51 protein-coding genes (2 of these 51 cut by a window edge) are annotated in these 57671 nt (G+C 61.8%); 13 read left to right on the forward strand and 38 right to left on the reverse strand.

The features are described from left to right. Nucleotides 1–157 carry the 5' end (the start) of a hypothetical protein gene (locus tag G8O24_RS08995; RefSeq protein ID WP_188098576.1) on the reverse strand. Its footprint begins 1199 nt before the window's first position, so 157 of the gene's 1356 nt are visible here — the first part of the coding sequence; its start codon is at nt 155–157; the stop codon falls past the left edge of the window. A gap of 159 nt (nt 158–316) precedes the next feature. Here G8O24_RS08995 and G8O24_RS09000 point away from each other — a divergent pair, with 159 nt between their 5' ends. After that, nucleotides 317–2038: a caspase family protein gene (locus tag G8O24_RS09000; RefSeq protein ID WP_188098466.1), complete on the forward strand. Its 1722-nt coding sequence runs from the start codon at nt 317–319 to the stop codon at nt 2036–2038. A 107-nt stretch (nt 2039–2145) separates the two neighbouring features. Here G8O24_RS09000 and G8O24_RS09005 read toward each other — a convergent pair whose 3' ends face one another. From G8O24_RS09005 to G8O24_RS09030, 6 genes are all read right to left on the reverse strand, one after another. Then, entirely contained in the window at nt 2146–3264 is a 1119-nt protein-coding gene (locus G8O24_RS09005; protein WP_188098468.1) for a cobalamin-independent methionine synthase II family protein, read from the reverse strand. A gap of 73 nt (nt 3265–3337) precedes the next feature. Then, entirely contained in the window at nt 3338–4054 is a 717-nt protein-coding gene (locus G8O24_RS09010; RefSeq protein WP_188098470.1) for an ABC transporter ATP-binding protein, read from the reverse strand. Then, nucleotides 4047–4802, reverse strand: a complete 756-nt coding sequence (locus G8O24_RS09015; protein ID WP_188098472.1) for an ABC transporter ATP-binding protein — start codon at nt 4800–4802, stop codon at nt 4047–4049. The genes G8O24_RS09010 and G8O24_RS09015 overlap by 8 nt, the downstream gene beginning before the upstream one ends. Further along, a complete protein-coding gene (locus G8O24_RS09020) occupies nt 4799–5827 on the reverse strand; it encodes a branched-chain amino acid ABC transporter permease (protein WP_188098473.1) in 1029 nt (342 codons plus the stop codon). The genes G8O24_RS09015 and G8O24_RS09020 overlap by 4 nt, the downstream gene beginning before the upstream one ends. Before the next feature lie 8 nt (nt 5828–5835). Beyond that, the gene (locus tag G8O24_RS09025) at nt 5836–6705 is read right to left on the reverse strand and encodes a branched-chain amino acid ABC transporter permease (RefSeq protein ID WP_014493879.1); all 870 of its coding nucleotides are present in this window, start codon (nt 6703–6705) and stop codon (nt 5836–5838) included. 245 nt (nt 6706–6950) lie between these two features. Continuing rightward, nucleotides 6951–8129 carry an ABC transporter substrate-binding protein gene (locus G8O24_RS09030; RefSeq protein WP_188098475.1) on the reverse strand — a complete coding sequence of 393 codons (1179 nt, stop codon included), beginning with the start codon at nt 8127–8129 and terminating at the stop codon, nt 6951–6953. A 524-nt stretch (nt 8130–8653) separates the two neighbouring features. Here G8O24_RS09030 and G8O24_RS09035 point away from each other — a divergent pair. After that, nucleotides 8654–8938, forward strand: coding sequence for a hypothetical protein (locus G8O24_RS09035; protein WP_188098477.1), 285 nt, complete (start codon nt 8654–8656; stop codon nt 8936–8938). On the opposite strand, the gene purU is transcribed toward G8O24_RS09035, so the two are convergent. After that, nucleotides 8935–9798: a formyltetrahydrofolate deformylase gene (gene purU / locus G8O24_RS09040; protein ID WP_188098479.1), complete on the reverse strand. Its 864-nt coding sequence runs from the start codon at nt 9796–9798 to the stop codon at nt 8935–8937. The two genes, G8O24_RS09035 and purU, sit on opposite strands and share 4 nt — an antisense overlap. Nucleotides 9799–9960: 162 nt before the next feature. Between purU and G8O24_RS09045 the strand changes: the two genes are divergently transcribed. Together G8O24_RS09045 and G8O24_RS09050 are read left to right on the forward strand one after the other, a co-directional pair. Next, entirely contained in the window at nt 9961–10803 is an 843-nt protein-coding gene (locus G8O24_RS09045) for a uroporphyrinogen-III synthase (RefSeq protein ID WP_188098481.1), read from the forward strand. Between the two features lie 123 nt (nt 10804–10926). Continuing rightward, nucleotides 10927–12183 (forward strand): MFS transporter, encoded by a 1257-nt coding sequence (locus G8O24_RS09050; RefSeq protein ID WP_188098483.1) that lies wholly within the window; start codon nt 10927–10929, stop codon nt 12181–12183. On the opposite strand, the gene G8O24_RS09055 is transcribed toward G8O24_RS09050, so the two are convergent. Next, complete coding sequence (locus G8O24_RS09055; RefSeq protein ID WP_188098485.1) at nt 12180–12854, reverse strand: Crp/Fnr family transcriptional regulator; 675 nt, start codon at nt 12852–12854, stop codon at nt 12180–12182. The genes G8O24_RS09050 and G8O24_RS09055 overlap by 4 nt on opposite strands. Nucleotides 12855–13190: 336 nt before the next feature. Between G8O24_RS09055 and G8O24_RS09060 the strand changes: the two genes are divergently transcribed. The 6 genes from G8O24_RS09060 (at nt 13191) to G8O24_RS09085 (ending at nt 20398) form a co-directional block, all read left to right on the forward strand. Beyond that, entirely contained in the window at nt 13191–14012 is an 822-nt protein-coding gene (locus G8O24_RS09060) for an ABC transporter ATP-binding protein (RefSeq protein WP_188098487.1), read from the forward strand. After that, nucleotides 14009–15940, forward strand: a complete 1932-nt coding sequence (locus tag G8O24_RS09065) for a long-chain fatty acid--CoA ligase (RefSeq protein WP_188098489.1) — start codon at nt 14009–14011, stop codon at nt 15938–15940. The genes G8O24_RS09060 and G8O24_RS09065 overlap by 4 nt, the downstream gene beginning before the upstream one ends. Nucleotides 15941–16118: 178 nt before the next feature. Next, nucleotides 16119–17012, forward strand: a complete 894-nt coding sequence (locus G8O24_RS09070; RefSeq protein ID WP_188098491.1) for a branched-chain amino acid ABC transporter permease — start codon at nt 16119–16121, stop codon at nt 17010–17012. Between the two features lie 3 nt (nt 17013–17015). Then, the gene (locus G8O24_RS09075) at nt 17016–18089 is read left to right on the forward strand and encodes a branched-chain amino acid ABC transporter permease (RefSeq protein ID WP_188098493.1); all 1074 of its coding nucleotides are present in this window, start codon (nt 17016–17018) and stop codon (nt 18087–18089) included. A gap of 43 nt (nt 18090–18132) precedes the next feature. Continuing rightward, entirely contained in the window at nt 18133–19416 is a 1284-nt protein-coding gene (locus G8O24_RS09080) for an ABC transporter substrate-binding protein (protein ID WP_188098494.1), read from the forward strand. A gap of 142 nt (nt 19417–19558) precedes the next feature. Then, nucleotides 19559–20398: an ABC transporter ATP-binding protein gene (locus tag G8O24_RS09085; RefSeq protein WP_188098496.1), complete on the forward strand. Its 840-nt coding sequence runs from the start codon at nt 19559–19561 to the stop codon at nt 20396–20398. 3 nt (nt 20399–20401) lie between these two features. Here the strand turns inward: G8O24_RS09085 and G8O24_RS09090 are convergent, their stop codons facing one another. Further along, entirely contained in the window at nt 20402–21553 is a 1152-nt protein-coding gene (locus tag G8O24_RS09090) for an AGE family epimerase/isomerase (protein WP_188098498.1), read from the reverse strand. Nucleotides 21554–21653: 100 nt separating this feature from the next. Here G8O24_RS09090 and G8O24_RS09095 point away from each other — a divergent pair, with 100 nt between their 5' ends. Continuing rightward, nucleotides 21654–22877, forward strand: coding sequence for a phenylacetate--CoA ligase family protein (locus tag G8O24_RS09095; protein ID WP_188098501.1), 1224 nt, complete (start codon nt 21654–21656; stop codon nt 22875–22877). A 90-nt stretch (nt 22878–22967) separates the two neighbouring features. Beyond that, on the forward strand, nt 22968–23489 hold the full coding sequence (locus G8O24_RS09100) for a D-glycero-alpha-D-manno-heptose-1,7-bisphosphate 7-phosphatase (RefSeq protein ID WP_188098503.1): 522 nt from the start codon (nt 22968–22970) through the stop codon (nt 23487–23489). Here G8O24_RS09100 and G8O24_RS09105 read toward each other — a convergent pair. Further along, nucleotides 23486–25123 carry a carbamoyltransferase family protein gene (locus tag G8O24_RS09105; protein ID WP_188098505.1) on the reverse strand — a complete coding sequence of 546 codons (1638 nt, stop codon included), beginning with the start codon at nt 25121–25123 and terminating at the stop codon, nt 23486–23488. The genes G8O24_RS09100 and G8O24_RS09105 overlap by 4 nt on opposite strands. Before the next feature lie 288 nt (nt 25124–25411). On the opposite strand from G8O24_RS09105, the gene G8O24_RS09110 reads away from it, so the two are divergent. Then, nucleotides 25412–26671 carry a hypothetical protein gene (locus G8O24_RS09110; RefSeq protein ID WP_188098506.1) on the forward strand — a complete coding sequence of 420 codons (1260 nt, stop codon included), beginning with the start codon at nt 25412–25414 and terminating at the stop codon, nt 26669–26671. On the opposite strand, the gene G8O24_RS09115 is transcribed toward G8O24_RS09110, so the two are convergent. The 27 genes from G8O24_RS09115 to G8O24_RS09245 form a co-directional block, all read right to left on the reverse strand. Next, a complete protein-coding gene (locus G8O24_RS09115; RefSeq protein WP_188098508.1) occupies nt 26641–27945 on the reverse strand; it encodes a nucleotide sugar dehydrogenase in 1305 nt (434 codons plus the stop codon). The two genes, G8O24_RS09110 and G8O24_RS09115, sit on opposite strands and share 31 nt — an antisense overlap. Before the next feature lie 234 nt (nt 27946–28179). Next, nucleotides 28180–29010: a class I SAM-dependent methyltransferase gene (locus G8O24_RS09120; protein ID WP_188098510.1), complete on the reverse strand. Its 831-nt coding sequence runs from the start codon at nt 29008–29010 to the stop codon at nt 28180–28182. A 54-nt stretch (nt 29011–29064) separates the two neighbouring features. Then, nucleotides 29065–30690, reverse strand: a complete 1626-nt coding sequence (locus G8O24_RS09125) for a glycosyltransferase (RefSeq protein WP_188098512.1) — start codon at nt 30688–30690, stop codon at nt 29065–29067. Between the two features lie 9 nt (nt 30691–30699). Then, nucleotides 30700–32109: a formyltransferase family protein gene (locus tag G8O24_RS09130; protein WP_210324902.1), complete on the reverse strand. Its 1410-nt coding sequence runs from the start codon at nt 32107–32109 to the stop codon at nt 30700–30702. Continuing rightward, nucleotides 32109–32810, reverse strand: coding sequence for a WbqC family protein (locus G8O24_RS09135; RefSeq protein ID WP_188098516.1), 702 nt, complete (start codon nt 32808–32810; stop codon nt 32109–32111). Before G8O24_RS09135 ends, G8O24_RS09130 begins: the two co-directional genes overlap by 1 nt. A gap of 6 nt (nt 32811–32816) precedes the next feature. Beyond that, nucleotides 32817–33608, reverse strand: a complete 792-nt coding sequence (locus G8O24_RS09140) for an ABC transporter permease (protein ID WP_188098518.1) — start codon at nt 33606–33608, stop codon at nt 32817–32819. Next, on the reverse strand, nt 33605–34834 hold the full coding sequence (locus tag G8O24_RS09145) for an ABC transporter ATP-binding protein (protein WP_188098520.1): 1230 nt from the start codon (nt 34832–34834) through the stop codon (nt 33605–33607). Before G8O24_RS09145 ends, G8O24_RS09140 begins: the two co-directional genes overlap by 4 nt. Continuing rightward, nucleotides 34831–35982, reverse strand: coding sequence for an ABC transporter ATP-binding protein (locus tag G8O24_RS09150; RefSeq protein WP_188098522.1), 1152 nt, complete (start codon nt 35980–35982; stop codon nt 34831–34833). The genes G8O24_RS09145 and G8O24_RS09150 overlap by 4 nt, the downstream gene beginning before the upstream one ends. A 39-nt stretch (nt 35983–36021) precedes the next feature. Then, on the reverse strand, nt 36022–37224 hold the full coding sequence (locus tag G8O24_RS09155; protein ID WP_202988749.1) for a DegT/DnrJ/EryC1/StrS family aminotransferase: 1203 nt from the start codon (nt 37222–37224) through the stop codon (nt 36022–36024). Continuing rightward, entirely contained in the window at nt 37190–38206 is a 1017-nt protein-coding gene (locus G8O24_RS09160; protein ID WP_188098523.1) for a pyridoxal-phosphate dependent enzyme, read from the reverse strand. The genes G8O24_RS09155 and G8O24_RS09160 overlap by 35 nt, the downstream gene beginning before the upstream one ends. Continuing rightward, nucleotides 38203–39408 carry an ATP-grasp domain-containing protein gene (locus G8O24_RS09165; RefSeq protein ID WP_188098525.1) on the reverse strand — a complete coding sequence of 402 codons (1206 nt, stop codon included), beginning with the start codon at nt 39406–39408 and terminating at the stop codon, nt 38203–38205. Before G8O24_RS09165 ends, G8O24_RS09160 begins: the two co-directional genes overlap by 4 nt. 49 nt (nt 39409–39457) lie before the next feature. Then, on the reverse strand, nt 39458–40153 hold the full coding sequence (locus G8O24_RS09170; protein ID WP_188098527.1) for a class I SAM-dependent methyltransferase: 696 nt from the start codon (nt 40151–40153) through the stop codon (nt 39458–39460). Nucleotides 40154–40230: 77 nt separating this feature from the next. Continuing rightward, nucleotides 40231–42138, reverse strand: coding sequence for an asparagine synthase (glutamine-hydrolyzing) (gene asnB, locus G8O24_RS09175; RefSeq protein ID WP_188098529.1), 1908 nt, complete (start codon nt 42136–42138; stop codon nt 40231–40233). A gap of 34 nt (nt 42139–42172) precedes the next feature. Next, complete coding sequence (locus tag G8O24_RS09180; protein WP_188098530.1) at nt 42173–43171, reverse strand: NAD-dependent epimerase/dehydratase family protein; 999 nt, start codon at nt 43169–43171, stop codon at nt 42173–42175. Between the two features lie 84 nt (nt 43172–43255). Continuing rightward, the gene (gene wecB, locus G8O24_RS09185; RefSeq protein WP_188098532.1) at nt 43256–44293 is read right to left on the reverse strand and encodes a non-hydrolyzing UDP-N-acetylglucosamine 2-epimerase; all 1038 of its coding nucleotides are present in this window, start codon (nt 44291–44293) and stop codon (nt 43256–43258) included. Then, a complete protein-coding gene (locus tag G8O24_RS09190) occupies nt 44293–45351 on the reverse strand; it encodes an NAD-dependent epimerase/dehydratase family protein (protein ID WP_188098534.1) in 1059 nt (352 codons plus the stop codon). The genes wecB and G8O24_RS09190 overlap by 1 nt, the downstream gene beginning before the upstream one ends. Before the next feature lie 2 nt (nt 45352–45353). Next, nucleotides 45354–46286 carry an NAD-dependent epimerase/dehydratase family protein gene (locus G8O24_RS09195; RefSeq protein ID WP_188098536.1) on the reverse strand — a complete coding sequence of 311 codons (933 nt, stop codon included), beginning with the start codon at nt 46284–46286 and terminating at the stop codon, nt 45354–45356. A 13-nt stretch (nt 46287–46299) separates the two neighbouring features. Continuing rightward, nucleotides 46300–47247, reverse strand: coding sequence for an NAD-dependent epimerase/dehydratase family protein (locus tag G8O24_RS09200; RefSeq protein WP_188098537.1), 948 nt, complete (start codon nt 47245–47247; stop codon nt 46300–46302). A gap of 35 nt (nt 47248–47282) precedes the next feature. Continuing rightward, on the reverse strand, nt 47283–49199 hold the full coding sequence (gene asnB / locus G8O24_RS09205) for an asparagine synthase (glutamine-hydrolyzing) (protein ID WP_188098539.1): 1917 nt from the start codon (nt 49197–49199) through the stop codon (nt 47283–47285). 191 nt (nt 49200–49390) lie between these two features. Beyond that, nucleotides 49391–50779 (reverse strand): hypothetical protein, encoded by a 1389-nt coding sequence (locus tag G8O24_RS09210; RefSeq protein ID WP_188098541.1) that lies wholly within the window; start codon nt 50777–50779, stop codon nt 49391–49393. A gap of 43 nt (nt 50780–50822) precedes the next feature. Then, on the reverse strand, nt 50823–51419 hold the full coding sequence (locus tag G8O24_RS09215; protein WP_188098543.1) for an acyltransferase: 597 nt from the start codon (nt 51417–51419) through the stop codon (nt 50823–50825). Beyond that, nucleotides 51416–52354 carry a Gfo/Idh/MocA family oxidoreductase gene (locus G8O24_RS09220; RefSeq protein ID WP_188098545.1) on the reverse strand — a complete coding sequence of 313 codons (939 nt, stop codon included), beginning with the start codon at nt 52352–52354 and terminating at the stop codon, nt 51416–51418. Before G8O24_RS09220 ends, G8O24_RS09215 begins: the two co-directional genes overlap by 4 nt. Before the next feature lie 115 nt (nt 52355–52469). Continuing rightward, complete coding sequence (gene nusG / locus G8O24_RS09225) at nt 52470–52985, reverse strand: transcription termination/antitermination protein NusG (protein WP_188098547.1); 516 nt, start codon at nt 52983–52985, stop codon at nt 52470–52472. Continuing rightward, nucleotides 52985–53626 (reverse strand): winged helix-turn-helix transcriptional regulator, encoded by a 642-nt coding sequence (locus G8O24_RS09230; RefSeq protein WP_188098549.1) that lies wholly within the window; start codon nt 53624–53626, stop codon nt 52985–52987. Before G8O24_RS09230 ends, nusG begins: the two co-directional genes overlap by 1 nt. 253 nt (nt 53627–53879) lie before the next feature. Next, complete coding sequence (locus G8O24_RS09235; protein ID WP_188098551.1) at nt 53880–55286, reverse strand: hypothetical protein; 1407 nt, start codon at nt 55284–55286, stop codon at nt 53880–53882. A 222-nt stretch (nt 55287–55508) separates the two neighbouring features. After that, nucleotides 55509–56798, reverse strand: coding sequence for a glycosyltransferase family 4 protein (locus tag G8O24_RS09240; protein WP_188098553.1), 1290 nt, complete (start codon nt 56796–56798; stop codon nt 55509–55511). Next, nucleotides 56795–57671: the 3' portion of a glycosyltransferase family 4 protein gene (locus G8O24_RS09245; protein ID WP_188098554.1), read on the reverse strand. 227 nt of this gene lie beyond the right edge of the window; 877 of the gene's 1104 nt are visible here — the last part of the coding sequence; the start codon falls outside the window, past its right edge; the stop codon is at nt 56795–56797. The genes G8O24_RS09240 and G8O24_RS09245 overlap by 4 nt, the downstream gene beginning before the upstream one ends.

A 57671-nucleotide genomic window follows, 5' to 3' on the forward strand; every position in this document is an offset into this window, starting at 1 on the left:
GGATCCGCTCGAGCGTGTCGATGGTGATGCGCTTGCCCTCGCGCAGGCGGTGCACGAGCTTCCCATCGTTCACCGCGCGCCGGCCGAACGTCGATTCCGCCATGTCCGCCGTGCGGCAGAACTCGGTGATTTGGCTCAGGATTTCGTCGTTCTTCATCGATGGGATAATGGTGGGCAGAAAGGTTGGGACTGATCTCCTAGCAAATTCTGCCCACTCGGGGAATACCCCTTGAAGCCGCTCGACCGTTCGCACCGGAATGAACCCCGACCAGTCACCGGGAAACAAACAGGCGGCTCTCTCCTTGGGGATCTCGTCATGCGCCGTCTGCTCGTCGCGCTCTGCCTGCTCGTTCCAATCCTCTGGTTTGCCCCCTCCTTCGCGCAGAGCCGTGCGCAACTTGGACCGCTTTGCACCAGCGAGGGCACGCCGGCGGATCAGCAGATCGACGCCTGCAACAAGATCATCGCTTTGAAAGTCTTCAAGGGCGGGCAGCTGGCCACGGTCTATTTCTGGCGCGCGGTCGGCTGGAACAAGAAGGGCGACTACGACAAGGTGATCGCCGATACCACCGAGGCCATCCGCCTCGCGCCCGACCAGGCCCTCTACAATCTCAGGGGATCGGCCTATTTCGACAAGGGCGAGAACGATATCGCGATTGCCGATTTCAACGACGCGCTGAAGCTCGGACCGCCGAGCGGGCTGATCCTTCACAACCGTGCCAACGCCTACAATGCCAAGCACGACTACAGCAAGGCGCTCGCCGACTACAACGAGGCGATCCGGCTCTATCCCGGCGAGGCCTACATCTACGACAACAGAGGCTCCACCAAACTGAAACTCGGCGATCTCGACGGCGCGCTCGCCGACGTCAACGAGGCCATCCGGCTCAATCCCAAACTTCCGGCACCGCTGATCACCCGCACCGTGATTTGGCGCGCCAAGGGCAACTTCGATCGCGCGATCGCCGATGGCAGCGAGGCGATCCGTCTCGCCAAGTCGAATGTGCCGCTCGCAGTGCTGACGGCGCCGGGCAGCGTGCTGATCGCCGGCTATATCCACCGCGGGCTCGCCTACGAGGCCAAGGGTGACGTCGAGCACGCCAAGGACGATTACCGCGCGACCCTCCAGGGCACCGCTGCCGATGCTGGCAGCAGGGCCAATCAAGCGACCGCCAAGGTGCGGCTGTCGCTGCTGTCCGACGTTCCACCGACACCGCGCGATCCACCGTCCGACCCGGCACACCAGCAACAGAAAACCGATAGTTCGTCCCAGGGACAGCCAGCCTCTCCGCCCGCAGCACCGGCCGGCGACAACCGCGGCAAGCGCATGGCGCTGGTGATCGGCAACGGCGCTTACAGCCACGTCAAGGCGCTGCCCAACCCCGCCAATGACGCGCGCGCGGTGGCAAAAAGCCTGCGCGACATCGGCTTTGCGGTGACGGAGGGCCTCGACCTCGACCGCGCCGGGATGCAGAAGATGACGCGCGACTTCTTGCGCGAGGCGGCGCGGGCGCAGGTCGCACTCGTCTATTATGCCGGCCACGGTGTGCAGGTCGACGGCCGCAACTACCTCATTCCCGTCGACGTCGAGCTCAAGGCTGGCAGCAGCATGACGGACACGATGATCGACATGGACACGATCACGGCCGGCCTCGACGACCATGTCCGCACCAACATCCTGATCTTCGATGCGTGTCGCAATAATCCGATGGCGCAGCAGGTCGCAAGCGCCGGCAGCAATCGCGGCATCGAGGGCGCATCAGGCCTCGCAGCTCCGACCAGCCTGGGTGCCGGTGCAACGCTGGGCGCCGGCACCCTGATCGCCTTCGCGACAGCCCCGGGCCAGGTCGCCCTCGATGGCGAAGGCGCCAACTCCCCGTTCTCCGCGGCGCTGTCCCGGCACATCGGCACGCCGGGACTGGAAGTCCAGCAGATGCTGACGCGGGTGCGGGCGGAGGTGGTGTCGAGCACCAAGAACAAGCAGGTGCCGTGGTCGAACTCCTCGCTGCTGGGTGAGGTCTATCTGGCGGAGAAGTGAGGGCGGACGCGCTTGCGCGTCGTCATCCCGGGAGGCGCGCAAGCACCAGACCCGGGATCTCGAGATTCCGGGTTCGCGCTAAGCGCGCCCCGGAATGACGCCCTATCTCAGTTGCCCCACACTTCCTTCGCGATCTCGACCGCAAGGCTCAGCTTGGCCCATTGCTCTTCCTCGGAGAGGATGTTGCCCTCTTCGGTCGAGGCAAAGCCGCACTGGGGCGACAGCGCGAGCTGCTCCAGCGGGGCGAACTTGGAGGCTTCTTCCAGGCGACGCTTGATGTCGTCCTTCTTCTCGAGCTCGCCGAACTTCGAGGTAATGACGCCGACCACGACGACCTTGTTGCCCTTGGGCAGGAAGCGCAGCGGTTCGAAGCCGCCGGCGCGGTCAGAGTCGTATTCGAGGAAATAGCCGTCGTAATTGGTGCCGGCGAGCATGGTCTCAGCGACCGGTTCGTAGCCGCCCGAGGAAATCCAGGTCGAGCGGAAATTGCCGCGGCAGACATGCGTGGTCACCACCATGTCGGCAGGCTTCTCGGCCAGCGCGTAATTGATGATGCGCGCGTAGATCTGCTGCAGACCATCCGGATTGTCGCCGCGCTCGCGTGCCTTCTGCAATTCGTCGGGCGAGCAGAGATAGGCCCAGACCGTGTCGTCGAACTGCAGATAGCGGCAGCCGGCGTCGTAGAACGCCTTCACGGCCTTGCGGTAGGTCTTGCCGAGGTCCTCATAGAAGGCGTCGAGATCGGGATAGACGTCCTTGGAGATGGACTTGCGGCCGCCGCGGAAATGCAGCACCGCTGGCGAGGGGATCGTCATCTTGGCCGTGACGTGGGCCTGGTCGGCGACCTTCTTCAGGAAGCGGAAGTGCTCGAGCATCGGGTGATTGTCGGGGAAGTCGAGCTTATCGATCACCCGCACCGCGTCGTGACGGGTCTGCACGCCCGTAAACTGGATGCCGGCGTCGGGATGAAACAGCTCGCAGCCGGTGAGCTTGGCCAGGAAGTCGAAATGCCACCAGGAGCGGCGGAATTCGCCGTCGGTCGCCAGCTTCAGGCCGACCGAGGCCTGCTTGTGCACGACCTTCTCGATTTCCATGTCCTCGATCTTGCGCAGATCGTCAGCCGAGATCTCGCCCGCCTCGAGCTTGGCGCGGGCTTCCTTGATCTTGGCGGGGCGCAGGAGGCTGCCAACCTCGTCGGCGCGGAAAGGGGCTTTGGTTCGCTGCATCTCTTTGTTTCTCCCGAAATTTCAGTCGACGCTCGTAGTACCCCCTCTCCCCGCAAGCGGGGAGAGGCGAAGATCAGTGGGCCGCCGCCCCTGCAACGCCGAGGTGGCGCTCCAGGACCGACGGGTCGGCTTTCAACGCGGCGCTCGGGGCGTCATGGACGATCGTTCCGCGCTCCAATATCACAACGCGGTCGGCAAGCCCGAGAATCTTTTGGGCATTCTGTTCGACGATGATCGAGCAGATGCCGCCGGCCCGGGTGATGGTCCCGATCGCCTTGAGAAGCTCCTCGACGATGATGGGGGCCAGCCCCTCGGTCGGCTCGTCCAGCAGCAGGACCTTCGGGTTGAGGGTCAGCGCACGGCCGATCGCCAGCATCTGCTGCTCGCCGCCGGAGAGCTGGTTGCCGAAGTTACTCCGCCGCTCCTTCAGCCGCGGGAACATCTGGTAAACCTTCTCGACGGTCCAGGGACCGGGCTGCGCCACCGCGGTCATGTTCTCTTCCACCGTCAGCGAGCGGAAGATGTTGCGCTCCTGCGGTACCCAGCCGATGCCGGCCCGCGCCCGCTGGTCGGGCCGCAAGCTCGTGACATCGGTGCCGGCGAGCGTGACAGAGCCTGAGAAACGACGGGTGACGCCAACGATGGAGTTGATCAGCGTGGTCTTGCCGGTGCCGTTACGTCCCAGCAGCGCCAGCACCTGCCCCTCGGCGAGGTTCAGCGACATGTTCGGCAGCACCACCGCCTCGCCATAGCCGGCGCGAAGCTGGTCGATTGCGAGCAGGTCAGACATTGACCGCCTCCTCGCCGAGATAGACCGCCTTCACCTGCGGATCGCGCGCGACTTGCTCGGGCGCGCCTTCCGTGAGCAGCGCGCCGGAGACCAGCACCGAGATGCGGTCGGCGAATGAGAAGACGAGGTCCATGTCGTGCTCGATCAGCAGCACGGTGACGTCGCGCGGCAAGCTGCCGACAACCGCGAGAATGTCGTGGCGCTCGCTCTCCGGCACGCCGGCGGCGGGCTCGTCGAGCAGCAGCACGCGCGGTTTGGCGGCGATCGCGACCGCGATCTCGAGCAGTCGCTGCTTGCCATAAGGCAGTGTGACCGTCTGCTCGTTCATGGCGTCGAGCAGATGGAAGCGCGACAAGAGATCGGCGATTTCGCCGTTGACGTCGCTCCGCGTTCCCATCCGCCGCCACCAGTCGCCGCCATGGCCGAGACGCTCGGAGACGGCAAGACCGATGGTCTCGAGCGGGGTGAGATCCGGATAGAGCTGGTTGATCTGGAAGGTGCGCGACAGGCCGCGCAGTACGCGCTTGTGCACGGGCAGATCGGTGATGTCATGGCCTTCGAGCAGGATGCGGCCCGAGTTGGGCTTCAGCACGCCGGTGAGCTGGTTGATCACAGTGGTCTTGCCGGCGCCATTCGGACCGATCAACGCATGACGGGCGCCCTGCTCGATCTTCAGCGACAGATCGCGGGTCACGCGCAGTCCGCCAAACGTCTTTTCGAGGTTCTGGGTTTCGAGCGCAATGGTCATGTGTCGCTCTCCGGCACTGATACAACCGCCTTGCGTCCCGCAATCTGCTTGATCAGCAGATTGGGCAGGAACAGCACGCCATAGTGCAGGCGCTGGCGGCCAACCAACACGATCACGACCAACACGAGGCCAATCCAGAACTGCCAATATTGCGGGGTGATGGTGGAGAACACCTCCTGGAGCATGCGGAAGATCACCGCGCCGATCAGCCCGCCATAGAGATAGCCTGTGCCGCCGATGACGAGCACCAGCATGAGGTCGGCCGAGCGATCGAAGGCGAACACGTCGAGCGAGGCGATCGCGGTGGTCTGGGTGAACAGCGCGCCTGCGATGCCGGCATAGAACGCAGCCAGCGTGTAGATCGCGATCAGACGGCGATTGACCGGAATTCCGATGGCTGCGGCCCGCAGCGGGTTGTTCTTGATCGCGCGCAGCGACAGGCCGAACGGCGAATGCACGATGCGACGCGCGAGGAGGAACAGCACAAACAGCACGGCCAGCGAATAGAAGAAGCCGGCCTTGCCGAACATGTCGAACGGGATCGCGCCGAGGATCGGCTGCATCTCGATGCCCTGCAGGCCGTCGGTGCCCCCGGTAACGTTGGAGAAGCGCTCGGCGAGCGCCTCCAGCAATAGCGCGATGCCGAGCGTCACCATCAGCCGGGTCAGGTCGACGCCGCGGATCACCAGGAAGCTGGTGGCAAAGCCGAGCACCATCGCGGCGAGGCCCGCCGCGATCAGCGCCAGCACCGGCTCGTTGATGATGCCATGGAGCGCAAGAAGTCCCGCGGCATAGGCGCCGACCCCGAAGAAGGCGGCGTGGCCGAGCGAAACGATTCCGGCATAGCCGAGGATGAGATCGAGCGACATCGCAAACAGCGCCAGCCGCAGGATGTCGGTCATGATCAGATAGCGCGAGGGAAACAGGAAGCCGCAGGCGAGCACAACGAGCCAGAAGGCGGCCTCGCCAAAGTGCCAGCGCGCCTGCCGCTGGGCGTGATGACCGACGTCGGAAGCAGCACTCATCGGCAAACTCAACGTGCGGCCGTGCGGCCGAACAGGCCGTTGGGGCGCCAGATCAGGATCACGATCATCATGGTGTAGATCACGAAGGGCCCCATCTTCGGTACGTAATATTTGCCGGCGACGTCGCCGATGCCGAGCAGGAGCGAGGCCAGGAACGGGCCGGTGATCGAGGACGAGCCGCCAACCGTGACCACGATCAGGAAGTAGATCATGAACTTCAGCGGGAAGTACGGATCGAGGCCGAGAATCTCGGCGCTGAGCGCCCCGCCGAGGCCGGCAAGCCCACAGCCAAAAGCAAAGGTGAACGCGAACACCTGCGGCACGTTGATGCCGAGGCCGCTCGCGGCGCGGGGATCATCGACCGCGGCACGCAGCCGACTGCCGAAGCGCGTCTTGGCCAGCACCATCTGCAGGCCGATGGTGAGCAGGCCACAGATGACAATGATCATCAGGCGGTAGCGCCCGATGCCGACGCCGAACACGTCGAACTGGCCCTGCAGCGCGGCCGGCAGGTTGATGAAGACGCGCGAGGAGCCCTGGATATAATCCACGGCCGCGACCGACATGAACGTCAATCCGATCGTGAACAGCACCTGGTCGAGATGACTGCGCGTGTAGAGATGGCGGTAGAGCGTGCGCTCGAGCACGATGCCGATCGCCGCCGACGAGACGAAGGCGAGCGGCAGCGCGGCGAAGAATGGCCAGCCCATCCGGTTGACCAGCACCATGCAGACATAGCCGCCGGCCATCGCGAATGCGCCGTGGGCGAGGTTGACGAAGTTCATCAGGCCGAGCGTGACCGCGAGCCCGCAAGCGAGCACGAACAGCAGCATGCCGTAGGCGACGCCATCGAACAGGTTGGTGAGGATTGAGGTCATCTGGACTCGGAGGTCTTCAAGTGTGTCCAAGGGCCGTGCTGCGCTCCCTCTCCCGCTTGCGGGAGAGGGCTGGGGAGAGGGTGTCTCGACAACGCAGGCTCCCGAGGAGAGAGCCCTCACCCGGCGCTCTGCAATAGCCGAGGCTTCGCCTCGGCGTCTCTTGAAGCACCGGCCGCCGGAGGCGGCCTACGCTTTCCCGCAAGCGGGAGAGGTAAGAGAGCCCCGGGATGACGCGCTTCCGCGCGTCACTTCTTGGTCTTGCCGAGATCCTTGACGGCTTCGAAGGTCTGGAACTCGACATTGTAGAGCTCACCGTTGGTCTTCTCGACCTTGCGGATATAGACGTTCTGGACGATGTCACGCGTCTCCGGATCGATCGAGATCGGACCGCGCGGGCTCTCCCACTTCTGCCCCTTCATGGCCTCGACCAGCTTGGTGCCGTCGGTATCGCCATTGGTCTTCTTCAGGGCTTCGTAGATCAGGTGGATGCCGTCATAGCCGCTCACCGCCATGAAGCCGGGGCGCGTGCCGAATGCCTTCTGATAGGCGGCGACAAAATCCTTGTTCATCTGCGAGGGATGCGCCGCCGAGTAGATATGAGCGGTCACGGTGCCGAGCACGGCATCGCCCATGTTGTTGAGGAGGTCGTCGTCGGTGACGTCGCCCGGTCCGATCACCTTGATGCCGGCTTTGTCGAGGCCGCGTTCGGCATATTGCTTCATGAAATTGCCGCCCTGGCCCGCCGGCACGAACACGAAGATCGCGTCGGGCTTTGCATCCTTCATGCGCTGCAGGAACGGCGCGAAGTCGGGGTTGGCGAGCGGCGTCTTGACCTCTTCGACCACCTCGCCGCCGCCGGCGGTGAAGTGCTCCTTGAAGAAGTTCAGCGCATCATTGCCCGGCGCGTAGTCCGAGGTCAGCGTCGCCACCTTCTTGATGCCATTCTTCACCGCCCAGTCACCGATGATGGTCGAAGACTGCGCCAGCGTGAAGCTGGTCCGCACGATATAGGGCGAGCGCTCGGTGATGATGGAGGTGCCTGCCGCCATCACGACCTCAGGAATCTTGGCCTGCGTCGCGAGCGGCGCGGCCGCGAGCGCTGCCGGCGTCACGCCGAAGCCACCGATGAAATTGACCTTGTCGTTGACGATCAGCTCCTGCGCCGCGGTCTTGGTCTTGTCGGGGATCGCCGCATCGTCCTTGACGATGATCTCGATCTTCTTGCCGGCGACGGTATCGCCCTTCTGCTGCATATAGAGCTTGATCGCGTTCTCGATCTGCTTGCCGGTCGAAGCCTGGCCGCCGGTCATCGGCAGGATCAGGCCGACCTTGACGGTGTCTTCCGCCTTGGCTGGCACAACAGCCGCCAGGCCGGTGATGGCGGCAAATGCGGCCGCGCGAGAAAACTGTTTGCGTTCGAACATCAGATGTCCCTCCCCTTCATTCCTGACCTCTTGTGCGCTGGACCGAGTGCCCGGTCCTTGCCTCACTTTAACCCACGCACGAGCGATGTCGCACGTCACATGGCGTCGTTCGCGCCCTCATTGTCAATCGGACGTTCGGCGACGATTCGGCGCAAGCCGAGCGTTCCGATTGCTGACGACAGACAGCGACGCCGCGGTTACGCCCAGGTAACCCGCGCACCGCGAACTCGGCTGCGTCCATTTGGACGATTGTACAAATGAAATGGACCTGTCAACGAAAAAGCCCCGGCCCGCCAAGCCAGATTGCCGCGAGCGGACACCGGCATTCTAGGTAGGCGACTGCACGCTTGGATGGAGAATTTCGTCTTTCATTTGCAGAATTCCGACATTGAAGGCCAGGATGAGCGCGGAATTTTGGTATTTTGATACCAATCTCGAATAAGCCAATTTTACCTTGTTGAAGGCTAACGTTCCTGACCGCTGGTTATCCGGCGTCCGACCACTCCGACTCCGGCGCCCGCAAGATGTCCATGCGTTTCCGTTCTCTCCTGACCCTCCTCGCACTCGCCGCGGGGCTGGCCGGCTGCGGCACGGTCAACGAAAAGCTCTCGGCTGGCATGGGAGACTACGTGCCGCAATGGGCTGGCGGTCTGCCGGCGGACGCGCCGCCCCGACCGGGCACCCCGCAATACGACGCCTACATGAAGGAGCGCGAGCGCAAGCGGCTGATGCCCGCCGCGGATCGCGAGAAGGAAGAGCAGGCGCAGAAGCGCGCGAGCGGGCTGACCTCAGGCGAGGCGGTGCGCTAATCCACAAACACCACGGTCTTGCGGCCGTTGAGGATGACGCGGTCGTCGAGGTGATAGCGGATCGCGCGCGCCAGCACGCGGCGCTCGATGTCGCGGCCCTTGCGCACCAGATCTTCCGGAGTGTCGCGATGGCTGATGCGTTCGACGTCCTGGTCGATGATCGGCCCCTCGTCGAGATCACGCGTCACATAGTGAGCGGTGGCGCCGATCAGCTTGACGCCGCGCTCGTGGGCCTGGTGATAGGGTTTGGCGCCCTTGAAGCCCGGCAGGAACGAATGGTGGATGTTGATGCAGCGGCCGGACAGCTTTCCCGACAGATCATCCGACAGGATCTGCATGTAGCGGGCGAGCACGACGAGATCGGTCCTGGTTTCGGCGACGAGATCGAGGATCTGCGCCTCCTGTTCGCGCTTGGTTTCCTTGGTCACAGGCAGATAGTGGAACGGGATGCCGCCGAAATCGAGCCCGGCATAGACCTCGCGCGGATGGTTGGAGACGATCGCGGCCAGCGTCATCGGCAACTCGCCGGTACGCCAGCGATAGAGGATGTCGACCAGGCAGTGGTCGGATTTCGACACCAGCAGCATCACCTTGCGATGTGCGGCGCGGTCGCGCATCTGCCACTCCATGCCGAAGCGCTCGGCGATCGCGGCAAAGCCGGTCTGAAGCGCACTCAACTCCACGGCGAGATCGGCCGCGGTGAATACGACGCGCATGAAGAATTTCTTGGTCTCGACGTCGTCGAACTGCTGGGCGTCGAGAATGTTCTGTCCGGAATTCGCCAGAAAGGTCGACACCGCCGAGACGATGCCGGGACGATCGGGACAGGACAGGGTCAGAACGTATTGATGGTCGGGCATGGCTCTCGAAGAGATGGCTCTTGATGAAGGTTTGTGCAGCGGTGCGCGGAACAAGCCGCGATTTGCGTCCTGCTCTAGCACCGAGGCGACCCTTGCGCCAATCCCGACGACGGAGTCAGGATGAATGGACAATTGCGATTTTCGACTGACCGGAGCACGCCCATGGCCGACCGTTTGAACGGCACCCGCATCCTGATCCTGGAAACCCGCGAGGAGGCGCAGTTCTCGAAGCTCCTGGCCGAGCAAGGCGCCGAAGTGGTGCAATGCCCGATGTTCACCATCCAGGACGCGCCGGACCCTGCCCCGGTCGAAGCCTGGATCCGCCGCGCCATCGACAAGCCATTCGACGACCTCGTGCTGATGACCGGCGAAGGCCTGCGGCGGATCATGAAGCTCGCGCGCGCCCGGGGGCTCGACCAGGCCCTGGTCGCCGCGCTGGCCAAATCGCGAAAATTCACGCGCGGACCAAAGCCCGGCAAGGCACTGCGCGAAATCGCTCTGGAGGCGCAGCAGACCACGGAGAAGCCGACCACCGAGGGCGTGATCGAGATGCTAGGCAAGCTCGACCTCGGGGGGCATCGCCTCGGCCTCCAACTTTATCCGGACAAGGATCACAGCGGCCTGACCGGCGCGCTATCAGCGCAAGGCGCCGAGGTCGATACCGTGCTGCCTTATGCCTATGACGCGAAGGCCGCGGACGCCAGCATCGTCGCCGCCATCGACGACATGGCGGAGGGGCGGATCGATTCGATTGCGCTGACGAATCTCGGCCAGGTCCGCCGGCTCATCGAGGCGGCCAAGGCGCATGGCAGCGAGGAGAAGCTGCGCGCGGGTTTTGAGCAGACACTGATCGCCTCGGTCGGACCGGCTGTCTCCGGCGAACTTGCCGCGCATGGCTTGCGTACCGACGTGTCGCCCGCCGATGAAGCCTTCTTCATGCGTCCCCTGATCTCGGCCATGGCCGCCGCACTTGCGGAACGGAAGTCGAGAGCTGCAGCGAGCTAAGAACCCGGCGCAGGGGCGGCCCGCAGCGCATGCGATTGACACGAGCATCGCCCGCGCTAGTTTGCCCGGCAGCAAGAAGAAACAGAACAGGCAGGGAATCGCCGTGACACGCGTCCTCGCGTTGTGAGCGCAGCCACACGGCGCTCGGCGCTCGCACCATTCCGCATCCGCAACTATCGCTTTCAATGGCCGTCGGACCTGCTCACCTCCTGGGCATTCGAGATCGAGACGCTGGTGCTCGGCTGGTACATCCTGGTCGAAACCGGCTCGGTGCTGCTGCTCACCATTCTCGCCTCGCTGCAATATTTGGGAACGCTGATTGCTCCGGTGCTCGGGATGGTCGGTGATCGCATCGGTCACCGCGATCTTCTCGTCCTGCTGCGTCTCACCTACACGGTGCTCGCCTCGACCATCATGGTGCTGGCGCTATCAGGTCATCTGGCGCCGCTCAAGGTGATGATCATCGTGACGATCATGGGCCTGATCCGCTCCTCGGATCTCGGCCTTCGCAGCGCGCTGCTCGCCGACATCATGCCATCAGAGCTGCTGGTGGGAGCAATCAGCCTGTCGCGCACGACCCAGGACAGCGCGCGCATTGCCGGGGCGCTGACGGGAGCCGGGCTGTTCGCGACTTTTGGCATCGGCAAGGTCTACATGGTCATCGCCTGTCTCTATGTCCTGGCCGCCATTTTGATGCTGTGCCTGACCCGACCGGCGAAGTCTGCGGAGCACCCTTTGGTGGAGAGTCATTCGGGCTCGCGGCTGCTGCGCGATCTCAAGGAAGGCATCGTCTATTCCTGGAACGGGCCGGCCATGCTGGCGGCGCTCTGCGTCGCATTCCTGGCCAATCTCACCGCGTTTCCGTTGACGAATGGGCTGCTGCCCTACATCGCGCGTGATATCTTTCATACCGACCAGACCGGCCTCGGTTATCTCTCGGCGAGTTTCGCCCTGGGCTCGCTGATCGGCTCCGTCACGCTCAGCCTGGTCGGCGGTTTGCGCATTGCCCGGCTCCTGATCGGCGCCACGCTGGCCTGGTACACGCTGCTGCTGGTGTTCGTCGAAATCAGGACGATCCCGGTGGCGATGGCCTGCCTCATGCTCGCCGGCACCGCCCAGAGCATGTCGATGATCTCGGCAGCCGTGATTCTCATGAAGACAGCCAGCGCACACTTGCGCGGCCGCGTGATGGGGGTGCGCATGATGGTGATCTACGGACTGCCGATCGGATTGCTCGCGGCCGGCAGCCTGATCGAGATCATCGGCTATTCCGCGACGGGCTCGCTCTACGCCGGCGCGGGTTTCATCGCGATGCTGGCCATCGCCATCCGCTGGCGCGCCGACCTCTGGCCGGTGCACGCGCCCGCCAACGCGCGCTAATCGCCGTATGCGCGCAGCCGCTCGACATTAAGGATCGTGACGCCGCCATATTCCAGCCGCAGCAGTCCCTCCTTCTCGAGCCGGTTCAATGCTCGGTTGGCGTTCTGCCTGGACATGCCGGAGAGCGCGCCGATCTCCTCCTGGGTGATCTCCAGATGCGCGGTCGATTCCGGATAGAGGATCGGGTTGAACAGCGAGGCGATGCTGCGGGCAAGGCGCGAGGTCGCATCGAGCGTGCGGTTGACCTCGAGCATGCCGATGAACTGGCCGAGCCGCTCGTTGAGCTGGCGCACCAGGAAGCGGTTGAAGCCGACACTGTTCTCGAACAGCCACATGAAGGCGCTGCGTTCCATCAGGGCGACGCGGCTGTCGCGTAGCGCGACCACGTCGTAGCGGCGCAGCTCGTTCTTGAGCACGCTGCCCTCGCCGAACCAGGCGCCTGCCGTCAGCCCGGCAAGGCTGGTCTCCTTGCCGTCGCGCGACACCCCGCCCATGCGGGCGAGGCCGCTGACCATGCCGGCCCAATAATCGAATCTGTCGCCGCGCATGAACACGGTCTCGCCGGTGCCGTAGGACCGTTCGGTGATCCCGGCACGGGCGACCTCGATCTCCGCCGGCGTGAGCTCGCGCGACCAGGCGGCGACGCGCCTCAGTTGATCCTCTGAAATCATGATCGAGAGGCCAGCCGCACCGTTTCGTCACTCCATCCTTCTGCTGCATTGCAGCATGATCGTCTCGGCCATGATCCGACGAAAGACCGAGGCCGCTGCCGCCCTAAAACTTTGTCGCAGAATTGTCAGGCCGGAGACATTTCAAAATAGCGCTTTCCCCTATTGAGAACCACCTCGGGCGATGCGGCTTTTGATCCCCCAAAAGGACGAGAGCGGCTCGGCTCCGGTCGGGACCATGTGCTGCATGGCCTCACCGGCACGACCGTACTAGGATCACCCGTGAGGAACGGACGAAGAGCGCCACTGAATGCGCCATCACCGGGAGGGATTTGTTTGGTGGCTACCAGTCTTGAAGTGCGCGGCGTGTCCTTGCGATTCGGCGGCGTTCGCGCGCTGACCGACGTCAGCTTTGCCATCGACGAGGGCGAGCTGTTCTCGATCATCGGCCCCAATGGCGCCGGCAAGACCTCGATCGTGAACTGTATTTCCGGTCGCTACGAGCCGACCGAAGGCCAGCTGTTCTATCAGGGCCGCGACATCACGGGGCTGACGCCGAATGCCCGCCCCAAGCTCGGCATCGGCCGGACCTTCCAGAATCTCGCCCTGTTCCACCATATGAGCGTGCTCGACAACATCATGGTCGGCCGCCATCACCTCCTGAAGAACAACTTCCTCACCGGCTCGCTCTACTGGCTCACCGGCGCGCGCAAGGAAGAGCTCGCGCACCGCCGCAAGGTGGAGGAGATCATCGACTTCCTCGACCTGCAGTCAGTGCGCAAGGCCACCGCCGGCACCCTCTCCTACGGCCTGCGCAAGCGCGTCGAGCTCGCCCGCGCCATGGCGCTGGAGCCGCGCCTCATTCTCCTCGACGAGCCGATGGCCGGCATGAACTTCGAGGAGAAGGAGGACATGGCCCGCTACATCGTCGACCTCAACGAGGAGTTCGGCATGACGGTGGTGATGATCGAGCACGACATGGGCGTGGTGATGGACATCTCCCATCGCGTCATGGTGCTGGATTTCGGCCGCAAGATTGCCGAGGGCGATCCGGCCGCCGTGCTCGCCGACCCGCATGTCAAGCGGGCCTATCTCGGCGAAGAGGACGAGGTTCTCGTCGATCCCGACGATGCTCCGCCGGCGCAGGAGAGCGCGGCATGATGGATTACGCAGGGCGCGTCGCCCAGGCCGACACCTATCCCAAGATGCTGCGGCTCAATGCCAAGGAGCACGGCAACGAGATCGCGCTCCGCGAAAAGGATCTCGGTCTCTGGCGCCCGTTCACCTGGACCGATTATCAGGCCCGCGTGCGCGACTTCGCCCTCGGCCTGATCGAGCTCGGCCTCGGCCGCGGCGATGTCATCGGCATTATCGGCGACAACCGGCCGGACTGGATTGCAGCCGAAATCGCAACGCATGCGATCGGCGGATTGAGCCTCGGGCTCTACCGCGACGTGCTGGACGAAGAGGCTTCCTACCTTCTCAATTACGGCGAGGCGCAGCTCGTGTTCGCCGAGGACGAGGAGCAGGTCGACAAGCTTTTGGCGCTGGCCGATCGCGTGCCCAAGCTCAAGCACGTCATCTATTCCGACCCGCGTGGCATGCGGAAATACGATGACCCGCGCCTGATGTCGGCGGAGAAGTTCGCCGAGCTTGGCCGGGCGAGAGCCGCGCGTGAGCCGGAGCTTTACGATAGGCTTGTCGATGCCACCAAGGGCGAGGACGTCGCGATCCTCTGCACGACGTCAGGCACCACCTCGCACCCGAAGCTTGCGATGCTCGCCGCCGGCCGCGTGCTCGGCCATTGCGCGACCTATCTCGCCTTCGATCCGAAGGGACCGGACGACGAGTACGTCTCGGTGTTGCCGCTGCCCTGGATCATGGAACAGGTCTATGTGCTCGGCAAAGGCCTGCTCTGCCGGATGAAGATCAACTTCGTCGAAGAGCCCGACACGATGATGAACGATCTGCGCGAGATCGCGCCGACCTTCGTGCTGTTTGCGCCGCGCGTCTGGGAATCCATCGCCGCCGACGTCCGCGCCAAGGTGATGGACGCGACGCCCTTCAAGCAGCGCCTGTTCGACATCGGCATGAAGTCGGGTCTCGCTGCGCTGCAACAGGGCAAGCGATCGGGCTTTGCCGATGCGATCCTGTTCCGCGCCCTGCGCGACCGGCTCGGCTTCACCCGGCTGCGCTCGGCTGCGACAGGCGGCGCGGCGCTCGGCCCCGATACCTTCAAGTTCTTCCAGGCCATGGGCGTGCCGCTACGTACGCTCTACGGCCAGACCGAATTGCTGGGCGCCTACACGCTGCATCCTGAAGGCAAGGTCGACCCTGACACGACAGGCGTTCCGATGGCCGACACGATCGAGATCCGCATCGACAATGCCGACGTCCACGGCGTCGGTGAGATCGTGGTGCGGCATCCCAACATGTTTCTCGGCTATTACAAGAACCCGGAGGCGAGCGTTGCCGACATCAGGGACGGCTGGATGCTGTCCGGCGATGCCGGCTATTTCAACGCAAACCGGCAGCTCGTGGTCATCGACCGCATCAAGGATCTCGCCGAGACCTCGCGCGGCGAACGTTTCTCGCCGCAATTCATCGAGAACAAGCTGAAATTCTCGCCCTACATCGCCGAGGCCGTCGTGCTCGGCGCCGGCCGCGACGCACTCGCCGCGATGATCTGCATCCGCTACTCCATCATCTCGAAATGGGCGGAGAAGAACCGCCTTTCCTTCACGACCTACAGCGACCTCGCCTCGCGCCCCGAGGTCTATGCGCTGCTCCAGAAGGAAGTCGAGACCGTCAACGCCACGCTGCCGCCGGCGCAGCGCATCTCTCGCTTCCTGCTGCTCTACAAGGAACTCGACGCCGACGACGGCGAACTCACCCGCACGAGAAAAGTGCGCCGCGGTGTCATCAACGAGAAGTACGAAGGCATCATCGATGCCATCTATCGCGGCGATGCCGACATCCCCGTCGACACCGTGATCCGCTTCCAGGACGGCACCACGCAGCGCGTGCGCACGACGCTGCGCGTGGTGGATCTGGGCGGACACGGGCACATGGCGGAGGCTGCGGAGTGAGCTTGCTTCCAGCCCAGACTGCCGCTGCCATTCGCCTCTCCCCACCTGCGGCAACGCTATCTCATATGCACTCCGTCATTGCGAGCGCAGCGAAGCAATCCAGACCGTCTCCGCGGAGAAATGCTGGATTGCTTCGCTGCGCTCGCAATGACGATGTGGGTGCATCAGGAGACAATACATGAACACCGCCTTCCTCATCCAGCTCCTGGTCAACGGCCTCGTGGTCGGAACGCTCTATGGCGTGGTGGCGATGTCGTTCGTGCTGATCTACAAGGCGACGCAGGTCGTCAACTTTGCCCAAGGTGAATTGCTGCTGGTCGGCGCCTGGGTGTGCTGGGCGCTGCTCGCCAAATACCAGGTGCCGTTCTGGATCGGCATGCCCATGACGCTGGTCTTCATGTTCGTGTTCGGTATCGCGATCCAGGTGCTGATCCTGCGGCCGATGATCGGCGAGCCGATCATCTCGGTCATCATGGTGACGATCGGCCTTTCTACCGTGCTGCAGGCGACGCTGAAATGGATGTTCGGCGTCAACCCGCAGCCGTTCCCGCGCGTATTCGAGAGCCAGTCGGTCAGCCTGCTCGGGCTTCAGATCCAGACCGTCTATGTCATGAGCCTGGTCGTCTCGGTCGCGATGATGATCGGCATGGCCTGGTTCTTCCGCGCCTCGAAGTACGGACTGGCGATGCGCGCCACCGCGTTCAACCAGCAGGTCGCGCAGTCGCTCGGCATCTCCGTCAAGAGCGTGTTCGCGATGGCCTGGGCGATCTCGGCGACCGTCTCGGCGGTCGCGGGCGTCGTCGTCGCCGTCGTCAACGGCGTATCCTCCGGCCTTGCCGCCTATGGCATCAAGGTCTTTCCGGCGGCGATTCTCGGCGGGCTCGATTCCGTCGGCGGCGCGGTGCTCGGCGGCGTCATCATCGGCCTGCTCGAAAACGTCGCGCAATATGTCGACAGCGAATACCTGCACTGGGGCAATCTCTACGAGATCGCACCGTTCTACGTCCTCATCATCGTGCTGATGATCAAGCCCTACGGCCTGTTCGGCACCCACGACATCGAGCGGATCTGATCCATGGCTGGCCCTGCCCTCATCCCTGCTGGTGATTTCCGCACCTCCTATGCGGCCGACACCACGATCTTCCCGACCACGACCAGCCGCAACTTCGCGATAGCAGGCGTGCTGCTGCTCTGCCTCGTGCCGCAAATCATCAGCGGCTACTGGCTCAGCATTCTCATCCAGATCGGCATCTTCTCCATCGCCGCGCTCGGCCTCAACATCCTGGTCGGCTTCACGGGCCAGATATCGATCGGGCACGCCGCCTTCTTCCTGCTCGGCGCCTTCTCCTCGGCCTATATCTCGAACAATCTGCCGATTCCGGTGTTCTTCGCGATCCCGCTGGCCGGCATCGTCACCGCGCTGGTCGGGCTGGTCTTCGGCATCCCGGCGGCGCGGCTGAAGGGGCTCTATCTCGTCATCGCAACGCTGGCCGCGCAATATATCCTGCTCGATTTCTTCTCCCGTGCCGAATGGTTCTCCGGCGGCTCCGTGCCAGCGAGCGCAAACCCGTTCTCGATCTTCGGCTACACGCTGCGCGGAGACAGGCAATATTTCTACGTCGTGCTGGCCTATGTGCTGGCGAGCTACATCCTCGTCACCAATCTGATGCGCACACGCGACGGCCGCGCGCTGGTGGCGATCCGCGACCATTATCTCTCCGCGGAGATCATGGGCATCAACCTCACCAAATACCGCACGCTGTCGTTCGGGCTTGCCGCTTTCTTCGCCGGCATCGCCGGCGCACTCTACGCGCATTACCAGCAGGTCGTATCGCAGGAAGGGTTCGGCATCGAACGCTCGATCCTGTTTCTCGCCATGATCATCATCGGCGGCACCGGCTCGATCATGGGCACGCTGATGGGCACCGCCTTCGTGGTGCTGCTACCGGAATCGATCGAATTCCTCAGCCTCTACCTGAAGGGCGGCGCGATCGACAAGGCGCTGGCGCTCAACAACAACATCACCTTCCTGCGCGAGATCACCATCGGGCTGATCATCATCGCATTCCTGATGTTCGAGCCTGATGGCCTCGCGCATCGCTGGCGACAGATCAAGGCGTACTGGAAACTCTACCCGTTCTCGCATTGAGCGCGGAATCTTCACTTAAACAATAAACCGGAGGAACCGACCCATGAAGATGAAGTCCCTTTTGAGCACCGCATCGCTTGCGATCGCCATCGCCGCATTCTCGGCGGGCGCGCAGGCGCAGATCGCGATCGGCCATCTCGCCGATTATTCGGGCGGCACCTCCGACGTCGGCACGCCCTACGGCCAGGCCGTCGCCGACACGTTCGCTTGGGTCAACAAGAACGGCGGCGTCGGCGGCAAGCAGCTCAACGTCGACACCAACGACTACGGCTATCAGGTGCCGAAGGCGATCGCGCTCTACAAGAAGTGGTCGGCCCCCGACAGCAAGGTCGCTGCGATCATGGGCTGGGGCACCGCCGATACCGAGGCGCTGACCGGTTTCCTCGCCCAGGACAAGATCCCGGACCTTTCCGGCTCCTACGCCGCCGCGCTGACCGATCCCGAAGGCGTCAGCGGCAAGGCTAAGCCGGCGCCCTATAATTTCTTCTATGGTCCGAGCTATTCGGACGCGCTCCGCGCGATGCTGATGTGGGCCGCCGAGGATTGGAAAGCCAAGGGCAAGCCCGGCAAGCCGAAATTCGTCCACATGGGCGCCAACCATCCCTATCCCAACGCCCCCAAGGCCGCCGGTGAAGCCATGGCGCAGGAACTCGGCTTCGAGGTGCTGCCGCCGCTGGTGTTCGCGCTGGCGCCGGGCGACTACAGCGCCCAGTGCCTGAGCTTGAAATCCTCGGGTGCCAACTACGCCTATCTCGGCAACACCGCAGCTTCCAACATCTCAGTGATGAAAGCCTGCAAGACCGCCGGCGTCGACATCCAATTCCTCGGCAATGTCTGGGGCATGGATGAGAACGCCGCGAAGACCGCCGGCGATGCCGCCAACGGCGTGATCTTCCCGCTGCGCACCGCGGTGAGCTGGGGCGGCGATGCGCCTGGCATGAAGACGGTGATGGAGATCTCGAAGATGTCCGACCCGTCAGGCAAGGTCTATCGACCGGTGCACTACGTCGCCGCCGTCTGCTCGGCGCTCTACATGAAGGAAGCGCTCGACTGGGCCGTCAAGAACGGCGGCGCCACCGGCGACAACGTCGTGAAGGGCTTCTACCAGAAGAAGGATTGGGTCCCTTCAGGCATGGAAGGCGTCTGCAATCCCTCGACCTGGACCGACAAGGACCATCGCGGCACGCTGAAGGTCGACCTCTATCGCACCAAGATCTCGGGCGCGACCGATGGCGAGCTCAACGACCTGATCGCCAAGGGCACGATCAAGCTCGAAAAGGTCAAGACCGTCGAGCTGCCGCGCAAGCCGGAATTGCTGGGCTGGTGAGCCCCGCAGTTACCCCACCACAACTGTCATCCCCCGCGAAGGCGGGGGATCCAGTATGCCGCGGCTTCTCGATGAACCTTTGGCGTCTCTGGAATACTGGGTCGCCCGGTCAAGCCGGGCGACGACAGCGGAGTTATAAGGCATGACTGACACCCTCGAAACATCTCGTCCCTCCCCGAGCATCGTCCCCGCGCCTCCCCTGCTCGCCGTGCGCAACATCGAGGTCGTCTATGACGACGTCATCCTGGTGCTGCGCGGCCTCAGCCTCGACGTACCGAGGGGCGCGATCGTGGCGCTACTCGGCGCCAACGGTGCCGGCAAGTCGACGACGCTGAAGGCGATCTCAGGGCTGCTCAAGACCGAGGATGGCGAGGTCACGCGCGGCGAGATCCTGTTCGAGGGCGAGCCGATCGCCGGCATCGATCCCGACAAGATCGTTCGTCGCGGCATCTTCCAGGTGATGGAGGGCCGGCGCATCGTCGCCGACATGACATCGCTCGAGAACCTCAGGCTCGGCGCCTTCACCCGCAGGGACCGCGAGGTCGATGCCGATCTCGACATGGTCTTCAACTATTTCCCTCGCTTGAAGGAGCGTACCGGATTGGCCGGCTATCTCTCCGGCGGCGAGCAGCAGATGCTCGCGATCGGCCGCGCGCTGATGGCGCGCCCGAAGATGATCCTGATGGACGAGCCGTCGATGGGCCTGTCGCCGCTGCTGGTGAAGGAAGTGTTCTCCATCATCCAGAAGATCAACCGCGACCTCGGCGTCACCATCCTGCTGGTCGAGCAGAACGCGCGCGCGGCGCTGTCGGTGGCAAGCCACGGCTACATCATGGAGCAGGGCAAGGTCGTGCTCGACGGCACCGCGGACGAGCTGCGCGATAACGAGGACGTCAAGGAGTTCTACCTCGGCGGTGCCGGCGACCAGCGCAAGAGCTTCAAGAACCTCAAGAGTTTCAAGCGGCGCAAGAGGTGGCTGTGACACTCAACTCAGCACCTGCTCCGCTTCCGTGACCGCGCAGAGAACATGATAGAACGACGACGCAGGAATGGTGTCGATCAGCGATTTGCCGTCGCTGTCGAACTGGTCGTACCAGCCGCCCCGCACGGGATGGCTGAGATAATGCCGTTCGAGTCGCAGCAGCGCCGTGCGCGCCTCCTCCGCGGCCCCCGCCTCGCCGGACTCGGCCTGCGCGATCCACGCCTTCGCCATCTCGGTTTGCGGCCACAGCCGTCGCGTGCTGCGACGGATATTCCCGCTCGCATCGCCTTCGTCGACGAGACAGCCGGTCGCCTCGTCGCGATAACGCAGCGCGGTCGCCAGCAACTCGGCGCGGCGCTGCCCGGTCGGACAGCCCGTGATGCGTTCAAACCCCTTCAGCAGCCACACCCATTCGGCCTGATGGCCCGGCTCGACGCTGACCGGCTCGATCTTCGACCAGTCCTCTTCAAAGTACTCGGTCAGGATCCGCTTCTGCTTGTCGTAGAGATTGGCGAGAAACAGCGCGAAGAACTCGCCGGCGCGGTTCTGGAACGACAGATCGTGGGTCGCGTCGAAACACGCGATCATCGCCTCGAACAAATGCATCTGCGGATTCTGCCGGCGCGGCAGCGTGACCGGCAGTCCCTCGTGGACGCCGCCATGCGGCGAGCGCAGATGGCCGTCGAGGAAGGCAAGCAGCGCGTCGATCTCGGCACGGATTTGCGCGTCCTGGTCGAGCGCATAGACGGCTGCGAGCGCGAACAGGATGAAGGCGTGGTCGTAGGCGTCGCGCCGCGCATCGAGCACTGCGCCATCAGGCGTCAGTCGGTGCACGTAGCCCGGCTTGCCGTCGGGCGCCTTGGCGCGTCCCAGCAGATGCTCGAGCCCCTTCAGCGCGATGGCACGACCTTGCGGATACCAGCCCATCTGCGCCGCCTTGGCGTAGCACCAGATCTGGCGGGCCTGCACGAACACGCGCCGCGGCGCAGCCGAATCCGCCGTACCGTCACGGTGCAGCCGGTCGATGAAACCGCCCGCTTCGTGATCCCAGCCGACGGTCGACCACAGCGGCAGCGCCTCCTCGACCATGCGGCGCTTCAGGCGCGCGACGATGTCTGCCGTCTCGTCCGCTGGAATGATGCTTTCGTCTGCCATCGCGCCCTCTCCACGCCCCGCCAATGGCCGTCTGATACCGATGCGAACGGCGGCGTGCAACGGATGCAAACCCGGAAAGACCTGCCATGAAAGCAATGCCATGACCGCCCATTACGACGCCCTCGAGACGCGGGAGCCTGCGGCGCGCGAGGCCGAGCTGTTCGCCCGCCTGCCGGACGTGCTGAGCAGCGCCGTCGCCGCCCCGGCCTATGCCGAGCGGCTGAAGGGCATCGATCCCGCCTCGGTGACATCCAGGGCGGCGCTGGCGGGCCTTCCCGTGCTGCGCAAGTCGGAACTACCCGCTCTGCACAAGGCCTCCCAGCCCTTCGGCGGCTTCGTGGCGGCGGCCCCGGGGTCGTTCGCCCGCCTGTTCACGTCCCCGGGCCCGATTTTCGAGCCAGAGGGACGGCAGGCCGACCCCTGGCGCGGCGCGCGGGCGCTGTTCGCCGCGGGATTCCGGCCTAGTGACGTCGTGCTCAATACCTTCAGCTACCACCTCACCCCCGGTGGCTTCATTTTCGACGCCTCGGCACGCGCGCTGGGCTGTGCCGTGATCCCCGCCGGCCCCGGCAATACCGAGCAGCAGTTCGAGCTGATCGAGGCCTACAGGCCGGTCGGCTACAGCGGCACACCTGATTTCCTGAAGATCCTGCTCGATGCCGCCGCGACCGCGGGCCGCGACGTCTCCTCGATCAAGCGCGCGCTGGTGTCCGGCGCCGCCTTCCCTCCCTCGCTCCAGGCTGAGATCAAGGCGCGCGGCATCGACGCCTACCAGGCCTTCGGCACCGCCGATCTCGGCCTCATCGCCTTCGAGACCGAGGCGCGCGAGGGCATGGTCGTCAATGAGGATCTGATCCTGGAGATCGTCAGGCCGGGCACGGGCGATCCGGTCGCCCCGGGCGACGTCGGCGAGATCGTAGTGACCTCGCTCGACCCGCATCATCCCTGGATCCGGCTGGCGCTCGGCGACCTCACGGCAGCACTGCCCGGCACGAGCGCATGCGGGCGCACCAACATGCGCATCAAGGGCTGGATGGGCCGCGCCGACCAGACCACCAAGGTCAAGGGCATGTTCGTTCGTCCCGAGCAGATCGCCGAGATCGGCAAGCGCCATCCCGCGCTCGGAAGGCTGCGCCTCGTCGTCACGCGCCAGGGTGAGACCGATGCGATGACGCTGAAAGCCGAGACCGGCGTGTCAGACGATGCGCTAGGCGAGGAGATCGCGAGCACCTTGCGCGCGGTGACGAAGCTTGGCGGCACTGTCGAGCTCGTCAGTCCGGGCAAATTGCCCAACGACGGCAAGGTGATCGCGGACGAGCGGTAAACCCGCAAACCGCCGGCGCGTGTGCGACAGCCTTGACAAGCCTCGATGGAGACGGTGAACAGGAGCCGCAAATGTCTCTTGCAGCACTCCATGACAGCGACATCAACACGCCCGGCCGTCTTCTTCGATCGTGACGGCGTCCTCAATCACGATGCTGGTTACCTCTTCGAGGCGGCCAAGTTCGAGTGGATGGATGGCGCGCGCGAGGCCGTCAGACTGGTGAACGAGGCCGGCTATTTCGCCTTCGTCGTGACCAATCAGTCCGGCGTGGCACGCGGCTTCTACGAGGAGAGCGACGTCCATGCGCTCCACCGCTGGATGGCGGAGCAGCTTGCACTGGCGGGCGCGCATATCGATGCGTTCGAGTATTGTCCCGACCATCCCGAGGCCGTCATCGACCGCTATCGTCGCGATAGCCATCGGCGCAAGCCCGGGCCGGGCATGATCACCGACCTGATGATGCGCTTTCCCGTCGCAGCCGACAAAAGCATCCTGATCGGCGACAAGCCGAGCGACCTGGAAGCGGCGGAAGCTGCGGGAATTCGGGGCCTGTTGTTTCGCGAGGGAAACCTGGAAACATTCGTGCGCCAGGCGCTGTCCTTGCTCGCCTAGCGCGGCTTCGACAGCCGATAGGGCCCGAGATACAGCACGTCCAGACCGGAGCAAAAATAAGTATGTAGCGCCTCCAACGGCGCGTTCACCGTCGGTTGCTCGTTGATGTTGAGGCTGGTGTTGATCAGAACGGGCAGTGACGTTGCCTTCGCGAACTCGCCGATCAGACGGCTGTAGAGCGGATTGCTGTCCGCATGGACGCTCTGGATACGTGCGGTGTTGTCGACGTGGACCACGGCCGGCATGGCCTCGGCGACTTTCTCGTTGACCGGAAACGTCACCACCATGAAGGGCGCGTCGAACGTGTCCTCGAAATACTCGGCCTGGCGCTCGTACAGCACCGATGGGCAGAACGGCCGGAATTCCTCGCGATATTTGATCGTGAGGTTGATGCGGTCTTTCATGTCGGCACGACGCGGATCGGCTAGGATCGACCGGTTGCCGAGCGCGCGCGGACCATACTCCATCCGGCCCTGGAACCATCCCACGGTCTTCTGGTCCGTCAAATCGCTGACGCAACGCGACACGGGATCGTCGAGCAGCTCGAATTTCGCACCAATCTTGTCCAACGTCTCCCGGATCGTGTCGTTGGAATATTCAGGCCCCCAATAGGCGTGGGTCAGCGGCGCGATGGTGTGACCAGCCTCGGCGCATTTCATCATTGCCGCACCGAGCGCCACGCCTGCATCGTGCGGCACCGGCGGAACATAGAGACGCTTCACCGACGGCTCGGCTGCGATCTCCATGTTCATCTTGCAGTTCAGCCCGACCCCGCCGGCGATGCAGACGTCGCCACAGCCCGTCTCGGCGATCGCGGAACGGATCACCTCGGTGGTGACGATCTCGAGCTGCTTCTGGCCGCTCGCGGCGATGTTGGTCATGCGCTGGTCGAGCGGCGCACCGCGCAGGCGACGCGGCCCAAGGATCTGCTCCATCTTCTCGGTGAAGATGCGTTCCTGCCGCGTCGAGAAATCGCTGGTAAAGATGTCCGCGTCGCGACGGCGCTTGTCGAGCTCGGGATCGAGCTCGTAGTCGATGCCGTTCGGGCGCAGCAGCTTGGCGAACCTGTCGAGATATTCGGGACTGCCATAGGAGGACAGGCCCATGACCTTGTACTCGTCATTGGTCATCTGATAGCCGAGATACTGCGTCAGCATCCCGTAATAAAGACCAAGGCTGTTGTGACGGCCGAACCGCGTCAGCACGCGAAAATCATTGCCGCGCGCATGCGCCACGAGGCCGGAGCTGGAATCGCCGGAGAAGTCGAAGCAAGCGACCGTGGCCTCGGAAAAACCGGAGCCATAGAACGAGCTTGCGGCGTGACAGAGGTGGTGGTCGTAAAGTTCGATCTTCGGGCTGTGACCGAACTGGTACCTGAAGTACTCGGTGAGGCGCTGCGCGTAATTCGTGTAGGTCTTCAGCGGCGAGCAGATCCAGTCGACCTCGCGCATGCTGATGCCTGCGTGCTTGAGGCAGAAGCCGATCGCGCCGCGCGGAAGCTCGCCACGCGCGTGCTTTGCCAGCGTGAAGCGCTCCTCCTCCGCTGCCGCGATCAACTCGCCATCGCGAAGCAACACCGCGGCACCATCGTGGTGGCCGTGCTTGATGCCAGAGCTGATACCGATCACATACATTCGCGCATACCTTCGAGATGCCGCCTTCTACAGCAACCGGGGGCAAAGTAAATCACGCCGGCGACAGCGGTCCCGCGGTTCTGACTTGATGCCTGTAGCATGGAACTGACACGATGAACGCCACCCGTTGTCCATGCCCATTCGATAGCCTATACACGATCCCCAGCCCCGGGGTGCCAACACGCGATGAACAGCCTTGCCCTCTCATCAAGATTGGCCCTGCGCAGGCTCTCGCTGATCTCGCTGCTCCTTATCTTTACGGCCGCGCTCTGCATATCAGCGGCATGCGTGACCGACACATTCCCCGGCGCCGTCGCGTTCGATCGGTCGCATGTCCTCGCTGCGATCCTGAGCGTCTCGGTCTTCGCGCCGGTCGTCCTTCTCTTCGCCTACGCCGGTTTCTCCTTCGGATACATCGTCTCCTTCAGCTTCTTCACCATGATCGCCGGCTATCTCTGGCTGATCCCGTTCTCCATGCTCCCCTACGACCACCGGCTGGCTTACATCTCGATCATCGTCTCCGGGCTCTTGTTCATTCTGCCGAGCCTGTTCATCACCTCGCCGGCCCGACGCCTCCCTCTCTTGTCGGCCAGCGCGTTCGATCGCCTTCTTTCCCTCATGTTGCTGGTCGGAGCGACCGTGGCCGCCGTCGGCGCGCTCTATAATTTCACTCCAGTTGGCCTCTCCGAGATCTACAAGTATCGCGCTGTACTGGATTTTCCAGCGCCGCTTCGATATGCGCTGGGTACGACGTCGAACGCCCTGCTGCCGTTCGCCTTTGCAGGCTTCCTGGAGCGCAGGTCCTTTGGGCGCGCCGGAATAGCCCTTCTGATTCTCTTGCTGCTATACCCGGTCACATTGACCAAGCAGACGCTGTTTGCGCCGTTCTGGCTGCTTTATCTCGCCGTGTTATCGACGTGGGCGCCACCGCGACTCGCAACCATCCTGTCTCTGCTGCTGCCGATGCTGGCCGGCATCCTCGTGTTCTTCACGACGCAAGCAGGTCTATTTCCGCTCGGGATCGGGTCGCTTTATGTCGGCACAGTCAACAGCCGCATGATTGCGATGCCCTCGGTTGCGCTGGAGGTCTACAACAGCTTCTTCTCCGGGCATCCGCTGACGCACTTCTGCCAGATCAACTTGCTGAAGCCCCTCATGAGCTGCCCCTACGACGAGCCGCTATCCGTCATCATGTCGAAGGCCTATCCGTTCGGCGCGTTCAACGCGTCACTGTTTGCAACTGAGGGCATTGCCTCCGTCGGGCCGATCTACGCGCCGCTTTCCGCCCTCGGTTGTGGGCTGATCATTGCGCTCGCCAATCGCCTCTCATCAGGCCTGCCGCCGCGGCTCGTCCTCGTTTCGTCAGGACTCATTGTGCAGGCGCTGCTCAATGTGCCGCTTTCGACCAACCTCTTGTCGAACGGCGCCCTGCTGTTATTCGTCTTGTGGTACGCTGCACCGGACTTGATTGCGGCAACAGGAGGCAAACAGCGGAATAAGCTGGAGCCGCAGCCCGCTCAGGCGCGGACGACGTTGTCCGCCGGCTGAAGGAACTTTCCGCGACAATCGACGATCAGCGACGCTTCCCTGCGGATCAGTTCATAATCGAATTTGTCGTGGTCGGTCGCAAGCAGGACGCAGTCGAATTGCTTGAGGCTGTCCGCAGACAGGGGCACGCTGGACAAATCGAAGGAGTGCGCCCGCATCTTGGGGAAGGAAGCCACGTGCGGATCGCTGTAGGAAATGCGCGCGCCGAGATCTCGAAGGCGCTCCATGAGGTGGACCGAGGGCGACTCGCGAACGTCGTCGACATTCTTCTTGTAAGCGATGCCGAGCACCAGAATTGAGCTTCCATTGATCGACTTGTTGCGCTGATTGAGCGCGAGCGAAATCTTGGAGACCACGTAGTCCGGCATCGAGGAATTGATTTCGCCGGCAAGCTCGATGAAGCGCGTATGCATGCCGTATTCGCGCGCCTTCCAGGTCAGGTAGAACGGATCGATCGGGATGCAGTGGCCGCCGATTCCCGGGCCGGGATAATAGGGGACGAACCCGAACGGCTTGGTCGCGGCAGCCCGGATCACCTCGTGGATATCGATCCCCATCCGGTCGGCCACCATCTTCATCTCGTTGACGAGACCGATGTTCACGGACCGATGGATGTTCTCGAGCAGCTTCGTCAGCTCGGCCGCCTGGGTTGAGCTTACCGGAACGACGCGGTCGATCACCTGACGGTAGAGCGCAATGCCCACCTCCAGACACGCCGGCGTGCAGCCGCCGCAGACTTTCGGAATGGATCGCGTCGTAAAGTTCTGATTGCCGGGATCTTCGCGTTCCGGCGAGAACACGAGGAACAAATCGGTCCCGACCTTGAACCCGCGGCTCTCGATGCGGGGCTTCAACTCCTCCTCGGTCGTGCCGGGATAGGTCGTGCTTTCGAGCGACAACACCATTCCCTCGTGCAGGTAAGGCACGAGCGCTTCGGTCGTGTTGAGCACGAAGCTGAGATCGGGCTCGCGATATTTGTTGAGCGGCGTCGGAACGCAGAGGATCAGCGCGTCGACGTCCCTGGCGCGGGAGAAGTCGGTCGTCGGCTCGAAGCCGAGCTTGGTGGCTTCGCGGATGCTGGCACTGGTGATGTGCTCGATGTAGGAATTGCCCGCCTTGAGCGCGTCGACCTTGGATTGATCGATATCGAAGCCGACGACCTTGTAGCCGACTTCGCAGTACCGAAGCATGAGGGGCAAGCCGACATAGCCCAGGCCCACGATGCCGATCGTGGCGGTCTTGCGGTCCAGCTTGTCGATCAATCCAGCATTCATGTGCAACGCCCGTACGTATGGTTAGGATGATCTCCGCGCCGCGGACATCATCGGAATCTCATCAACTTTCCGAAGGAAAAACCGCCAAAGGCTTCCAGCATGCTCGCCTGCATAGGCCTGTTGTGCTGGGCCGACAAGCTAAATCGGGCAACCTCGCCTGAGAAGATATCGCTCAACCGACCGCAATCGCGGTACCGCAGGCAGCTACTCGCCGAGAGCTAGCCCACGAACGATTCAATCACCCGACTTCACGCACGTCCAATAGACGTCGAGCCCACAAAGCCGCGGAACCGGCGACGCGAGCAACCGGTCGCGGCTCCAGAGTCTGAATGGCATTTCGCGGTCGGCATTCTCGGGTGTCGCTTCGAAATCGGTATACCCTTCGCATAGCGCGCGCAGGGATTTCATCGATACGAACTCGGTCGCGGGTGCAAGCGCCCCATCCTGCGTTTTGTCGTAGGCCGACGTCTCGCCGTCCCGGAACGTGCCGCGATACCCGCCGAGTTCGCGCAGCCAATAGCGAATGGCGCGCCTCGGCTCGACCCAGAACTGACGGTACGAATAGCTGTAATAGACCATGGCGATCAGTCGTCCTCCGGGACGCAATAGGCGTCGGCAGGCGGCGATCGCCGTCTTCAAGTTTCCCGTGTGGTGCAGACAACCGATCGCTACGACGGCGTCAAAGGAGTTGTCCGGAAATCCGCTGCTCAGAATGTTGCCCTGAACCGCGAGGCCAGCGAGCCCGCTCTGCTGGAGACGATGATTGACCATGGTGACCGGACCTGCGGCAATATCAAGTCCGACATAGTCAGCACCACTCTCCGCCAGCTTCTGCGAAAGGCTGCCATACCCTAACCCGATTTCGAGCACGCGTTTGCCGCGCAACGCCCCCCAATTGACGTGCCGTTCGAGGTAAGGGTAGAAGCGAAAGTAATTGTCGTCGTAGCGGCGCAGAGACTCCATTGAGGAGTCCGTGATGCCCCATGCACGGGCGGCTGCCGAACCGCATAGCTCGTTCCAGAATGATGCGTTCGCGTCATCGATCGCCTGCTGTGATTTGCTCATTTTGAACTTCCAATTCAGGATGAATGCGAGCGAAAGGGGAGCTGCAATATCTGATCACGCATTGGTCCAGTCGGCAGGATCGGACGGCGGCAATCCGCTCATGATCCGATCATACACTGCCTCGAAACGCTCCGCGCAAGCATCGGCCGAGTGCCATTTCAGCGCAAACTCGCGGCTCCGCCTCGACAGCTCGCGCCGCTTGCCTTCGTCCATCAACAGATCCTTGAGCACGTCGTATATCGACTGCTCCGTCGCAGACACGATCGGGCACTCCTCGACGAAATCCACCCCGCGGATCCCCTCCGGCTCATCCTTGTTCATGTAACAGATCGTCGGCCGGCCCAGCATCATGGCTTCACAAGCCTGTGCACCATATCGCCCGTAGTTCAATTGATCGACGAGGATATCCGCCTGAAGCTGGATGAAGCGGACGTCCTTGCTCGGCACATCCGTCACAAATTCCAACCTCACCGGGAAGCCTTCGCTTTTCAGGCGATCGATCGCAGCCAGGATCGCGCCCGTCCCTTTGACGTTTCGGCTGTTCTGGGCCCTTAACTGGTAGTTGCCGACGGAATGATAAACGATGAGCTCGCCGGGAGCGCGCTTTAGGCGATACTTCTCCGGAATTTCCAGATCGATTCTCCAGAAATCGGGATCCAGCGCCATGGTCAGCGGCTCGCGGCACACCTTGTCCTGTCGTCCCTTCCAGTCGAGCGCAGGAGCCCCTCCCGTTTCGACCAGATCGCACATGGTGTGAACCTTGCGGCCCCAAGCGAGATTTGCGTCGTCCGCGCAGACATTCGGATGAAGCTGCCACACACATCGCTGGCAGGCCCCGCTCCATCTATTGATGCTGGACTGTGCAACACCATCCAGGCACCCCGAAACCGTATAGCCGATCTTGACCCCCTGCTGCCGCAACCTGAGGAAATCAACGGGCAGACCATCGAAGCTGCGTCGCGTATCGATGTACTCGGGAAATATCGACATGCGGCCCACGCCGTAAAAATGGATCATGCGAAATCTGGATTCCGCCTCGACAAAGAAGTGGTGGAGATTCTGCCGAAACTTCTCCGGATCCGGATCGAACAGGTTCAGGTCTTCGCCGTGATAGAACTGCGCGTGATCCCCGTTTGGATCCTCGATGCTCGCCGATACGGCATCCCACCCCCGCTTTCGCAGAGCCGCGGCGAGGTAATAGAAATTGTAGTAGCAATTGTGCATGAACAGGATGCTACGACGCCCGTGAGCCCCTTTCTCGCGTCCGTGTCGAGCGGTTGTCGTGGGGCGTTGTGGCGCTTCTGACAGCCACAGGCTCGCCTTAAATTCCTCGAGCGGCCTTGTTACGGCGTCGACGTTGTCAGCTCGCAGAACGGCGACTGGCGCGCCCCGGAAGATGGTATGCACTTTATGGGACCTGCCATCCGCGATCGACAGCCCCCTGCTTAAGACGTCCAGATCAGCCGAAGGCCCGACAACGAACGGGCCAATCTTCATCGCATTGGCCACATCAAACAGGAACCAGGGCGCTTGGGCCATCTGAACGAGTTTCGCAAACAGGTTCCCAACCACCGCTCCTGCGGGGGTCGCCAAAAATCGACGCACGGCCGGCTTTGCCTTGTGCACGGACTTGTGGCGGCGAAAGAGAGCCAGGCGACGTTTTACGCGCGCAGCGAACAATACCGGCTCCTATATCCCACCAACGTTCCGACGACCGGCCAGCGCCAATCGCCTATCATAATCGCTGCGAAGCCGACGTGCTCGTCCGAGAAGAGCACGGTCGATCCTTTCGGACGGAGACAACGCCTCCGGAGTCCACCAATCCGGATGAGTCAACAGATGGAGGCGATCGTGCCCCGCCGCAATGACCTCTCGCATCGGCTTGAACCGCCAATAGCCGTTCGAGTCCGAACAGTAGACATAGTCTCGTCGCAGATGCCCGGAATACGCGTTCGACAAGCCGGCAATCTCGTCGTCCTGAAAGTCCAACAGGTTTGACTGGTCGGGATTGTGCCAGCTCAGAGACCGGATGGGAGATTGAAGCAGCGTTTCGAGCAGAGCCTGCTCGCGGCGCACGGCCGCATTCAACGTATTTTCACTCCAGCTTTTGGTGCCGTAGGCGCTGGCATCGAAATGCAAGCCGATCTCATGACCGAGCGACTGGATCCGCCGCAACATGGCTTCGATGTCCGGTTCGAAGATACTATAGAAGCTAGACCGGGGGTTGACGAAGTAAGTCGCGACGACCCCCTCTTGCGCTTCCATTTCCGCAAGTCGGACCGCGCGATGCATCGAGACGTCGACATCGTGGCGCCAGATGACATGATGATCAGACGGCCGGTCGCCGTATCGAACGAACCGATAACCCGCATTCTTGAGTTGGCGCACCAACGTCAGGAATCCGGTCTCCGTGAACTCGGAAAACGCACTGCGGTCGTCAAGTTTCGGCGCGGCCTGCTCGATTCTGAAGACTTGGCCGTGAAGCTCGACCGTAACATTGGCGTGAGACGCCGAGGCACAGGCCCTCAGCCGCTGCTCGAACTCCGCGGCGGAGATGAGCGGCGTCACTCGACCGAGACGAAGGAAATCACTCCGCCGCGTCTTGACGGGCCCCCAGCTCACATCCGGCAACCCCGGCATCGGTTCGCGATCGAGCAGTCGCTGACCGTGCCGTTCGAGCAGACGCATCGCCGCCTGGTTCGCTTCGACGAGCAGGCGGTCCGGCGTCGCGTCATGCCCTACCGCGAACGTCTCCACCGCCACAATGGTGCCGTCATCCACCCGACCGGTCATCAGATGCAGCGTTGCACCGTACGTCTTGGCGCCGCGATAGATAGCAAAATGATGGGGATCCCGGCCCGGAAACTCCGGCGAGGCGGCGTGCAAATTGTAAGCCGGCTTGGCAAGCCGGCCCAGTAGCTCCGATGGCACGATGACGCTCGTTCCGAAGCTGATCAGGCTTGTCTCGGCATCAACGGGAGCTGCCAGCAGCGACTTCAGGTCGCCAACCACCGTAATGGAGGCGGCGGGCCCGAAGGCACGCTTCACCCTGTCGAGAGCTGCGCCAGCCGAGCTCGTGAGCAAGATAACCTTGGACATCATGCAACCTCCCGTAGCTCCGCGAGCGGACGACCGTCCCACATGAGGTAGTCGATCACCGAGAGCCCGGGAATAAACCGAGATGGCTCACGATAAGGCTGCTGAACAAAATTCAGCTTGACGAGCCCGAGACCGTTCTCCGCAAACAGGTCATCGCGCTGATAGCCGGCCGCCCCATCGCCCGACAAATACGCCGACCCACCAACATCCTTGACCAGCGAAACCAGGAGGTCTGTGGCCTTGCCCGAGTAGCGAAGCGACGATTGCAGCACGAATTGAGTGGAGAGCCCGAGATGGCCCGCAATCGCCTTGATGGCGCGAATGTTGAAATTGGCAAGATTGCCCTCAGCCTCGAGGATGAGCGGCTCGATCAGTGTCATACAGCTCACGAATTGCGGCGCCTTGCGGTAGTTCGCTTCCAGCGTCCGCAATAGCTTGCCGCGCCAGGGTTGCGAGTCATCTATTTGCGCATCCCCGATCGGGCAGCCGAGAGCCATGCGATGGAGCGGACATGTCACCCAGCGCGCCTCGCCCTGCACGGCCAGGCGCACCCGATTGCACCAGGAGCCCATACCGCCCGAGCCGGCGCGCGGATAGGCCACGGCATCGAGAAAGATCAGCGCATCCGCCCGCCGAATCTTCTCGAAATAGCCGAGCCAGGGAAAGAAATTCGGCTGATGAATCGCAACAAGACCAACCATTTCGTCTCACAGACGCGCGTCGAAGAACGATTTGAGACGACGAAACCACATCAGGCCAGCCGCAAAGGCCGCGACCGAGACGACCGCCAAATACACCACCATCCAAAGTGGCGGCAAAGTGCCGTCAATGATCGGAGCGCGAAACGACGCCGCGATGACATAGAAAGGATTGAACTGAAGCAGCTTTCCAACCCCCCCGGGATAGGCACTGAGCGGATAGAAAATCGGGGAGGCAAACAAGAGCATGGTCAGGACATTTGGCAGGGCCAACGCAGTGTCTCGCACGAAGACGTTAAGCGCCGCGAGAAAAAGACCGAGGCCGGACACGAACAACATTCCGAAAAAGAGCGGGATCGGCAGAGTCAGGAGCGCAAGGCTCGGCACCTCGCCCGATGCAGCAAACAGGACGGCGATGACCGCGAACGAGACGAAGAGCGGGAACACGCCCGTCAACGCACCGACCACGGGCAGGAGTTCCGACTTGAACGAGATGTTCTTGACGATCCCCGCATTGCCCGAGACCGAACTCGTTGAAGCGGAAAGCCCCTCACTGACCGCGAGCCACGGGCCGTAACCGCTCAGCAGCCAAACCACGTAGGGAAGCGTACCCTCCCGCCCCGGCAGCCGCCCGGGGAAAACGAAGGTGAAGACGAAAGTGAACATTCCCATCAGGAGCAGGGGCGAGAGCACGGCCCAGATCAGCCCCAGACTAGAACCGAGGTACCGGTCGGTCACGGTCAGCTTGAACAAGCTCCAGACCATGCCGATATCCCGGCGCTCGAATCCGGCAACGCTCATGAGTTGGCCGGCGCAATTTCGCGCCCCCTGATCTGCGGCGAACACAACAGCAACGGCTTCCCGCCGAATTGCCCTTCGACATCTATGACTTCGAACACCCGCATCGATCCGTCCAATAGCCCCCCTTCATCGCTCAGCTCAATGGAAAGTCGATAGAGATCGGCTCCGAGAATAAAGGGATCCATGGCAACTCGTAGCTCGAATGAACCTGAGGCCGGCAGCATGAGCCCCGCATCATTCGAATCTTGTTGCCAGACGGTTCGACCATCAACTCTGAGTATGGAGAGCGAAAGCCGGCTGACTCCGGTCGGCTTGCGCAAAATTCCCGCGATCCGTATTTCGAGCGGCCGCATCGCTGCCAACGCCGCCATCTGATCCTTACCGTCTTGAATCAGCCTTACCTCGGTCAGCTGCCCGGCATCCCGCCCCTCATTGCGAGCAGGTCCTGACAGACCGAACTTCTTGCTCAACGACTTTTCGTCCGCGTCCCGGACGGATTGTTCGTAAGCCGCGGCGACAACCTTCGGATCTCCATCCATCACGACGCGACCGTGGTCCAACCACAGGCAGCGCGAGCACATCTGAATGATGGCATTGAGCGCATGCGCAACCACGATAACGATACGTCCCTGCGAAGCGACTTCGGCCATCTTTCGCGACGCCTTTTGGGCGAAGAAATAATCACCTACCGAGAGCGTCTCGTCGATGATCAGGATATCAGGCTCGATGAATGCGCCCATCGAGAAGGCGAGGCGAGCCTTCATCCCCGACGAGTAGGTGCGCACGGGCCGATCGATGAATTCGCCAAGCTCGGTGAAGTCGATGATCTCCTGGCGAACAGCGTCAATCTCCGCCTGGCGACGGCCGTGGATCGAGGCATCGAGGTCGATATTTTCCCGTCCGGTAAGATCGTCGCGCAACACCGCTCCGATGGAGAGCATCGCATGGATGTCGCCGGTCACCTCGATGGAGCCGGAACTAGGCGGCATCAATCCCGTCAGGATCGTAAGCAGCGTCGTCTTGCCAGCGCCGTTTGGCCCGATGATGCCGACCCGCTCGCCTTGTTCGATATGGAGAGATATCCCCTCGAGGGCCCTCACCTCCCGCACGGTGGGCTCGTTTCTGCCCGCGCGCAATGCAGCCAGCAGAGACACCGGCCCGCCACCGCGCTCGGCAAGCGCGAACGTCTTGGTCAGGTCTCGAATCTTGATGGATGCGTGGCTCAATGCAGTGTCCACCGCACTGGAAGCATCAGACCTTCCTGCCTCTGGCCAACGACCTCGAGTGCAAGGCCGGTCCCGTTCAGCCAGCTAAAGCCATCGAGACCGACGCGGCGGCGTGTCTCGTCGACCAGCATGAGACCAAGCCGGCATTGGTAATGGCCGGGTTCGAGCGGAAGCGATGGTACGGAAATATCGACGAGATAGCGTCCCGGCGCGCTGCCCACCAGGACAGGATCGCGCGACATCACCGAAGTTTCCCAACCGAACCCGGGCTGCAAACGCTCGATGGTGAATGTCGCGAAGACCTCCGACGGCTGCAGAATCTCGGCTTCCGCGCGCATGGTGAAGTCTTCGCCCTGCCTCATCGTCGAGGCATAAGAAGGAGGTCCGAGGAACTTCGCAACTCCGTCCAAAAGTTCTTCGCCCTTCTCGTCGCCGTAGAGATAACGGCGCACGGCTCTGTCGGCCGGTCCTGAGAAAATCGCCTTGCCGCGATCCAGGATGTGCGCAGTTTCGCACAATCGCAGAATGGCCGCCCAGTCGTGCGTCACCAGGATGCCCGTCGCGCCACAGGATATCCTGTCACGCAGGCGTCGCCAGCACTTCGACTGAAAGTGCTGATCTCCAACCGACAGGATCTCGTCGAGCAGATAAACGTCATATTGACCGGCCGTCGCCGTCGAAAAATACAACCTGGCTCCCATGCCGGCCGAATAGGTCTGCACAGGATCGTCGAACCTGTCCTCGAGCTCCGAGAAATCGTGAATCTCAGCGATCATTTCCGCCCGCTCGCGAGCCGAGAAACCATGCACCGCGAGCAGACGGTCCGCATATTGCCGGCCGGTGAGTTCTCGACTGCCGACGACACCGAGTTCGTAGAGCGCGGACATTGCGCCTACCACGGAGACGCGTCCCATATCCGGCGCATAAGCACCACCGACAATCCGGAGAAGCGTCGACTTGCCAGCCCCGTTTCGGCCTAGCACACCGACAAATTGTCCTTTCGGAACGTCGAACGTCACGTTCTGGAGCGCACTGAAACGCGGCACCGACGCGTCAAAGCCCAGCGCAATCCGCCACGCGTTGCCGCGATCGATCAGCGCAAAACTCTTCGAGACGCCCTCACAAGTGATGGCGACGGCGCGGGACATGCTTGCGGTGTTCCTCTGTGACGACCTGGAAGTTTGTGTTCAAAGGCTCGCGAGAGCCTTGCTCAAGGTCTCAACGACGAGGTCGATATCCGACATCTTCATTCCCGGAAACAGCGGCAGCGTGATCGTCGTGTCTTCAGCCCTGACGGCATTGGGAAACTGACCGGGGTCGATTCCGTATTTCTCTCGATAGTATCCGAGCGCGGGCACGGCATGCGTACCGGGCCGGGTCTGAATGCGGCGTTCCGCCATTGCCGCCATCACGGCATTGCGGCGTTTCCGGCCGCCGTCGGAAATCCGGATAACGAAGGATTGATAGCTGTGACCGGCGTCCTCGGTCGGCAGAACGATGTCGGAGATGCCCGAAAGACGCTTTCTGTAGGCGGCGGCGAGACCGCGACGCTCCTCGAGAAGCGCATCGAGCTTGCCCATTTGCGCCACGCCAACAGCAGCCTGAATGTCCGACAGGCGAAGATTGTATCCAAGGCGATCATAGCTCGCCATCGTCCACGGTCCGGCGCCTTCGTCGTCAATGATACGCGGACCGCCGGCACCATGGTTGCGCACGGAGCCGACGATGGCTGCGATCGCGTCGTTGTTCGTCGTCACCGCTCCACCTTCGCCGGTGGTGACGACTTTGCGCGGGTGGAACGAAAAACAGCCTATGTCGCCCAGCCCGCCGACGGGCTGGCCACGATAGGACGTACCGATTGCGCATGCGGCATCTTCGACGATCGCGATTCCCCGGCGCGACGCAATTTCGCGTATTTCATTCATCGGTGCTGCGAGACCGAACAGGTGCACCGCGATAACTGCACGCGTTTTCGGTGTGATCGCGGCCTCGAAGGCAGCAGGATCGAGATTGAAAGTGGCGAGGTCGATATCGGCGAATGTCGCTTTCGCACCGACATATTCGGCGCAATGCGCACTCGTCACCCAGGTAAAGGCCGGCACGACGACTTCGTCTCCGGGGCGTAGATCCAAGGCCATCGTCGCCAGATGGAGCGCCGCGGTGCAGGACGTCGTCGCCAGCGCATGCTTCACGCCGTGCCGCTTCGCGATCAATTCCTCAAACTTCTGAGTCATGGGCCCCTGCGTGACCCAGCCTGAATTGAGGCAGTCGCGCAACTGATCGATTTCGGCGTCGTCAAATTTCGGTGCTGTGAGTTGCATGACCATGCCAGAGAGGAAGAGAGGGGATACGCGATCAAAGCGCGAGCGACAGAAGATCGGGGCTGTCATAAGTGTGACGTTCGTCGGACTGCGTCTCTCCGAGGAATAGATCGAGATAGGGAAGATAGGAGTCCGCCCCGAGCAGAACAACCTCTATCTCGCCGCCTCTCCGGAGATCGTCCAGCCGTCCAATCGCCTTCTCCTTGTGCAGCCTGCGCAGAGCCCCTTGAAACGCGAGGCCGAAGCTGGGGCCGAGCATTTGCGGAAGAACGCGCCAGGAATAGTAGGCGAGCAGGAAGGAGGGATGACGCGTTCCAAACTCGATGTCTTCGGGCCCGAACAGGTCCTGCCACGGGAGCCGAATGTCCTTCAGCACCTTCGACAGCGGACGTGCCCCGGGGACCTCGTGATGCTCTTCCAGCAACACCGGGAGAATACGCGTACCGAGGCCGTGCTCATCAACATACTGCCTCAGCCCCATGCATGTCCCCATCGTGCCCGACGCCACCGCGAGCAGCGACACGTCCCCTGTCGATGAAAAAAGCTGCGGCGCCAAATGAGTCTTGTGAGCCCAGGGGTTTCGCCAATTGTCATACTGATCGAGAGTATAACTGCCTTCCAGCGCCCCTTCCCTCCGAGCCCGTTCGACGGGCGTTTCGGTTGGATCGCTGTGCAATACGACCTCGACGCCGCCGCCCATGACGGAGATCGCGTTGATCTTGCCGCGCGCCGTGCCGGCCGGCATGATGAGCTGGCAGCGAATTCCGAGAGCCTTGCATATCTTGGCGATGCCGTGACCGGTGTTGCCGCTGGTTGCCTCCTTCACGATCGTGCTTTGCGAAATCAATCCTTCGGAGATTGGTCCGAGCAAAAGCTCTCGCGCCATGTAGGACTTACTGTGCTCGACCTCGCCCGGAATCGACGCTGCGCGAATGGTCACGCCGTCGCGGTGGAACGGATTGAGCCATTCAGGAAACGGCCCGGAGACACGCACCAGGCGGCTGGCGGCAGGATCTGTGGCTTCCAGAAATGGATGGCGCGCTAGATTCACGGCGTATCATCTCCAGCGTCGGCGGTGACAAACTTTACGGACTCGACCAGTCTTGCAGCGCGCTCTCGCGCTTGGGCCGCCGACTTCGATCGAACGAGCACATAGCCAGGCCGCGCCAGGTCGTTGCGAAGGTCGAGACGCGCCTTGCCGACCTGCTCATAGAGTTCGGCATCGACAACGTCCGGCTCGTCCTTGATGCCCTTGAAGCCGTCGATGGCCTGCAAGACACCCTCGCCCCTGGGAAAGTAGTGCCACACCAGATGCTCGGACGGCTTTCTCGCGAAGTCGGGAACATCGCCAGTCAAAACCGCGGCCAGCAGCCCCGGGTAGTCATAGCCGGTCGAAATCTCGCAGATCGGATGGAAATTGAGCCCACCTCCCGGACGTCCTCCGACCTCGAGCAGACAGGGTCCGTCCTCGCTGATCAGAACCTCAAAATGGGTGGTGCCGTCCGTCAGGCGCATGGCCGCACAAGCTGCGAACACCAGACGCTCCAGCGCCGCCCGATGCGAATGACCGATCGAACCGGGGAAATGCAGCCGCTGTACCACCGTATCGCTTCCGGGATAGTTCTCCTTGTCGGAAATCGACAGCAAGGTCGGCGTTCCCCGGCTGATCAGCACTTCCAGGGTATGCTCTGTTCCCCTGACGAACTCCTCGATCACCACGTCGCCGTCGAGATAGGTCTTCTCAACTTCGTTCACGCCTGCCTGGACCTCGTCCCAGTTTCGCGCAACGAACACACCCCGGCTGCCTCCGCCCGAAAATGACGGCTTGACGACGGCCGGCCAGCTGTCCCACTTCGGAAAATGTCCCGCCGCCAGCTGTGCGACCGTACTGAAGGCACAGCGTGGCGTCGGCAATCCGTTGTCGAGCCAGCAACGCTTCATGGCAACTTTGCTGGTGAAGCAGAGTTCAGCAAACTCGTTCCAGCCCGGCAGGTTGCGTTCTCTGGCAATGCCGGCCGCGGCACGGATCGCAAAGTCGCTCAGCGGAATGATGCCGACGAATGCGATGTCCGCCAGAGCGGCGCTCGTTCCCGCCACGTCGGAAAAGTTCTGATGGACAAATTGATCGGCCACACCGCGCGCGGGCGCATTTGCATTGGCGTCGACCGCAACGACCCGGAACCCACGCTGCTGGAGCCGCTCGATCGCCGGACAGGCCATCTGATTTCCACCGAGCACGACAACAGTCTTCATCCGGTTCTTCCTCTGGCAACCTGTTTCCACCCCGTGGCCGATGGGACGACTAGCGACCCAAACCGCGCCAACGCCCGGTCAATTCGCGGAAACGTTCCTCTTGGGCCTCGAAGATGAAATTGCTCCGATCGACTGCATTGTCCTTGTACGCGTAGATCGCGTATTCGTAGGGCATATAGTCATGCCTGACCGTAAACCGGTTCGTCAGCTTGTTCAGGACCTGAAGCACCTCGGCAAACGGCGGCCTGGCATGCACCGGATGCGTGTAGTCGGCCAGCGGGCTCAGCAGATTGAAGACGAGACCCTTTCGGCACAGCCCCCACATGATCTGCACCATGCTCTCGAAGTGATCGATATAGGCGACGGCTTCCGTCGTGCTCGTCAACGCCTGGCAGCAGAAGCACCAGTCCCATACGCGATCCAACGGCTCTGCCTGGATGTCGACGACGGCCAGCTCGGCTTCCGGATACGCGCGCCGTCCTTCCTCGATCAGCTGCGGGTTGATGTCGATTCCAGTATAGGCGCCGCGCCAGCCGCTCTTACGCAGAAAGTCGAAGAAATCTCCGTAGCCACAGCCGATATCGACGAGGGAGTCCGTCGGCTGCAAGCCGTCGACCTGTCGCAAGATATCGAAATAAAACGCCTGACGGTGCTTGGGTTCTCCGAGCGCGGCCGCGCCATGCCCAAATTCCTCGATACGCCCGGCGTAGCGGGCCAGGATCTTCTCTTTGTCAATGTCGTGCATGAATTCGCTCAGCTGATCGGATTTTCAGTTGCCCGTTGTACTCACTCGACCTTTTCTTGCTCGTCAACCTGGCGACTTCACGCCCCTGATGACTTCTGATGAGCCGAAGACATCGTCCGCAGAGCGTACTCGACGTTGATCAACGACCATATGAGCAAGCGGCGGTTCTCGCGCCCCTCGAGATGATCGCCGATCAAGCCCCGCAACGGCTTGGGATCGAGATAGCGATAGATCTCCGCGCGATCGTCGAACAGAATCTCCCGGACGAAATCGATGCTTTGTCCCTTGAACCAGCTCGCGTCGGGTCCGGAGAAGCCCTGCTTTTCGCGCTCGGCCACCTCTTGCGGAATGTGTCTCTGCATGACGTTCCGCAGCAATAACTTGCCGTCATTGGCCTTCTGGAAATACCGGGCCGTCTTCCTGCCAAGCTCGTTTTCGTCTAGCGCCACGACCTCATCGAGCTTCCCGAGCTTGAGCCGGACAGGCAGCTTCATGGCGAAGTCGACAAGATCGTTATCGAGGAACGGGACACGTGCTTCGAGCGAATGGGCCATGGACAGCTTGTCCTCGACAGTCAGCAGCCCGTGCAGGAACGTCTTGGCCTCGAGATAGAGCGAGTGGTTGACGTAGTCCTCCGGGCGGGTCAGACGGTCCGCGTGTTGATCGAAGATGTCCCTGAAAATGTCGCGCGTCCATACGCCTTGCACCTCGCTCCAGATCGGAGCGAAGACCCGCTTCAGCATGCTGTTCGGAATCAGGCGCTGCCAATAGAGGTAATATTTGTCGATGTATTCCTCGAAGCTCTGGTTGACGACTGCGCGGTAGTAACGCCAGGGATAACCGCCGAATATCTCGTCGCCGCCAGTGCCTGCAAGGACGACCTTGTTGAACTTGCTGGCAAGCTGCGCGACGTAGTAGTTCGGATAGCTCTGGCCGACGCGCGGCTCTTCCAGATGCCAGGCCAGCTTCGGAAGAACGCGCTCCATGTCGCCCGACTTGAGCACCATCTCGTAGTGCTCGGTGCGGAACAGGTACGACATCCTTTCCGAAGCCGGGCGCTCGTCGAATTGAAGCTCCATGCCGGACACCGAGCTCATATCGAAACCGCAGGTGAACGTGCGGATGTAGCTCAGCGACTTTGAGGCAATGGCCGTAACCGTTCCCGAGTCCATTCCCCCCGAGAGATACGCCCCGATGTCCACGTCGGACACGAGCTGCCGCTTCACGGCCTGCTGAACCAGGTGATCGAGCTCGTCTTGATAGTCAGCCTCTGGGCGCGCAGTTTCCGGCTCCTGAAAACTGTAGTCCCAGTATCGTGTCGGCCTGAGTTGCGTCCCAGCGACCGTCGCGGGCGACACGTTCAGATAACACCCCGCGGGAAGAATACGGACGCCCTTCTGCAAGGTGCGATCCGTGAAGAAATTCTGGAATGTGAAATATTCCAACAAGCCTTCGGGGTCGACCTCCGCGCGGAAGCCTGGAACGGGATGAAAGGCTTTCGACTCGGAGGCGAAGAGAAGCTGATCGCCGCTGAGCCAATAGTACAAGGGCTTGATGCCATAGCGGTCTCTTGCCAGCGTGAGCCGGCGCTCGCGCCGATCCCACAGGGCAAAGGCGAACATACCGTTGAAGCGCCGCAACGCCTCCAGCCCCCACGCAGCGATCGCTTGCAGGAGAACCTCAGTATCGCTGCGCGACCTGAACCGATGCCCTTGTGCTTCAAGTTCGGCTCGAAGCTCACGGAAATTGTAGATCTCGCCATTGTAGGAGATCACGAACCGGCCGTCCGCCGTCTGCATCGGCTGCTCGCCGGCCGGACTGAGATCGATGATCGCGAGCCGGCGGTGCCCGAGACCAATCGGACCATCGATCCAATGCCCCTCACCGTCCGGCCCGCGATGAGCGATCGCGTCGGTCATCGCACGCAGAACCTGCGAAGCCACCGGCCGTCCATCGAGGGTAAGAATGCCTGCGACGCCACACATGTTTGAATTCGTCAGAGCCTGGACCCTAGAAACCCTACTCGACGCCCGCCTTCGCCCGCCGCCGCTCGAGAGCGGCCCGGTGGCCCGCGCGCCATTCGATCAGCATCTGGAGACCCTCGCGCAAATCAACCTCGGCCGTGAACCCGATTTCCTTGGCCGCCCGTTTCGTGGAGCCGACCCGATTGCGCACGAAAGTCGCATTGCTGCGCGGCGCGTAGCGGATCGGCTGATTGGATCCCGTCAGATGCAGCAGCATCTCGGCGAGCTGCTTGAGCGAGGTTCGTTCACCCGTCCCGACGTTATAGTAGCGGGCAGACGTATCGGCCGACATTGCGCAGACGTTCGCGCGGCCGCAATCAAGCACCGAGACGAAGTCGAAAGCCTCCGAACCGTCACCCAGGATCGTCGGCCCTTCGCCGCGATCGATGGCATCGAGCATCTTCATGATGACCGCGATATAGGCGCCCTGATAGTCCTGACGCGGCCCGTAGACGTTCATGTAGCGCAAGCCGACGGCCGACAGGCCATATCGATGGCAAAACGCCGTCGCCATCGCTTCGCCCGCGATCTTGGTCGCCCCGTAGAAATTCTTGTTGTTGAACGGGTGGTCTTCCGTCATCGGCTCTTCCACGGCGTCGCCGTAGACCGAGGCCGACGAAGAGTACACGAGACGTTTGACCTGGTTCGCCACGCAGGCTTCGAGCACGTTGAAGGTGCCCCGAATGTTCGTGTCGAATGCCGCCCGCGGATATTCATGGCATTGGAGCAGCCACAGCGCCGCGAAATGGAACACACCATCCTTGCCCTTCATCGCGGCATCGAGAACGTCCGACTGGCAAATGTCGCCACCCGCCTCGAATATCTTCACTCTCGGATCTCTTACGACCCGTTCGATATTCTCGAGCGAACCGCGAGCGAAATTGTCGTAGATGACAATCTCGCCGACATCGTGCTTCACGAGCTGCTCGACTGTATGCGAGCCGATCAATCCCGCTCCGCCGATGACGAGAAACTTCTTTCCGCTGATGTCCAACGTGAACCTCTTGGATTGGTGTTTGCGTATCCTCGCGAACCGGCCGGTGGCGATGGGTCTACGCTGATGTGAGATGGTGAAGCCTTAATGCTTCAGCAGTTCCGCGATCTTGATGGCCGCCCGTCCGCTGCCGTAATCGGTGATCTCGTTCCGGGCTAGGTAGGCCGGCCCCTTCCAAAGTCGATTCCAGCCATTTGCGACCGTCTCGGTCCACTCGGTTTCATCGCGCAGGGTGATACAGGGCACGCGGTGGAAATAGGCCTCCTTCTGGAGTCCCCCGGAGTCGGTATAGACCTCCGCCGCGTAGTGCAGCAGCTTCGCCATATCGAGATAGCCGATCGGCTCAATGACACGCAATCCATCGAGGCTTACGCCCATCCGCGACGCGGCGTGCCGGGTACGGGGGTGCAACGGCAGAACGACGGGGTAGTCGCGCGCGTGATCGAGCAGAAACTGCACGACCTCGCGAAGCTGCTGCGGATCATCGGTGTTCTCCGCACGGTGCACCGTCGCGAGCGCATATCGCTTCGGCTGCAGCCGAAGATCGGTCAGAATGTTCGAGGCGGTCTCGGCCTTGTCCATTGCGAAGAGCGTGGCGTCATACATCACGTCACCGACATGATGTACGCCCTTGACGACACCTTCTGCAGCGAGGTTCGCGATCGCCGTCGCGGTCGGACAGAGGTGAAGCGTCGACAGATGGTCGGTCACGACCCGGTTGATCTCCTCCGGCATGCGCCGGTTGAACGACCGAAGCCCGGCTTCGACATGAGCGAGCGGAATGTGAAGCTTGGCCGCAGTCAGCGAACCGGCCAAGGTCGAGTTCGTATCGCCGTACACCACCACCCAGTCCGGCCTTTCGGCCAGCAGGATCGGCTCGATCGCCATCAGCATCCGTCCGGTCATGTCGCCGTGACCACCGCCGTTGACGTCCAGGTGATGCTTTGGCTTCGGGATAGCCAGTTCTTCGAAGAACAGATCGGACATGTTCGGATCGAAATGCTGGCCGGTGTGGATCATGACCTCCGTCAAGCCATCCGTCTCGCGAATCGCCCGACTGACGGCTGCCGCCTTGATGAACTGCGGCCGCGCACCGACCACAGTGAGGATCTTGCCGGACATTACGAATATTTGCCGATGTCGGGCACGTGCGCGAGATGATTGCGCATGCAACCCAGGATGCGTTCGCGGTTTTGCCGCGTCCAGGCGATGGTCCGCCCGAGACCGTCCTCATGCGAGACACTGGCGGTGAAGCCAAGCTTTTCACGTGCCTTCGCCGGATCGCCGAAACGCTGCCCGGATCGATCCCAGTCGCGCGCCGGCGTGAGCGCAATTGGCGTCCTGTTGCCGACGATCGAATTCACCCGCGTCGCGAGCTCGAGAATGCTGGTTTCGACGCCCGAGGCGAGATTGTAGATTTCACCGGGATCGCCTGCGAGGGCGCAGGCCATCAGCCCGCGGGCCATGTCCTCGACATAGATGAAGTCGCGAGACGCTATTCCGCCATTTTCGACCGGCAGCGCCTCGCTATGAAGGGCCTTCCATATGAAGGTCGGCGTGACGTTGCGCCAAACCGTGTGAACCGTGCCGCGCCACCGACCGGCTCCCAGGATCTCGCCGGGTCCGTAGACGTTCTGAAACCGCGCTTTCACGAAGGGCAGCTTGTAACGGGAGAAATAGTAGTTGCCGTACATTTCTCCGATCAATTTGGAGATCGAGTACGGACTGTCGTGGAACAGCGAGACGGGCGCGTCCTCGGTCGTTGCCGTGGCTCCGTCGAAGGTTTTCTCGGCCACCGCGCAACCCGCCGCGGCGTACACCACCTTCTGCAGCGACCGGATGTCCTTCAGCCTGTCGAAAAGCTTCAGGCTCGTCAGCGTGTTGTTCTCATGGTCCGCGAGCGGATCGGCGATCGACGACTGATTGCCGTGATAACAGGCGAGATGAAAGGCGAAGTCGAGGTCGCCCGGCAGCTCGGCGAGCACGGTATCGTCGGTGATGGGCCGCGGCACGAACTGAATCCGGGGATCAGCGGGCACGTTCGAGGCGTCGGCCGACAGAAGATTGTCGACAACGATGATGCGCGCCGGTCCCTGCGCAAGCAGCAGTCGCACGAGATTCGAGCCGACAAACCCAGCTCCACCGACGACGAGGATGGTCGATCCACCAAATGATTTCATGATCAGCTCTTCGGTACCGCGAGGTGACTGTAGACATCGTTCACACCATGCGCGTCATACCACGCAAGGAGGCGCCGGATCGTCTCGTCGAACGGCACTTGCGCGCGCCACCCGAGAAGCGCCTGGGTCCTGCTTGGATCCGGAACGACCGAAGGCACATCGTCGTCGCCCACCGGCACCACCTTCACGTCCGGATCGGCCGGCAGCCCCAAATGGGAACGCACGAGGTCGTAGATCTCCTTGATCGAGTGCCCGATGCCGCTCGAGACGTTGAAGGCACCGGTCGGAGCCGAGTCCGCCATCGCGAGATCCACCGCAGCCAGAAAATCCGACATGTCGAGGAAATCTCGCTGTGCGTCCGTGCAGAAGCACCCCTGCCCCGCCTTCAGGCGCTTGTAGAAGGTCGGGATCGGACCGATTGCGAGACGGGGTCCGGTCACGTTCGCAAGACGCAGCGAAGCGAAGGGAAGGCCGCTCATGGCCAGGTACTGTTCACCGGCGACCTTTGAAATGCCATAGCTCGTGAATGGTCTCAGCGGATGGTCGACCGGGATAGGCGTGCTCTCCGGCCGACCGTAACACAGCACCGTCTGAAAATTCACGATTCGCTTCACACCGACATCGCGCGCCGCGTCGATGACATTCGCGGTGCCCTGGACATTCGTCGCGATATCCTCCCAACAGTTGGCCGGATCCTTGTAGGAAGCGGCCGAGTGCACGACGTGGGTGGGCCGGAATTTCGCGAAGACCGAGGCGACGAGATCCCGATGAGCGACCGATCCTTCAACCAAGGTCAGTCCCGGAAGCTCCGGCACGACCTCGCGCTTGCCGGTGGCAAAGTTGTCAACGACCAGGACTTCGTGCCCCTGAGGCAGCCAATGCTCGATGAGATTCGAGCCGAGGCACCCCGCGCCGCCAGTGATGATGATGCGCATCTCGCCGTTCCGATCAGGTGCGGATTTCCGCACGCGCCTCTTTCAGGTGCGTGTAGCCACCGACGACGCCCTCCCTCTGCCACCGCTCGACGGACAGGCGCGCAATCTCGTCAAGCGAGGTGAACTCGACCGCGCCGAAATCCTTGAACGTGCGTTCGGGATCGAGAAGGATCGACGGCGCATCATCCGGGCCGAGGGGCTTCACTTCCGGCTCCGGATAATCGTTGAGCTTCATGGCCCGCACGACGGCATCGTAAAGCTCCTTGATCGCCACGTCATGCCCCGAGGAGAAGTGATACGTGCCGCTGCCAGTGCCGTCGGCGGCCTTGACGACAACGCGGGCCAGGTCACCCGCAAAGCAGAAATCACGCCGCGCCGGCGTCACGAAGCATTTCTGTCCCTTGGCCAGACGGCCGTAGAAGATCGGTAGCGGACCGGACACGTTTCGCGGCCCAATCACGTTGGCAAGGCGGAAAGTCACCCAATCGACGCCGGAAAACTGCACGTAGTTCTCGCCGGCTGTTTTCGATATTGCATAGCTCGAATTGACCGGGTTGATCGGGTGATCGAGCGGGATCGGCGACTGAAGCGGCTTCGTGCCGTAGCAGAGAGCCGTCTGGAAGTAGATGAGGCGAGATACGCCAAACGTCTTGCAGGCCTTCGCGACGTTGGCGGTCCCCACCGCATTGACTAGTGCATCGCTGCTCCAGTCTTCCGGATCCTTATAGGACGCCGCCGTGTGAACGACGACATCCGGCCGGAAATCGGAAAACAGTCCGTTGACCACATCGGCGTTTGCGATCGTATCCTCGATCAGGGTCAGGTTGTCGTGTTTGTTGAGATTGTCGGCCCGGCCGGTCGCGTAATTGTCGATCGCAACCACCTTGTCGCCGCGCGACAACAGCATGTCGATGACAGTTGACCCGACCTGTCCGGCTCCGCCGGTTACGAAAATCTTCATGCACACCATCCCAAGTGAGAAGTTACCGATTGCTCTTATGCCTTGACCATGGCGCGGAACTCCGCCGCGCGGTCGTGGAAGCGCTGATGCCAGAGCTCCAGACTGAGAAGCCCCCACGTCTTCCGGGAGAAGCGGGACTGCACGCCGAAACTCGAGAGCACGACGTCGCTATTGAAGTAAGGTCGATGCCTTGCGCGCTGCTCGCCGAAGACTCCAAGAACGAAATCCTTGAGCTCGCCGTCAAACCACTCCTTCAGCGGCACCGGAAAGCCCATCTTGTCCCGCCGCTCCAGCAGTTCCTTTGGAAGGACGTCGCTATAGGCCGTCTTCATGAGCTGCTTCATCTGTCCGCCCATGAACTTCACGTCGGCGGGCACGGAAGCGAGAAATTCCACAAGAGGATGGTCCAGCAAGGGCACGCGGCTCTCCAGGCCATGCGCCATGCTCATGCGGTCTTCGACGTGAAGCAGCGCCGGCAGCAGGCACTTGAAGTCGAAGTGGGTCATCTTGTCGAAGTAGGCTTCCTTGCGGACATTGTCTTGGTTGTTGAAAATGGCGCGGAAGGACTCGAAGACGTCCTGTTTGTTCAGCGCATGCCAGTCCACCTCGCCGACCATATCCGTCGAACGATCCACGAGACGGAAGTACCTCTGGTCGAGATCCGCGAAAAGACCATCGCGCCAGAATTCCTTGATCAAAGGCTTGTACTCGCGCAGCAAACCGAGATTGGGCACGATGGACTCGATCGTGACGACGTAGTGGCCGCTTTTGTAAGTGCCGTCGATTGCCGCTTTGATGCACTGCTCGAAATATGCGACCAGGTAGCGCGCATAGCCGCCGAGCAGCTCGTCGCCCCCCTGTCCGCCCAGCACGACCTTGACCTTCTTCGCTGCAAGCGCGGAGACCATGTATTGCGGAAACGACCCCGGTCCGGCGACCGGGAAGTCCAGATGGTAGATCACGTCCCCGATGTGGTTCCGAAAATCGCTCGCGGTGATGTCGACCATGTGGAGCGACATGTCCGCCAAGTCCGCCACCGTCTTGGCGTAGCCGCTCTCGTCGTAGCCGGGATATTCGAGAAAGCGGCCGTGAAACGCATCGCGACTGCGATGATCGAGCCTTGCGGCCATCAACGCCACGAGACTGGAGTCCAGTCCGCCCGACACGTAACCGCCGACCGGAACGTCCGAGCGCAGATGCACATGCATCGAGTCAGACAGCAGTTCCGCAAAGCGACGCTCGAAGTAGCTTGGACTGTGGTCGAAATCGACATCGTACTGCACATCCCAATAGCGAGAGATGACAACCTCACCGCCGTCGAGCCGAAGCATGTGGCCCGGGAGCAGGGTCGATATGCCCTTGAACAGGGTCTTCCTGCCGATAGTGTATTGGAACGTAAGATATTCGCTAAGCGCGTCGGCGTCGGTTTCGATATCGCTCAGAAACGGCAGCAGCGCCTTGGCCTCCGAGGCGAAATAGAAGACCCCCTGCCGCGTAGTATAATAGAACGGCTTGATCCCGAAGCGATCGCGGGCTGCAAACAGCTTCTTGTTCCGCTCGTCCCAGATCGCAAAGGCAAACATGCCGCGCAGATGGTCGACGCAACGTTCACCCCATTTGCTATAGGCAGCGAGAATGACCTCCGTGTCCGAATTCGACTCGAACACCCATCCATCCGAGAGTTGCTTGCGGAGTTCAATGAAGTTGTAGATCTCACCATTATAGGAGATCACCGTTCCATTCGGCCCCTTCATGGGCTGGGCACCCGCCGGCGTCAGATCGATGATCGCCAGACGGCGGTGGACGAGACCGACACGCCCCACTTCATCGAGCCAGCGTCCCGATCCATCGGGCCCCCGGTGAGCGATCAAGCTGCTCAGCGCGTTGAGCGAGGCGATGCCGCTCGCAACGGGCTGACCGGACAAAGACGCGAATCCTGCGATGCCACACATGGTGTCAGAGAACCTCAACAATCATGGTCGGCGCGAGGAACACCTGCGCCACCGACGAATTCCGCATGCCGACCTCGGCGCCCCGCCAAACAGGTACAACAGCGGTAATATGAAGGAAATCAGGTAGCAAGTTGATTTCCACACATCCTCGGCGTGATGCCGGTCCGCCGGGCGAGTGCACGGCTGGCGGCTTACGCATTCAGACCCAGCAGCCGACTAAGTCTGTCCCACCGAATGATCTTCTTCTTCAGCCAACGACGGATGGGACCTGGCGTCAGACGTGCGGAATGAACGTAGCAGAAGATGATCATCTTCCTCGCTAGGAACTTAGCCTTCGCGATCTGCTCCTGGCGGGCCTTCAGCTTCCGCGCCAGACGCTGCTCCCGCGCGAACACAACGAGAAGAGACCGTTCGACATAGGCCGGCTTGGTCTTCGCCATATCGGGACGAAACGCGCGGTCAATCGCGCGATCGACCTGCCTGACCATGGCCTCGAAGCTGTTGTCGGGGTTGAGCGCAACCTCACGATAGGCGCAATCGATGATCTCTTGCGCGCGCCGAGGATCGCGCAGCACCTCGACGACCTCGGCCATGTTGGAATGATCCTTCCTCAGGGGCACATAATGTCGCCACGGCTCAAGCCTGCCCGAATAATGCCCATCATAAAGGATCATCAATGTCCGCAACGCGGCCGCCTCGAAGCAGCGCGGGGAGATGACCGCAAGAACGGTCCGGCTATCCTCCGACTTGAAGTAGAGCTCGCGCAGCGTCTCGAAGCTGGTTCCGGGACAACGGGCCAGATGCCCCTCCACGTTGCGCTGAATCTCCCCGGTGTAGTCGAAGACGCTCGCGCCGCTTTCCGTGCCGAGGACCGCCTTGCAGTTCGCCAGGAACTTGATCCAGCCGTCACCGTAAATTCGCTCTTCCTCCCGCGTGGAGATATCGCAGGTGAGGCCGTAGCTTTCCGCGTCCTTCTTGAACCGCTCCGCAATGATCCACTTTTCCTGACCGAAGCTGCCCAACCAGTCCGGCACCTTCCTTGCTCGATAGCCGACGTCGATCGACCGGTCCTCGAACCGAGGCAGTTTCTTGTGCAGCAACTGATGCGGGACATAGCCGGTCAGCACGGTTTCGCGAACAACGCCCGGCAACCGGTCGGGCGAATACACCTCGTCAACGATCTCCTGCGGAACGCAGCCGAACACAATATGGACCCCGAGGTCCCGCAGGGCATCCGTCGTATCGTTGATCCATCGATACTCATCTTGAATGAAGACGGCCTTCAGTCCGGTGAACTTGCGAATGGCTGCACGCAGATTTGGACCGATATAGGTGTCCATGCAGGCGACCAGCGAGTAGTGAATGATCACTCCGTCGAACCGCTCAAGATCGAGTCGATCGGACACGTCGCCTTTCGAATTGAAGATGTAGATTGCATGCCTGGAGAACTTCTCCAGCCCCGCGACGTGATCAATGATCGTGGAAGCATTGCCCTCCACAAAATCGCAAAGCAGAAGCAGGTCGAGGCGCGGGCCTGCAGACTTCTCGCGGGCCGACTTAAAGAGCGGAATCGTGTCCATGACCTGGCATGCGTTGTTTGGCGCGGCGCGTTGGGAACACGGCCTATTGCGGATCTCGGAGAAAGCATCGACCGTCAGATTCGACGTAAGCCTCGCCAGATCGAGGGCACACGAGATCCCCGCTCAACCGCTCGCCCGCCCTGCTCATCCAACCGATCCTCCGCGCAGGATTTCCCGCCATCAGCGCGAAGCTGGGGACGTCCTTGGTGATCACCGCGCCGGCGCCAATGAAGCAGTATTCTCCCAGCGCATGTCCGCACACGATGGTCGCATTCGCGCCGATGCTGGCGCCGCGTCCGATCGGCGTCCTGCGAAACTCGTCCTTGCGCGAGACGTCCGCTCGCGGATTGTTGACGTTCGTGAAGACGCAGCTTGGCCCGCAAAATACGTCGTCCGCCAGCTCGACGCCATCATAGATCGAGACGTTGTTCTGGACCTTGCAATTGCTTCCGATCTCGACGTTTGGTCCTATCATCACGTTCTGACCGATCGAGCAATTCTCACCGATCACCGTGCGCGGCAGAATGTGGCAGAAGTGCCAGATCTTTGTGCCGCGGCCGACCACGGCGCCGTCGTCGACATAACTCGACTGATGGATCAAGACGCCGGGAAAGCGCGGATCCTCGCGCATCTCGCTCATTTGTGCATCGCCCTCTGGGCGAAGGCGTGAACGCCATTGCTCCTGACGATAGGGGCGTTGCGGAAGGTCGAAACGATGTCGATCGAGGGACGAACTTCATCGAGGCCAAAGCCACGGCCGGCGACGATCTCCTGGTAGCTCCGCGTGTGCAGATCCGTGAAGCCCTCGGAGAACTCGACCTCCTCGCCGTCCACGGTGATGGAGCGATATGTCGTCTTCTTGCCCTTGACGCTCTCGGGCAGATCGTTGCGATCCAGCGACAGGAACCAGCTGACGTCGGCGCGCTCGCATTCGAGCGAGCCTGCTGCCCGCTCGGCTTCACGCAGGTGCGCCTCATTGCGGCTGGCGGGCCCGAACACGAAGCTGAGCATGTCGAAGAAGTGCACGCCGATATTGGTGGCCACGCCACCCGATTTGTGTTCCGCCCCCTTCCAGGAGGTGTGATACCAGCGCCCGCGCGAGGTGATGTAGGTCAACTCGACCTTGTGGCGCTTGTTGGTGTTGGCGAAGCGGTCTCGCAGCGCAATGATGGCCGGATGCAAACGCAGCTGGAGAATGGTGGAGATACGCCGTCCCGTCTCGCGTTCGATGCCAGCCAGATCGTCGATATCGCCGGGATTGAGCACCAGCGGCTTCTCGCAGATGGCATCGACGCCCGAACGGAGCGCGAATCGACAATGCGCGTCGTGAAGATAGTTCGGCGAGCAGATGCTCATGTAGTCGAGCTTGCGGCCACCTCGTCGCAGCGCATCGACGTGACGGTCGAACAGCTCGAACTCGGTGAAAAACTCGGCATCCGGAAAGTGGCTGTCCATGATCCCCACGGAATCGTTGGGGTCATACGCAACGGCCAGCTTGCCCCCCGTCTCCGCCATTGCCCGCATGTGCCGCGGCGCGATGTAGCCGGCCGCGCCAATCAACGCGTAGGTCGTCATGAAACCCTCGTTTCGCACTTAGCGCTTGCCTCACGCAAGCTACCGCACTCGGGGTGAATCGCATTCACACCGAAGCCAAAATCTTCCAATACGGCCTGCCGGGCGGCAGGCCGTCTCAAGCCGCAGCTATGAGTTCCGCCCCGACAAACACGCGCACTTTACGGCCCATCAGGTTCAAAAGAACGGCAACACGATGGTGATCGCTTACATCGTCCACGAGCGCAAGACTGTCGACGAACGCGCCTTGGACAATCCGCACCTGGTCGCCCGGAGAGAAGTCCGGTCGCTTTGCAAGCCTGATGAAGCCGACATTATCTTCGCGCGCCCGCAGCGCCGCGATGACGTCTTCTTCGACTTGAATCGGCTTGTCTCCCACGCACAATAGATGAGAAACACCGAGCGTCGACTGAATCGAGCGCCATCGCTGCGCGGCAAGATCGATCGCAACGAACAGATAGCGCGGGAATAGCGGACGCGCCACGGTTTCGACCTTCCTGGCATGGCTGCGGCGCTTCAGGTAACGCGGCAGATACGTCGAGAAGCCTTGTCGTCCAAGATTGGCAGCGGCCTTCGCTTCAGCATTGACGTGCGTCTGCACCACATACCAGCGGGAATCGCGCGTTTTTTCCATCACACCTTTCCCTGCTGTTGTCTAGGACGCAAACCCAGCAGATCGGGCACGAGAACTCTCTCTTCCCCGAAGCGGCTGACAGCTTCGTCAAACACTTGCTTCGCGGCCGTCAGATGAGTGACGACCACGGCATCAAACGGCTCATCCACCAAGTCGTAGGAAGAGATGAGCTTGACACCAACAAATCGATCGAGTGTCGCATCGGGATCAAGAATGGCAGCGATGAGGACAGGCCGGTCAACTGCACACAAAAGAGCGATTTCGCACAGGTCAGATTGTCCAGCAAGCACGATACGGCGAAAGCCAAGGGCCTGAGCCCGGTCAAAGATTATGCCATATTCGTCTTTCGCCCTTCGGAACAGCGAGAACGAGGACGTCAGGAATTGAACCGTCAGCCTGGACTTTTCTGAAAAGCCCTGGGGCGTCAGATAGTACGCATATCTCCGAGTGGGCGCTTGGCCGACCTTAACAAACCCCTTCTTTATCGCGCGTTTCAAATATGCATTGACCAAACCCAGCGCGATGCCGAGCTCGGCCGCGATCCGCCGCTGAGAGCGAGTTCCATCCACCTCAAGCGACGTCAGCAGACCAAGCACGTGCCGGTCGCTATCGCTGTTATCCGTCGGAAGAATGCCAGCCATCCCCGCCACCAAATGCGCGAGGCTGCTTAGCCCGTTCAGCGAATGAACGTCAAGCTCATTTGTTCACGCAATGAACAACCTTGGTCCCGAGCATAATCAACGGTGTGACTTTAAGGTCACAGCGGCCCCGAGCTGGTAGAGGAGCGGCAATGGGACCGCACGCGCTTTGCGCGGGCGTTGGGGTTCCAGGCCCCGATCCATCAGCTGCTGCCCGACTTGAAGGGCCGAGCAACGCCGCTAGAGGCCCGGCGGATCAGTAGTTCATTCGAGCTCGAATGATCCGATACCTCACTTTCACTGGAAGCAACCGCCATGTTTTGGCGACCAGCCAATCGACCTGAGCTTCGCTTAGACGCAGTATAGAGGCGGCCCAGAGAAATCTTCGCCCCAGCCGCTGACGGCCCAGATAGCCCGTTCTCGCAAGTCTCAAGTGGAATTCGTCTCTCGAAGACAATGGGAGCTCTGTATGTTGCTCTGACTCGTCGAGGCTAGCCTTGTCGCTCGAGCAGCTACCGTCCGATGACGACCAAGTTCGGTCCACCTCATCCCGAAGCTCGACCCAAGCCCGATCGATCCAGATTGGAAATTGCTGTTCGATAATGTCCTGCAGCCTTTTTCCGAATTTTGAATAGCCATAGTCCCCGGAGCGAACGAGCTTGTCGTACGCGCGGTCTGCAAACCCTTGCAGATAGACGATGTCGTCGAGCCTGGACAAAATGTCCTGCGCATTGGAGAAGTCTCTCTCGAGCGCGATGTAATGCACGTCCGGCTCGATTGCGTTCGAATAGCTTCCCCGGAACAATATCATTGGGGTTCGCATCAAGGCGCACTCAAAAACTCTGGGCGAGATCTGACCGACATCGAACCGCGACTCGATAGGCTCGATCACATCTTTCAGCTCGAGGTAATCCGGCGTCCGTCCATTGTCCGCAGCAAATCGTTCAATCAGCGCAGAAAGCTTGCCGTCAAAATCGAAAGCATTTGAGCCGCTCTCGGATCCAAGCATCGTCCGACATGAGCCCACGAACTCGAACCACATATCGCCATATATCCGACTTGCTTCATCCATTGCGATATCGTGCTTGATCCCTGCCCGCTCGCACTCCTCAATCATCCTGCGGCCGACTTCATACTTTTCGAAACCTAGTCGGCCGTACTTTGCACCGATGTTGCGTCCCCTGTAGGCAACCAAGGTGCTTCGCTCAGACAAGGGTTTCGCATTGATGGAGCGTTGCAGGAGCCGCTCCGGCACATATCCGGTGAGCACTTGGAATATGGCGACGCCCGGCAGCTCCGATCTCGGATGAACCAGGGGCAGAAACTCGGGCTGAATGCACGAGAGCAGCACATGAAAACCCAAACGCCGAATTGCCGCATGGAGCGTTGCGGTGTTGTCGTACTCGTCCTGGACGGCGAGGAGCTTGAGCCCGCGAAAGCTCATAACCGCAGCCTCGTAGCTTTCGCTGACGTAGCCTTCAAAGCAAAGTCGCGCGCAATAGCTGTGAAAGAGGACGTCGAATTCGTTGAGATCGAAGTCTATCCTGGCTCCATGGGTAACGTGCACATAGCGAACCTCGAACGAGGTGAAATTCGAGATGCTCAACAAATAGTCGAGCGTCGCAGATACATGAGTGGCAGCTAAAGAATAAGCGACAAGCACTCGAGTTGGTCGAGAGCCGACCATAAGGTTCCCCTACTTCGCGAACCAAGAAGCGCGAGCAGCCAAGACGCGGCGCGGCTCTTGCATGGAATGCCGACTTCCTCTCGCTCATTTGCGAACGAAACTGACGACGCAGCCTTGAAACGCTGCAGCGGCTGACAACTATTCCAGGGAAGCCCCGGATGCAATCTCAACAACGAGTCGGCTTGCTCGCCACGGTCGTCATTGTCTTTGCTTCGCGTTGTGTTTTGCGGGCGACTGCGCCGACCGACCGTCCTCGCTCTCTGCAGCGGCCGCGCCGGAGTCATTTTCATGACCGAGATAGCGGACTGCCAGCCTCGAATAACTGTAGGACCTCGCAATCGCGATCCGATCGCCTGGTGGGCGCTCCTGCTCTTTGAGCGCGGACACCAGCGACGACGCGAGTGCAGCAGGATCATCCGGCGCGCACCGCACAGTTACCAGATCTTCGAGCCCGGCAAGCGCCTTTTCCTCGCACGCGATGACGATGCGTGGCGCAAAGAGGCAGTAGTCGAACAATTTGTTCGGGCTGATGCCATGATCATAGAGTGCATTCTTGTGGAACGATACCACCGCACAATCGGAAGCATTGAGCATGCCGTGCACAATCGAGCGGTCGACCTCATCCTTGAATTCCACATTCCTGAAGCCGGCCGCCCGGCGCGCCAGTTCGTCCCGTGACGTGCCCGAGCCGATCAGAACAAATCGGATTTCGGGGTTCGACTGACCGAGCTGAGCCGCCGCATCGATGATGACCTCCATCGCATTGGGAGGACCCATGCCTCCAGCGTAAAGGATAACGCGTGCCCCCTCTTGCTTCAGGTCCTTGATGCGAGCGATCAGCGGATGATCCAGCTGACCGATCGTCAGCGCGCGTTGAATTTCGCCCTCCGAAACGCCATTGGGAATCCACGAAAAGCGTCCGGCCGGCAGGCCGCGCGAGCGCATGTAGGCTTCGGCGCCAGCCAACAAGCAGATGACACGATCTGCAGAACGATAGGCTGAGCGCTCTTTCCACCCGAGCAGTTTCATGAGCGGGTGCCACGCCGGAGTCATCCCGAGCGCCACTATGCTCTCCGGCCAGAGATCGCGAATCTCGACCCAGAACTTGGCACCCAACCGCCGTGCGATGTCGCGCGCAGCCGCGACAAAAAACAAGTGCGGGCTCGAAGCGATCAAGATATCCGGCGCCCCGAACTGCTTGGCGATCGCGCCCGATTTCGATTTAAGTCGCAGCCCGAAACTCAGGTTGTTCCATAAACGACCGAGGCTGCCTTTGCTGTAGCGCGGCGTGTCGAGAAACCAGAAATCCACACCTTCGATATGATGGGGGCCCGGAGTCCGGGGCTCTCTGTGCAAATGATGGAAGCCGGCGCTTACCACCACCACCCGGTGTCCCATCTTGCCCCACGCGTCGGCAAGCCAGAACGGCCGCCAGTGACGGCCCAAACCCGGTCCGCCCGCAAACGGATGCACCAGCCAGATGTTCATGCGGCGTTTCGCGTCCAGGAGATTTCGTCGTACAGCCTGTTGAGCTCAGCCGCATCGTCCCGCCAGTTGTAGTCGCGCTCGACCGCCGCCCGTCCCGCCAGCCCCAGTTCGATCGCCCGCTGGGGCTCGTTCGCGAGCTCTCTCAGCTTGTCCCGCAGCCCCGCAGGGTCTGCAAGCGACACCACAAAGCCGCACTTGGCGGCTTCAACGATCGCCTTGGATCGCGGCAGATCGCTCGTGATGACAGGCAGGCCGGCGGCCATGTACTCGAACAGCTTGGTTGGAAGCGAGTGCAGGTAGTTGGGTTCGGGCAGCAACAGGTTGAGTCCCACCAAACTCTCGTTCAACAGCGCGGCAACGTCTCTGCGTCCAAGTCGCCCCCTATAATTGACGTCGGCCGTCGATTTGTTGAGCCACTCTTCTTCTTCGGTGCCGATGGCGCCAGCGAGCACGAGCGGCAGTTGCGCCGCTGCACATGCCTCCACCATCTCGATCAGCCCGCGATCAAAGCTTGTTCGCCCCACATAGACAGCCTGTCGACGCCGCTTCGTCGCGACCGTCGGCTCAATGAACTCGTCGAGCCGCACGCTGTTTCGTACCAGCGTCACGGCCGCTCCATAGCCGCGAAAACGCTCGGCGATATCGGGGGTCGCGGCGACGACCGCATCGAAGCGACGCGCCGTGCTCCGCTCCACCAGTTCCATGGCGGCAGCCACCGCAGGCCGCATCCATCGAGGAATCCACTTCTTGGAGCAAATGTCCGCCGGCACGTCCTCGTGGACGTCATAAATCACCTTGCACCCCGGACGCCTGAGCCTGAGCGCCCACGGAATCAGCTCGGGATCGTGAAACTGCACGACATCCGCCCTGGTG

The sequence above is a fragment of the Bradyrhizobium campsiandrae genome, from assembly GCF_014529705.1.
GTDB lineage: Bacteria > Pseudomonadota > Alphaproteobacteria > Rhizobiales > Xanthobacteraceae > Bradyrhizobium > Bradyrhizobium campsiandrae.

What these genes read in the sequence shown, in the direction of transcription:
- G8O24_RS09000 (WP_188098466.1), top strand. Translation starts at nt 317, where the DNA reads ATGCGCCGTCTGCTCGTCGCGCTCTGCCTGCTCGTTCCAATCCTCTGG.
- G8O24_RS09005 (WP_188098468.1), bottom strand. Translation starts at nt 3,264, where the DNA reads ATGCAGCGAACCAAAGCCCCTTTCCGCGCCGACGAGGTTGGCAGCCTC.
- G8O24_RS09010 (WP_188098470.1), bottom strand. Translation starts at nt 4,054, where the DNA reads ATGTCTGACCTGCTCGCAATCGACCAGCTTCGCGCCGGCTATGGCGAG.
- G8O24_RS09015 (WP_188098472.1), bottom strand. Translation starts at nt 4,802, where the DNA reads ATGACCATTGCGCTCGAAACCCAGAACCTCGAAAAGACGTTTGGCGGA.
- G8O24_RS09020 (WP_188098473.1), bottom strand. Translation starts at nt 5,827, where the DNA reads ATGAGTGCTGCTTCCGACGTCGGTCATCACGCCCAGCGGCAGGCGCGC.
- G8O24_RS09025 (WP_014493879.1), bottom strand. Translation starts at nt 6,705, where the DNA reads ATGACCTCAATCCTCACCAACCTGTTCGATGGCGTCGCCTACGGCATG.
- G8O24_RS09030 (WP_188098475.1), bottom strand. Translation starts at nt 8,129, where the DNA reads ATGTTCGAACGCAAACAGTTTTCTCGCGCGGCCGCATTTGCCGCCATC.
- G8O24_RS09035 (WP_188098477.1), top strand. Translation starts at nt 8,654, where the DNA reads ATGTCCATGCGTTTCCGTTCTCTCCTGACCCTCCTCGCACTCGCCGCG.
- purU (WP_188098479.1), bottom strand. Translation starts at nt 9,798, where the DNA reads ATGCCCGACCATCAATACGTTCTGACCCTGTCCTGTCCCGATCGTCCC.
- G8O24_RS09045 (WP_188098481.1), top strand. Translation starts at nt 9,961, where the DNA reads ATGGCCGACCGTTTGAACGGCACCCGCATCCTGATCCTGGAAACCCGC.
- G8O24_RS09055 (WP_188098485.1), bottom strand. Translation starts at nt 12,854, where the DNA reads ATGATTTCAGAGGATCAACTGAGGCGCGTCGCCGCCTGGTCGCGCGAG.
- G8O24_RS09065 (WP_188098489.1), top strand. Translation starts at nt 14,009, where the DNA reads ATGATGGATTACGCAGGGCGCGTCGCCCAGGCCGACACCTATCCCAAG.
- G8O24_RS09070 (WP_188098491.1), top strand. Translation starts at nt 16,119, where the DNA reads ATGAACACCGCCTTCCTCATCCAGCTCCTGGTCAACGGCCTCGTGGTC.
- G8O24_RS09075 (WP_188098493.1), top strand. Translation starts at nt 17,016, where the DNA reads ATGGCTGGCCCTGCCCTCATCCCTGCTGGTGATTTCCGCACCTCCTAT.
- G8O24_RS09080 (WP_188098494.1), top strand. Translation starts at nt 18,133, where the DNA reads ATGAAGATGAAGTCCCTTTTGAGCACCGCATCGCTTGCGATCGCCATC.
- G8O24_RS09085 (WP_188098496.1), top strand. Translation starts at nt 19,559, where the DNA reads ATGACTGACACCCTCGAAACATCTCGTCCCTCCCCGAGCATCGTCCCC.
- G8O24_RS09090 (WP_188098498.1), bottom strand. Translation starts at nt 21,553, where the DNA reads ATGGCAGACGAAAGCATCATTCCAGCGGACGAGACGGCAGACATCGTC.
- G8O24_RS09095 (WP_188098501.1), top strand. Translation starts at nt 21,654, where the DNA reads ATGACCGCCCATTACGACGCCCTCGAGACGCGGGAGCCTGCGGCGCGC.
- G8O24_RS09100 (WP_188098503.1), top strand. Translation starts at nt 22,968, where the DNA reads ATGACAGCGACATCAACACGCCCGGCCGTCTTCTTCGATCGTGACGGC.
- G8O24_RS09105 (WP_188098505.1), bottom strand. Translation starts at nt 25,123, where the DNA reads ATGTATGTGATCGGTATCAGCTCTGGCATCAAGCACGGCCACCACGAT.
- G8O24_RS09115 (WP_188098508.1), bottom strand. Translation starts at nt 27,945, where the DNA reads ATGAATGCTGGATTGATCGACAAGCTGGACCGCAAGACCGCCACGATC.
- G8O24_RS09120 (WP_188098510.1), bottom strand. Translation starts at nt 29,010, where the DNA reads ATGAGCAAATCACAGCAGGCGATCGATGACGCGAACGCATCATTCTGG.
- G8O24_RS09130 (WP_210324902.1), bottom strand. Translation starts at nt 32,109, where the DNA reads ATGTCCAAGGTTATCTTGCTCACGAGCTCGGCTGGCGCAGCTCTCGAC.
- G8O24_RS09135 (WP_188098516.1), bottom strand. Translation starts at nt 32,810, where the DNA reads ATGGTTGGTCTTGTTGCGATTCATCAGCCGAATTTCTTTCCCTGGCTC.
- G8O24_RS09140 (WP_188098518.1), bottom strand. Translation starts at nt 33,608, where the DNA reads ATGAGCGTTGCCGGATTCGAGCGCCGGGATATCGGCATGGTCTGGAGC.
- G8O24_RS09150 (WP_188098522.1), bottom strand. Translation starts at nt 35,982, where the DNA reads ATGTCCCGCGCCGTCGCCATCACTTGTGAGGGCGTCTCGAAGAGTTTT.
- G8O24_RS09155 (WP_202988749.1), bottom strand. Translation starts at nt 37,224, where the DNA reads ATGACAGCCCCGATCTTCTGTCGCTCGCGCTTTGATCGCGTATCCCCT.
- G8O24_RS09165 (WP_188098525.1), bottom strand. Translation starts at nt 39,408, where the DNA reads ATGAAGACTGTTGTCGTGCTCGGTGGAAATCAGATGGCCTGTCCGGCG.
- G8O24_RS09170 (WP_188098527.1), bottom strand. Translation starts at nt 40,153, where the DNA reads ATGCACGACATTGACAAAGAGAAGATCCTGGCCCGCTACGCCGGGCGT.
- asnB (WP_188098529.1), bottom strand. Translation starts at nt 42,138, where the DNA reads ATGTGTGGCGTCGCAGGCATTCTTACCCTCGATGGACGGCCGGTGGCT.
- wecB (WP_188098532.1), bottom strand. Translation starts at nt 44,293, where the DNA reads ATGTCCGGCAAGATCCTCACTGTGGTCGGTGCGCGGCCGCAGTTCATC.
- G8O24_RS09190 (WP_188098534.1), bottom strand. Translation starts at nt 45,351, where the DNA reads ATGAAATCATTTGGTGGATCGACCATCCTCGTCGTCGGTGGAGCTGGG.
- G8O24_RS09195 (WP_188098536.1), bottom strand. Translation starts at nt 46,286, where the DNA reads ATGCGCATCATCATCACTGGCGGCGCGGGGTGCCTCGGCTCGAATCTC.
- G8O24_RS09200 (WP_188098537.1), bottom strand. Translation starts at nt 47,247, where the DNA reads ATGAAGATTTTCGTAACCGGCGGAGCCGGACAGGTCGGGTCAACTGTC.
- asnB (WP_188098539.1), bottom strand. Translation starts at nt 49,199, where the DNA reads ATGTGTGGCATCGCAGGATTCGCGTCTTTGTCCGGTCAGCCCGTTGCG.
- G8O24_RS09210 (WP_188098541.1), bottom strand. Translation starts at nt 50,779, where the DNA reads ATGGACACGATTCCGCTCTTTAAGTCGGCCCGCGAGAAGTCTGCAGGC.
- G8O24_RS09215 (WP_188098543.1), bottom strand. Translation starts at nt 51,419, where the DNA reads ATGAGCGAGATGCGCGAGGATCCGCGCTTTCCCGGCGTCTTGATCCAT.
- G8O24_RS09220 (WP_188098545.1), bottom strand. Translation starts at nt 52,354, where the DNA reads ATGACGACCTACGCGTTGATTGGCGCGGCCGGCTACATCGCGCCGCGG.
- nusG (WP_188098547.1), bottom strand. Translation starts at nt 52,985, where the DNA reads ATGGAAAAAACGCGCGATTCCCGCTGGTATGTGGTGCAGACGCACGTC.
- G8O24_RS09230 (WP_188098549.1), bottom strand. Translation starts at nt 53,626, where the DNA reads ATGGCTGGCATTCTTCCGACGGATAACAGCGATAGCGACCGGCACGTG.
- G8O24_RS09240 (WP_188098553.1), bottom strand. Translation starts at nt 56,798, where the DNA reads ATGAACATCTGGCTGGTGCATCCGTTTGCGGGCGGACCGGGTTTGGGC.